This window comes from Mesorhizobium sp. WSM4807, assembly GCF_055811615.1.
Genome location: NZ_JBVVQY010000001.1, coordinates 282764 through 338664, shown reverse-complemented (window position 1 = coordinate 338664; position 55901 = coordinate 282764). Strand labels below are relative to the sequence as shown.

Genomic DNA, 55901 nt, shown 5'->3' with positions numbered 1-55901 from the left:
CTATGCCGATGACGCGCTGGTGCGGGTGATCGACCGCAACAATCCGCCAAGCAAGCCCCGCGAAATTCGCGGACGCGCGGCGATCAGCACATTCTGGGACGACATCTGCAGCCGGGCGATGACCCACAAGGTCGACACCACCATCGCCGACGGCAACAACCTCGCCTTCACCCAGGCATGCGCCTATCCGGACGGCACGAAAGTGTTCTGCGCGGCGATGCTGGAGCTGAGGGACGGCCAGATTGCGCGGCAGACCGTCGTGCAGGCATGGGACGAGTGAGGCGGTAGCGATGTCAGCGCCAGGTGGCAGATCGATGCCGGCAGGCAGATGAGGGGCGGAACCAGCTGAGCAAGACTTGTGCTGCCCCATCCGGCCCTTAGGGCCACCTTCTCCCGTCAACGGGAGAAGGAAAAGGCGCTACCCGTGCGCCACCATCACATGCCGCACGGCGGTATAATCCTCCAGTGCATAAAGCGACATGTCCTTGCCGTAGCCGGACTGTTTCAGCCCGCCATGCGGCATCTCATTGGTCAGCATGAAGTGGGTGTTGATCCAGGTGCAGCCATATTGCAGCCGGGCTGCCGTCGCCATGGCGCGCGAGACATCCTTGGTCCACACCGACGACGCGAGGCCATAGTCGCTGTCATTGGCCCAGTTCACCGCCTCGTCGACCTCGGAAAAGCGAGTGACGGAGACAACCGGGCCGAACACTTCGCGGCGCACGATCTCGTCTTCCTGCAGCGCGCCGGCGACGACGGTCGGCTGGTAGAAGAAGCCGGAGCCTTCGCCCGGCTTGCCGCCGGTGGTGATCTCGATGTGCTTCAGCTCCGAGGCGCGTTCGACGAAGCTCGAAACGCGGTCGCGCTGGCGGCGTGAGATGAGCGGCCCGATCTCGTTCTCGGTGTCGTCGGGGCGGTTGTACTTGATGGTCGAGACGGCCGAGGAAAGGTCGGCGACGAGCTTGTTGTAGATCTTCTTGCCGGCATAGATGCGGCAGGCGGCGGTGCAGTCCTGGCCGGCATTGTAGTAGCCGAAGGCGCGCAGGCCATTGATCACCGCGCCGAGGTCGGCATCGTCGAAGACGATGACCGGCGCCTTGCCGCCGAGTTCGAGATGCGTGCGCTTGACCGATTTGGCTGCGGCCTGCAGCACCTTCTTGCCGGTGGCGACGTCGCCGGTGATCGAAATCATGTTGACTTTCGGGTGGTTGATCAGCGTGTTGCCGACGCTGTCGCCGCGGCCGAGCACGACATTGACGACACCGTCCGGCAGGATTTCAGCGAGGATCTTCGCCAGCTTCAGCGAGGTCAGCGGCGTCTGCTCCGACGGCTTGAAGACGACGGTGTTGCCGCCGGCAATCGCCGGCGCCAGCTTCCAGGCCATCATCATCAGCGGATAGTTCCATGGCGCGATCGAGGCGACGACACCGATGGCATCGCGGCGGACCATCGAAGTGTGACCAGGAATGTATTCGCCGGCGACCTGGCCGGGCATCGAGCGGACAGCGCCGGCAAAGAAGCGGTAGCAGTCGACGATCGCCGGGATTTCGTCGTTGAGCACGGCATTGATCGGCTTGCCGCAATTGAGCGCCTCGAGTGCCGCGAAATCCTTTGCGTCGGCCTCGATGCGATCGGCGATCTTCAGGAGATAACCCGAGCGCTGCGCCGGCGTGGTGCGCGACCAGGTGACGAAGGCCTTTTGGGCGGCAAGCACCGCTGCCTCGATCTGCGCCTGGCTGGCTTCAGGCAGGTTGAGGATAGTCGCTCCGGTCTTCGGATTGAGGATCGGCTCCTCGGTTTCGGTGCCCTTCTCGAATTTCGAGCCGATCAGCATCTTTGTGTCCATGGAAGTCTCTCCCTTATGGATTCTTGACGTCATTTGCCCGAACCGGCGATCTGGTCGCCGTCGCGGGTCAGGTAGTAGGCAAGGAGGATGGGCAGCAGCGTCACCAGCACGACGACCATGGCCACGACATTGGTGACTGGGCGCTGGCGCGGACGGATCAGTTCCTCCAGCATCCAGATCGGCAGCGTCTGCTGCTGGCCGGCGGTGAAGGTGGTGACGATGACCTCGTCGAACGACAGCGCGAAGGCGAGCATGCCGCCGGCGAGCAGCGCGGTGGCGATATTGGGCAGCACGACATGGCGGAAGGTCTGGAAGCCGTCAGCGCCCAGATCCATCGATGCCTCGATCATCGAACCGGAGGTGCGGCGAAAGCGGGCGACTGCGTTGTTGTAGACGACGACGACGCAGAAGGTGGCGTGGCCGAGCACGATCGTCCAGAACGAGAACGGAATCTCGGCCAGCGAAAAGGCCGAACGCAGCGCGATGCCGGTGATGATGCCGGGCAGCGCGATGGGCAGGATGACCAGCAGCGAGATGGTTTCGCGGCCAAAGAACCGTGTTCGCGACACGGCCGCCGCGCAGAGCGTGCCAAGGACCAGGGCGACGGCGGTCGAGATGGCGGCGACACGGACCGACAGCGACAGCGCTTCCCACACGTCGGGGCGGTTCCAGGTGACGGCGAACCACTGCGTCGTCAGCCCCGGCGGCGGCCAGACGAAGCTCTTTTCCTCAGTCGTGAAGGCATAGATAAAGATCAGGAGGATCGGCAGATGCAGGAACAGCAGGGCCCAGGCGGCGGCGATTTTCAGGCCAAGAGGGGCGGATTGTGAGCCATCAGAGCGCATCGAAGGCCCCCATGCGCTTGGCGCCCCAGAGGTAGAAACCCATGATGACGATGGGCACCACGGTGAAGGCGGCGGCGAGCGGAATATTGCCGGCGGTGCCCTGCTGCGAATAGACGGCCTGGCCGATGAAAAGCCGCGAGGTGCCGATGATCTGCGGGATGATGTAATCGCCCAGCGTCAGCGAGAAGGTGAAGATCGAGCCGGCGACGATGCCCGGCAGCGCCAGCGGGAACAGCACGTTGCGGAAGGTCTGGCCGGGCGAGGCGCCAAGGTCCGATGAGGCCTCGACCAGATTGCCGGGCACGCGCTCGAGTGCCGCCTGCACCGGCAGGATCATGAAGGGCAGCCAGACATAGACGAAGACGATGAAGGTGCCGGTGGACGACACCGACAGAGAATTGCCGCCGACGATCGGCAGCGACAGCCAGCCATCGAGCAGCCATAGGAAATGCAGCTTGGCGAGCAGCCAGGTCAGGATGCCTTCCTTGGCGAGGATGAGCTTCCAGGCGTAGATCTTGACCAGATAGCTCGACCATAGCGGCAGCATGATGCCGAGATAGAACAGCGCCTTCCAGCGGCCGCGCGCATAGCGCGCCGCGTAATAGGCGATGGGGAAGGCGATGACCGCCGAGGCGAGCGTGACCAGGGCCGCCATCGTCACCGTGCGCAGCATGATGTCGAGATTGGCGGCCTGCAGCAGGTCGCCATAGGTCTTCAGCGTGAACTGCCGGTTGATGAGGCCGGAGAATTCGTCGATGGAGAAAAAACTCTGCAAGAGCAGCGCGAACAGCGAGCCAATATAGACGATGCCGAGCCACAGCACCGGCGGCAGCAGCATCAAGAGCAGCAACAGCTTCGGCTTGCGCCAGAACAGGTCCGACAGCGCGCCGCGCAGGCCGCCGGCGCGAGGAAGGAGGGCTGGGGCAGATTTTGCCTGGGTCGCGGTCAGAGTCATGGTTTCTTCGACAGGTCGCGATCCTTCGCGCACCCCTCTGTCCTGCCGGACATCTCCCCCACGAGGGGGGAGATTGGCTGTCGCGACTGCTTTCGCCAATCACCAACGTTGCAGAAGAGGCGCCACTGGCGAAGCTGCCGATCTCCCCCCAAGTGGGGGAGATGCCAAGTGATGGCAAAGTGGGCAGGACAGAGGGGGGGCCCATGAAGCGCCGCACTTGGCCTGTCAGCCAAGACTTTCCTCAGCGCCATCATGCCGGCTCGTCCATCAAATGCAGGTGCTCGCGGTTGAAGGTGAGCACGACCGTCTCACCTTCCTTCGGCAATGTCGCACCGGCCGGCACGATCGCATGCAGCCTCAGCCCGTCGGCGTCGAGCGCCAGTCTTGTCGTGGCGCCGAGATAATTGGTCGAGACGAGACGAGCGGCAACGCCGTCGCCCTTGGCCGCCCGGCCGATGCGAATGGATTCAGGCCGCAGGCTGCCCCAGCGATGCTGGCCGGAATAACGCTGGACGAAGTCTGGCGGCAGCACATTGGACGAGCCGACGAAATCGGCGACGAAGCGCGTCTTCGGGCGCTGGTAGATGTCCTCCGGCGTGCCGATCTGCATGATCTTACCGTCGTTGAAGACGGCGACGCGATCGGCCATCGAAAGGGCCTCGCCCTGGTCGTGGGTGACGAAGACGAAGGTGATGCCGAGCGCCTTCTGCAGCGACTTCAGCTCCTCCTGCATGTTCTCGCGCAGCTTGAGGTCGAGCGCGCCAAGCGGCTCGTCGAGCAAAAGCACCTTGGGCTGGTTGACCAGGGCGCGGGCGAGCGCGACGCGCTGGCGCTGGCCGCCGGAAAGCTGGCCGGGACGGCGGGCACCGTAGCCAGGAAGCCGCACCAGAGACAATGCCTCCTCGGCCGCCTTCTGCCGCTCGAGCTTGCCGACGCCCTTGACCATCAGCCCGTAGGCGACATTGTCGAGCACGTTCAGATGCGGAAACAGCGCGTAGTCCTGGAAGACGGTGTTGACGTTGCGGCGATAGGGCGGAACGCCTTCGGCACGTTCGCCGAAGATGGAGATCGAACCCGATGTCGGCTGCTCGAAGCCCGCGATCAGACGTAGGCAGGTTGTCTTGCCGGAGCCCGAAGGTCCAAGCATGGCAAAGAACTCGCCCGGCACGATGTCGAGATCGACCATATCGACGGCGCGCACGCTGCCGAAATGGCGCGAGACTTTTTGGAAGGAAACGGCTGCTGTCATGGGCTGTCAGTCTGTTGCCGGTTTGATGTGTTGACATCGCCGGCGCCGCCACGGATAGCGGGCGGGGCCAGCGAACTTGCGCGACGCCCTACCTCCCCCTTGTGGGGAGGTCGCGGCGAAGCCGCGGGTGGGGTTATTTGGCAAGAACTGCCGAGCGGACCCCCACCCCGACGCTGCGCGTCGCCCCTCCCCACAAGGGGGAGGGTAAGGGAACTCACCGTCCGCCAATGACGCCGATATAGTCCGACACCCAGCGATAGTAAGGCACGCACTGATCGTTCTGGGTGGCGCACTTCGACACCGGCGTCTTCCAGAACTTGATCTTTTCGAAATTGTCGTAGCCGTTGGTCTTGCAGCCTTCGTCACCGAGCAGTTCGTTGCCCTTGCAGGCAGCCGGCACCACCGGCAGCGAGCCGAACCAGGCGGAGACATCGCCCTGCACTTTCGGCGACAGCGAATGCTCCAGCCACATATAGGCGCAGTTCGGGTTGGCCGCCTCGGCCGCCAGCATGGTGGTGTCGGCCCAGCCGGTGACGCCTTCCTGGGGAACGGTCGAAGCGACCGGCTTCTTGGCGGCAGCCAGCGTGTTGACCTGGTAGGGCCATGAACCGGAAGCAATGACGCCTTCGTTCTGGAAATCGTCGACCTGGATGGCGGCGTCATGCCAGTAGCGTCCGACCAGCGTGCGCTGGACGCGCAAGAGATCGAGAGCGGCCTTGTACTGATCCTCGGTCAGCTCGTAGGGATCCTTGATACCAAGCTCCGGCTTGTGAAACATCAGATAGTTGGCCGCATCGGCGATGTGGATCGGTCCGTCATAAGCTTGGACGCGGCCTTTATTCGACTTGCCGTCGGGCAAGGTCATCTCCTCGAAGACCACGTTCCAGCTCTTCGGCGCTTCCTTGAACACCTCGGTGTTGTACAACAGCACATTCGGTCCCCACTGGTAGGGGACGCCGTAGTGGACGCCGCCAACAGTGAACCACGGCGCATCCTTCAGCCGGTCGTCGACCGTGTTCCAGCTCGGGATGAGACCGGTGTTGATCGGCTGGACCCGCTTGCCGGCGACGAGGCGCAGCGAAGCGTCGCCCGAGGCGGTAACGAGGTCGAAGCCGCCCTCGTTCATCAGCGCGACCATCTCGTCGGATGTGTTGGCGGTCTTGATGTTGACCTTGCAGCCTGTGTCCTTCTCGAAGGACGTGACCCAGTCGTAGCCCTTGTCGGTTTCGCCGCGCTCGATGTAGCCGGGCCAGGCGACGATGTTGACCTGGCCTTCGCCCTTGCCGAGTTCCGTCACCTGAGCGACCGCCTGGCCGGAGAAGGTCAGCGCGACCGTCAATGCAGTGCATGACTTCAGGAATGAATTCATCGTCGATCTCCCATTGTGGCGGATGACCCCGAAAAACGGTTCCGGTTTTCGGAAAGGAACATGCGCGACTCTAAGGGGCGCCGCACTGTCGTGGCGGCTTGGTCCCGATCATGAAGGTGCTGTGAAATTTCCGGTTTCGCAAATTCATTTATCAGAAAGGCGATATCGGTTTTTCCGATAGATTAACGTCCAATCTTCTCCGGCCGCTGACGGACCATGCGCTGGGACTGGGCAAGCCCGATGAAGTCGCGTACGGCCTGCGGCAGGCCGGAGCCGCGCCGCCAGACCATGCCGACCTGGACCACCGGCAAGGAGCCCGAAATATCGCGCGATTCGATGCGGTCGCCTTCGAGCGACCATGGCCGGTAGACGAGGTCGGGCAGCAACGCCACACCGGCGCCGGTGGCGACGAGGCTGCGCACCGCTTCGACAGAGCGGGTGCGGAAGGCGACATGCGGCTTGGCGCCGATCGCCGCCAGCAGTTTTCCGGTATTCTCTTCGATCTCGTCGACGGTCAGCATGATCAGCGGCTCCGAGGCGATGTCGCCAATGCCGATGATGTCGGCGCCGGCCAGCGGGTGGCCGAGCGGCAGCCATAGCCGGTAGGCCGAGACTTCGAGAATTTCGGACTGCAAGGCGGTCCGGTCGCGCAGGTTCGAGGTGACCATAACGGCGATGTCGAGCTTGCCACCGATCAGGAGATGTTCGAGGTAATCGCCATTGTCCTCGATGGCCGAGATCTCGACGCCCGGATAGGCGCGACGATAGCGGGCGAGAAGGTCGGACAGCACATAGCCGGCGACCAGCGAGGTGACACCGAGCTGCAGCCGGCCGCCCGCCGCCGATTGCTCGCCGAAGAAGGCGCGGCGCGCATCGGAAACGTCGGCAAGGATCTTTGTCGCGTGGCGCAGGAACTGATGACCTTTATGGGTGATGTTGAGGCCGCGCGGATGGCGTTCGAACAGTTCGACGCCGAGATCGCCTTCGAGCTCCTTGATCGCCTCGGTGACCGACGATTGCGAGATGGACAGGTTCTGGGCGGCGCCAGACACCGTGCCTTGCTCGGCGACGGCGATGAAGAACTGCAATTGACGGATTGTGAAGGCCATGACCGGACTAAACACCGGGACGGTAAGGAAGAAAAGCCGCCCACCGCTTTACTGCTCTGGTCAGATCAGATCCCGCTTTCGTCGCCGACAATGCTGAGCCGTGCGCCCGCCTGGGCTAGGGCGGCGGCGATGGCGCGCGGCGGCGAACGGTCGGTGGCAAGTTCGGAAAAACCGTCGAAGCCGCAGACCTGGACCAGGCCTTGGCGGCCGAACTTGGTGTGGTCGGTGACGACAAGCGAGCGCTGGCCGCGCGACAGCACCATGCGGGCGAATTCCGCCTCTTCCAGATCATAGTCCATGACGCCGGTGACGGCATCGACCGCGCCGGTGGAGATCACCGCATGGCTAACGGAAAAGCGGCTGACGAATTCGATCGCCGAGACGCCGAAGGCGGCGCCCGAATCGCTGCGCAATTCGCCACCGGCCATGTAGACCTTGTTGCCGTTGACGGTGGCCAGCGTGCGGGCGATGTCGGAGGAATTGGTAACCACCGTCAACCGCCGGTGGCCGAGCAGCTCGCGGGCCAGGAAAGAGGTGGTGGTGCCGGTGTCGAGCATGATCGATTCGCCGTCGCGGATGGTCGCGGCAACCATGCGGGCGATGGCGCGCTTGGCATCGGCATTCTCGCGCATGCGCCGCTCGAACGGCGCCTCGCCGGCCATCGACGGCAGGCCGACTGCGCCATGCATCTTCAGGATCGAACCGTCACTGGTCAGCGGCTTGACGTCGCGGCGCACGGTCTCCAGCGAGACGCCCAGCCGGTCGGCCAGACTGGCGATGGTGACGGTGCCCTCTTCCTGCAAGAGACGCAGGATTTCGCCATGCCGCTTCGAGTGCATCGGTCTCACCCAATCGGTTTGTTGCGCTACTGACCGCTTCTAAGGCAAATCGGCCACAGCTTACAAGAAATCCTTGTGGTTTCGGGCAAAAAGCCACAAGTTTTCGTTGACAAGCCAGATCACATGGCGTGACACTGGCTTGGTGACAGGCTCGGAACTGCCACGGGAGAACGATGGCAGAGCCGCACCAAGATTCGCCTGCCCGAACGGCTGGAAAGTCGTCTGGCGCAAGGGAAAGGGAATTTTTCGAATCCGCGGGGGCGGATGCCGGAGTCGAAGAACCCGGCACAGGGGCTCGTCGGTGCGGTGCGGGATACCGATCCCGGGATCCCGCACCGACGAGATCTTCGCATTGCTCCCTCCTGCCGGCCGCCATCATTGTGTCGCCCGCGGCACCTTGACCCCTGCGCAACGAGGGATGAACCTGTGACCGCAGAGGACCGCATCCGCGCCCTGCCCTGCTGGACCGGCAGCATCGAGATCGCGCCGCTGCCGGGCGGCCTGAGCAACGCCAACTATCTGGTCCAGGACGCCGCCGGGCGGCATGTGGTCCGCTTCGGCCAGGACTTTCCGTTCCACCACGTCTTTCGCGAGCGCGAAGTGATGACCGCGCGCGCGGCGCACGCCGCCGGCTTCGCGCCAGCGGTCCATTATTCCGAGCCCGGCATTTTGGTGACGGAATTTCTCGGCGCCAAGACCTATGTCGCGGAAGACGTACGCGCTAATATCGGCCGCGTCGCCGCCCTGATGCGCGGCTTCCATCGCGAGATGCCGAATCATGTCTCCGGCGCCGGCTTCATGTTCTGGGTGTTCCATGTCATCCGCGACTATGCGCGCACGCTGGAGGAAGCCGGCAGCCGCATGCGAAGCGAGTTGCCGCGGCTGCTGACGCTTGCGGACGAACTCGAACGGGCGCAAAAACTGCTGCCGATCGTCTTCGGTCACAATGACCTTTTGCCGGCTAATATCCTCGACGACGGCCACAGGCTGTGGCTGATCGATTTTGAGTATGCCGGCTTCAACACGGCGATGTTCGACCTTGCCGGTGTCGCCTCGAACGCCAGCATGAACGACGAGGAGTCATTCGCCTTCCTGACCGCCTATTTCATGAAGGAGCCGGATGAGGCGATCCGCCGCTCACATGCGGCCATGCAATGCGCATCGCTGCTGCGCGAGGCGATGTGGAGCATGGTTTCCGAACTTTATCTCGACGCGCCCGGCATCGACTACGTCGCCTATACCGACGAAAACCTGAAGCGGCTCGATGCCGCGCTGGAAAACTACAGAACGAAATACGGACAGAGATCATGACATTGCCCGCCCACGCCGAGATCGTCGTCATCGGCGGCGGCATCATCGGCTGTTCAACGGCCTATCATCTGGCGCGTGACCACAAGGCCGATGTCGTACTTTTGGAACAGGGCAAGCTGACTTCGGGCTCCACCTGGCATGCGGCGGGGCTGGTCGGGCAGTTGCGCTCGTCGGCCTCTATCACCCGCGTGCTCAAATATTCGGTCGATCTCTACAAGGGGCTGGAAGCCGAAACCGGGCTGGCCACCGGCTGGAAGATGACCGGGTGCCTCAGGCTCGCCACCAATGCCGACCGCTGGATCGAGTACAAGAGGCTGGCGACGACGGCGAAAAGCTTCGGCATGGATATGCAGTTGCTGTCACCGGCCGAGGTCAAGGCAATGTGGCCGCTGCTGGAAACCGGCGATCTCGTTGGCGCCAGTTGGCTGCCGACCGACGGCCAGGCAAGCCCTTCGGACATCACGCAGTCGCTGGCCAAAGGCACTCGCATGCACGGTGCCAGGCTGTTCGAGGATATCCGCGTCACCGGCTTCGACATGCAGGATGGCCGCATCACCGCGGTGAAGACCAACAAGGGCGATATCGCCTGCGACAAGGTGGTGAACTGTGCCGGGCAATGGGCGCGCCAGGTGGGCACCCTAGCCGGCATCAATGTGCCGCTGCAGCCGGTCAAGCACCAGTACATCATCACCGAAAGAATAGACGGGTTGGGGACCGATGCGCCGACGATCCGCGACCCCGACCGGCGCATCTATTTCAAGGAGGAGGTCGGCGGGCTGGTGATGGGCGGCTATGAGCCGAACCCGCAAGCCTGGACGACCGATCTTCCCGGCGGTGATGTCCCTGATGAGTGGGAGTTCCGGCTGTTCGACGACGATTACGATCATTTCGAGCAGCATATGAACCAGGCGATCGCGCGGGTTCCGGCGCTCGAAACCGTCGGCGTCAAGCAGATGATCAACGGGCCGGAGAGTTTCACGCCGGACGGCAATTTCATTCTCGGCGTGGCACCCGAATGCGCCAACATGTTCGTCGGCGCCGGCTTCAACGCCTTCGGCATCGCGGCGGGCGGCGGTGCCGGCTGGGTGCTGGCGCAGTGGGCGGTCGACGGCGAGGCGCCACTCGATCTGTGGGTGGTCGATATCAGACGCTTTTCCGACCTGCACCGCGACCGGCCATGGGTCCGCGACCGCACGCTGGAAGCCTATGGCAAGCACTATACGATCGGCTTCCCGAATGAGGAGTATGTCACGGGCCGGCCACGGATCGTGTCACCGCTCTATGAACGGCTGCAAAAGCAGCGCGCCGTGTTCGGCTCCAAACTCGGTTGGGAGCGGCCGAACTGGTTTGCGCCGGAAGGCGTCGAGCCGAAGGACATCTATTCGATGGGCCGGCAGAGCTGGTTCGCTCCGGTCGGCGACGAGCACCGGCACGTTCGTGAGAACGTCGGTATCTTCGACCAGTCGTCCTTCGCCAAATTCGAACTGAGCGGCGCCGACGCGCTGAAGGCGCTTGACTGGATCTGCGCCAACGATGTCGCCAAGCCGGTCGGCCGGCTGACCTACACGCAGCTTCTCAACACGCGCGGCGGTATCGAGGCCGATCTGACCGTGGCTCGGCTCGGCGAAGAACGATTCTACGTCGTCACCGGCACCGGTTTTAGGACGCATGACTTCTCGTGGATCGGCGACCATGTCGGCAAGGAGCTCGACGTGACGCTCACCGATGTCACCGAGGATTTCGGCACGCTGTCGCTGATGGGGCCGCGCGCCCGCGACGTGCTGGCTGCGGTGACCGGTGCGGACGTGTCGAACACCGCTTTCCCGTTCGGACATGTGCGGGAAATCTCCATCGCCGGCCACACAGTTCGGGCGCTGCGCGTCACCTATGTCGGCGAGCTCGGCTGGGAGCTGCATGTGCCGATCGCGGCTGCGGGCGAAATCTTCGACGCGCTGATGGCGGCGGGCGAGGAGCACAGCATCCGCCCGGTCGGCTACCGGGCGCTGGAATCGCTGCGGCTGGAAAAAGGCTACCGCGCTTGGGGCTCCGACATCACGCCCAACGACACGCCGCAGGAGGCCGGCCTCGGCTGGGCGGTGAAGCTTCGGAAGAATACAGATTTTCTCGGGCGGCGGGCGCTGGAAGAGATCGGCGGCGCGGCCTTGAAAAAACGCTTTGCCGGCTTCACGGTCGATGATTGCGAGATCGTGCTGCTCGGGCGCGAAACGATCCTGCGCAACAGCGAGCCGGTCGGCTACCTGACCAGCGGCGGCTATGGCTACACGGTCGGCAAGAACATCGGCTACGGCTATGTGCGCAACGCCGACGGCGTCAGCGACGATTTCCTCGCCTGCGGCGACTACGAGCTGGTGGTGGCGATGGAGCGGACGCCGGCAAAAATCCATCTCGAGCCGCTTTACGACCCGGCGGGAGCAAGAATCAGAGCCTAGATCAGCTCACGCGCAGAACGAGGCCGCGGCTCGGCACGGTGTCCGCCTCGCCCGGCATGGAGACATAGGGCGACGTCTCCTCGGCACGCGTGACGACGCGCTTCGCCTCGAAGTGGCGATCCGTGCGGAAAAGCCGGCGCCTATAAGCACTGAGCTTGAGTCCGTACGTCAGATCGAGAACCGCTCTAGGGTTACTGAGGATAACATCCTATTCACTTTTCCTGAAACTTGTCTAGCGTTTCCCCTGGAGTCTACACGTTCGAGACTGTTTTTCTATGACGAGGGCACAATATGCAAATAAACGAAATCAAGGAGAAAAAGCAGAAGATTATCGAAAGGTTCGGCCCCTGGACGGCAGGTTCCATCCATCTGGCCGATCAAATTGACACGTTCGATGAGCCGCACTGGGACGCCCGATTGAGGCGCTTCGTGCAGATCGCTGCAGATCTTGCGGGGAAGCCGTTGGAGAAGCTTCGCGTTCTGGACCTGGCGTGTCTCGAGGGGCAATACGGGATCGAGTTCGCGCTCCATGGGGCCGACGTGCTCGCCATCGAGGGTCGGGAGGCGAACCTTGAGAAGGTGCACTTCGCTAAGGAGGTACTCTCCCTGGACAACCTCGAACTCGCCCTAAATGACGTGCGCAACCTCGACGAGGAGCGCCATGGTCGTTTCGATGTTGTTCTATGTTTGGGGATCCTTTATCACTTGGATGCTCCGGATGTCATGGACTTCGTGGAGAGAATCTCGAAGGTTTGCGGAAAGATATCAATAATCGATAGCCATATCAGCCTCAGCGACGAAGCGTCGTACACTTGGAAGGGGAAGACCTACTGGGGCAGGTATGGCAAGGAACACGATACTGATGCGACCTCCGAGGAGAAGCTGGCAGAGCTCTGGAACTCGCTCGACAACCCGAAGGCCTTCCTCTTCACGCGTGCATCGCTCTGCAACCTACTCCGACACGTGGGCTTCACGTCCGTCTACGAGTGCTTGAACCCCTACGAGTATCATAATCCCAACTGGCCGCTGGCTGCAGAAGGGGACAGGCATGTCGTCTGGAGGGATCGCATCACCCTGGTTGCTATCAAAGGGCGGAGTCAGCCACTGCTCTCCTCGCCCATTACGGACGCATCGCCTGAGATCGATCGCCCCGAAAGGCCAGAGTATATCGAGCAGCTCCCGTGCATTCCCGGAGTGTCGCGCAGAAGGTCGAGAGGTCTGCGGTCGCGATTGAGCAGGTTCCTGCCCGGCCCTGTGAAGGCAGTGCTGAGGAGGATAATCCAATGAAATGTCGGACAGACGGCGGCGTTGACGCACCTTCACCGACGGCTGCAAGCCGCCTGACTTCCCCGGAGGCGTAAAGGAGGTCGGCTCTTGGGCACTTTTGATACTGCTGGCGAAGTCGGAAATAAGCCCAGTTCGGGGGCAACATGTTGCTTGTAAACTCGGGCTGTCAATTGTCTAGCCGCGGCCAAATTGGCTTCGCCAGCAGTATCACTTTTGGTGACATCGAGCGCACGGGAACCTTAACGAGGGGAATGGAAGAATGATCAGTTCACGCGCAGAACGAGGCCGCGGCTGGGCACGGTGTCCGCCTCGCCCGGCATGGAGACATAGGGCGACGTCTCCTCGGCACGTGTGACGACGCCCTTCGCCTCGAGGTCGGCGATCCGCGCGGCAAAACCGGCGTCCCACAGCGTGTTCTTGACCGTCAGCACGATTATCCCGCCCGGCCGGCAAATGCGGATCAGTTCGTCGAGCCCCTCGGCACCGACATGGCCCGAGGTGAAGACGCCGGCCGATATGATCCCGGCATAGGCATTATCGGCGAAAGGCAGCGGGCCGCCGAGCGCCAGGCAGTGAAGCGCCGAATAGACACCCTTACGCTCCGCTTTGGCCAGCATGCCCGCCGAGATGTCGAGTGCCTCGACCTGCGGATAGCCCGCGATCTTCAGCCACTCGCCGATGAGCCCGGTGCCGGCACCGGCATCGAGGAGCGGTGCCGCGCCGAGCGGCAAGTGGCGGGCAAGCAGGGCGAGGCAGATGGTCGGATGGCGATAACCGGCCGCCGACATGTCGGCGTCGTAGGTGTCGGACCAGCGGTCGTAGAGCGCCGCCACTTCTTCAGGCCGCTTCGCTGCATAGGCCGCGGCGAGCGCGCCTTCATTTTTCCTGTCCGCCATCGCAGTCCCGTCCGCAAAATCAAAGTGCAGCAGCGTCCTTCCGCGTCCGACAGGACCGTGCGGCGCTGGAGTGAATCGCATGCCGCCGATGATAGCCAAACGGCGAAATTTGTGGAACCGTCGTGGCCACAAATAAAGACGCAAAGAGGGCGGAAGCGATGGTGGACGAGGAAGCACGTGCGGCGCTTGCAGCCATTCCGGGGCTGGCCGGTTACGAGGGACCCTTGGAGCGGCTTGGCGGCCTCACCAACCTCGTCTTCAGGGCTGGAGATGTCTGCCTGCGGATTCCCGGCAAAGGCACCGAGGAGTATATCAATCGCGCCAACGAGGCGGTGGCGGCGCGGGAAGCCGCCAAGGCCGGCGTCAGCCCCGAGCTGCTGCATGTCGACGGCGAGACAGGCGTGATGGTGACGCGTTTCGTCGTCGGCGCCGAGACGATGTCGCCGGAAAAGTTCAAGACCCGGCCGGGTAGTCCGGCGCGCGCCGGCAAGGCCTTCCGCAGGCTGCATACATCCGGCGCGGTGTTTCCCTTCCGCTTCGAGCTTTTTGCGATGATCGACGATTATCTGAAGGTGTTGTCGACCAAGGACGTCGCCCTGCCCGCCGGCTACCACGACGTCGTACGCGAGGCGGAAACCGTGCGCTCGGCGCTTGCCGCGCATCCCCTGCCTCTCGTCGCCTGCCACTGCGATCCGCTGTGCGAAAACTTCCTCGATACGGGCGACAGGATGTGGATCGTCGACTGGGAATATTCCGGCATGAACGATCCGCTCTGGGATCTCGGCGACCTCAGCGTCGAAGGACAGTTTGATACGGCGCAGGAGGAAGAGATGATGGGCGCTTATTTCGGTGGCGAGCCGACACCGGCGGCGCGCGGCCGCATCGTCATCTACAAGGCGATGTGCGATCTCTTGTGGACGCTGTGGGGGCTGATCCAGCTTGCCAACAGCAATCCGGTCGACGATTTCCGCGCCTATGCCGACGGTCGCTTTTCACGCTGCAGGACGCTAATGGAGACGGCCGACTTCACAAGGCATCTGGCGGCGGTGCGCGCAGGTTAGCACAAAAATCTGAACTTTAAAGGTACCAGAAATCTGGACTCTAGTTGACGCCTTTCGGCACGTTTTCGGGCGGCACCGTGTCAACCACTTTCTGGCGATGGAAGATGAACAGGCCGGCCAGCACGATGATGCCCGAGCCGATCAGGATGCGCGGGCCGGGCATGTCGCCGAAGAAGGCCAGCCCGAAGATGACGGCCCACAGCAGCAGGCTGTAATGCAGCGGCGCCAGCGTCGAGGCGGGCGCCAGCTTGAGCGCCCTGGTGATCATCAGATGCGCGCCGCAGGAGACGATGCCAAGAAGCAGCATGGCGCCGAAATCGAGCGAGGACGGCGTCTGCCAGTTGCCGATGGTGAGAAACCCGCCGACCAGCAATGTGCCGATGGTTTGCCAGGTGACCAACGAGGTGTCGCTGGTGCCACGCAACCGCCGGTTGAGGATAATGGCGAAGGCGAATGAAATGCTGCCGGCCAGCGCGAAGGTCGATGACAGCGAAAACGCGGCCGAGGACGGTTTGAGCATGATCAGCACGCCGCAAAAGCCGACCAGGATCGCCATCCAGCGACGCCAGCCGACCTTTTCGCCGAGCAACAGGTGGGACAGCGCCGCCACGTAGATCGGTCCGGCCATGTAGAAGCTCATGACGTCGGCGAGCGGCAGGTAGACGACGGCGGCATAGAACAGCGCCGTGTCGAGGGTGGTCATGACGACGCGCAAGACCTGCAGTTCCAGGCGCTCCATGCGGAACAGTTTGGCCGCACCTTGACGCGCGACCATCGGGCCGAGCACGAAAAAGGCGCCCATGGAACGGATCAGCACGACCTGGCCGACGGAAAAGCTGGTGACCAGCCATTTGCCCATCGCATCGTTCAACGCAAACAGGAAATCGCCGGCCAGCATCAGCAGAATGCCGGCCAAAAGCACGTTCCTGATCGTCGAATTCTGGGCTGGTGGCTGTGCCATGCCGATGTCGCTTCCTCCCGCATGCAAACTCGGTAAGCAGCGTCGTAGACGCAAGCAGCCGCTTTGACGAGCGGAAAACGGGAAGCCGGCCAGACCAGGGGCCGGAAATCGGCTGGGCCTGTACGGAAGATCGGAACGGCTTACTTTGGCCGTGGCCGAATGATGACCGGACGATAGATCACCGGCCGGTCCCAGGGATCGAAAACCGACGCACTTCTCAGCTCAGCGCGGCGCGCCAGGTCGATGCGCTGCAGACATTCGGCGAAGGCATCATTTTTTCTGACGAAGCCGTAGGACCGGCATTTCGCCTCGTCCGCGGCACGACGGTCTTCGGCCGTCATGCAGCCTGCACAGGTCGCCGCCAACGCGACCACCGTCGCCGTCTTGTACCACATGGTGGCCTCCTCGACATAAAACTAGAGATTGATTGTAGACTTGCGGTCAGGACCTATCAATCTGATCGACGCGCGGCCTGATGCAGGTCCAACGTCCTATTGTGCTTGCCAATTATTGGTCATGAAGTGGCAGGCGATGTCTGCGGTTCACTGTTCCCGGCCGCCCAGCGATCGAAAGCCGCGTTTCCTGCCTGGCCCGCTCGGCCACCACCTTGCCCCTGGCGATGACGCAGAGGCGCTCGGGACGCAGACGCAAGGCCTCGACCGGATCGCCGGCATCGAGGACGACGAGACTGGCGCGCTTGCCGACCGCCAGGCCGAGATGGTCGAGGCCCATGATGGCAGCGTTGACGTTGGTGACCATGTCGAAGCAGCGTGCCATGTCGGCCGGGCTCGACATCTGGGCGACGTGAAGGCCCATGAAGGCGACGTCGAGCATGTCGGCGGTGCCCAGCGAATACCAGGGGTCAAGCACGCAATCCTGACCCCAACCGACGCGGATGCCGTGGGCAAGCATTTCCTTGACCCGCGTCAGGCCGCGGCGTTTGGGGAATGTATCGTGGCGGCCCTGCAGCATGATGTTGATCAGTGGATTGGGGATCGCCGAGACGCCTGCCTCGGCGATCAGCGGCAACAGCTTCGAGACATAGTAATTGTCCATCGAGTGCATCGAAGTGAGATGCGAGCCGGCGACCCTGCCCTGCAGGCCGAGACGTTGCGTCTCATAGGCCAGTTGTTCGATATGGCGCGACAGAGGATCATCGGTCTCGTCGCAATGCAGGTCGACCATGAGGCCGCGCTTTGCCGCGATTTCGCACAGTTCCGTCACCGAACGCGTTCCGTCGGCCATGGTGCGCTCGAAATGCGGAATGCCGCCGACGATGTCTACACCCATGTCGAGCGCCCGGATGGTGTTATCGCGCGCCGTCGGCGAGCGATAAAACCCATCCTGCGGGAAGGCGACCAGTTGCAGGTCGATATAGGGCGCGACCGTCTTCTTCACATCGAGCAGGGCTTCGACCGCCAGCAACCTGGTATCGCAGACATCGACATGGGTGCGGATGGCGAGCAGGCCCATTGTGACAGCCCAGTCGCAATAGGCGAGCGCGCGCTCGCGCACCGCTTCGTGCGTCAACAGCGGCTTCAGCTCGCCCCACAGCGAAATGCCTTCCAGAAGCGTGCCCGACGTGTTGATGCGCGGGATGCCCAGGGAGAGCGTGGCGTCCATGTGAAAATGCGGATCGACGAAAGGCGGCGAGATCAGATTGCCATGGGCGTCGATCGCCGTGCCCGCGCTAACGTTCAGCTCCGGCTCGATGGCCGCGATCGTCTCGCCGATGATGCCGATATCGGCGATCCTGCCGTCGGGCAGCGTGCCGCCGCGGACGATAAGGTCAAAATCCATCTAAAGCCACCTCGTTCAAAAAGCCGGAACCTTCAGCCGCGGCTCTCCCTTCTCCCCCTGTGGGAGAAGGTGGCCGCCCACGGGTCTTGCCTCCGGCAAGCCCGAGGACAGGCTCCGCGGCCGGATGAGGGGTGCTCCAGCTTGCCACCGGCAGCACTCCGTCCAGCACCCCTCAACCGTCTTGGCGCTACGCGCCGATCCACCTTCTCCCACAAGGGGAGAAGGAAAAGCGAACCTATTCCGGCACGTACCTTACTGCACCCTTGGCAGCACTGGTCGCCAGTGACGCATAGGCGCGCAAGGCCATCGTCACCTTGCGCTTGCGCTTTTCCTGTGGCTTCCAGGCGGCAGCTCCCTTGGCCTCCATCGCTGCGCGGCGGTTGGCCAGTTCGGCATCATCGACGGCAAGCCGGATGGTGCGGTTCGGGATATCGATCTCGATCGTGTCGCCCTCATGCACCAGCCCGATCAGCCCGCCTTCCGCCGCCTCGGGAGAGGCATGGCCGATCGACAGGCCCGAAGTGCCGCCGGAAAAGCGACCGTCGGTGACCAGCGCGCAGGCTTTGCCGAGGCCCTTCGATTTCAAATAGCTGGTCGGGTAGAGCATTTCCTGCATGCCGGGGCCGCCGCGCGGCCCTTCGTAGCGGATGACGACGACATCGCCGGCCTTGATCTCGTTGGACAGGATCGCCTTGACGCTGGCGTCCTGGCTTTCGAACACCCTGGCCGGGCCGGTGAATTTCAAGATCGATTCATCGACGCCCGCGGTTTTTACGATGCAGCCGTCCAGTGCCAGATTGCCCTTGAGCACGGCAAGGCCGCCGTCCCTGGAAAAGGGATGCTCCACCGAGCGGATAACGCCGGTTTCGCGGTTCGTGTCGAGATCGTCCCAGCGCCGGTCCTGGCTGAAGGCGACTTGCGTCGGCACGCCGCCTGGTGCCGCAAGGAAGAAATCGCGAACGTTCTGGCTTGAAGTGCGCGAGATATCCCAATGGTCGAGCGCTTCGCCGAGACTTGCGGTGTGCACGGTCGGCAGGTCGCGGTTGATCAGTCCGGCGTTGTCGAGCTGACCGAGGATCGCCATGATGCCGCCGGCGCGGTGGACGTCCTCCATATGGACGTCGGCCTTGGCCGGCGCAACCTTGCACAGCACCGGAACGCGCCGCGACAGCCGGTCGATGTCCTCCATGGTGAAATCGACCTCGCCCTCATGCGCGGCAGCCAGGATGTGCAGCACGGTGTTGGTCGAGCCGCCCATGGCGATGTCGAGCGTCATCGCATTCTCGAAGGCGCCCTTCGAGGCGATGCTGCGCGGCAGCGCCGTGTCGTCGTCCTGCTCGTAGTAGCGCTGGGCGAGATCGACGATCAGATGGCCGGCCTCCACGAACAGCCGCTTGCGGTCGGCATGCGTCGCCAGCGTCGAACCGTTGCCGGGCAGCGAAAGGCCAAGCGCCTCGGTCAGGCAGTTCATCGAATTGGCGGTGAACATGCCCGAGCAGGAGCCGCAGGTCGGGCAAGCCGAGCGCTCGATGGTCTTGACGTCCTCGTCGGAGATCTTGTCGTCAGCGGCAGCGACCATGGCGTCGACCAGATCGAGCGCCTGCGTCTTGCCGGCGAGCACCACTTTGCCGGCTTCCATCGGCCCGCCGGAGACGAAGACTGTCGGGATGTTGAGGCGCAGCGACGCCATCAGCATGCCCGGCGTGATCTTGTCGCAATTGGAGATGCAGACCATGGCGTCGGCGCAGTGGGCATTGACCATGTACTCGACCGAGTCGGCGATCAGCTCGCGCGACGGCAGCGAATAGAGCATGCCGTCATGGCCCATGGCGATGCCGTCGTCGACAGCGATGGTGTTGAACTCCTTGGCCACGCCGCCGGCCTTCTCGATCTCGCGGGCGATCAACTGGCCGAGGTCCTTCAAATGGACATGGCCCGGAACGAACTGGGTGAAGGAATTGACTACGGCGATGATCGGCTTGCCGAAATCGGAATCCTTCATGCCGGTGGCGCGCCACAGGCCGCGGGCGCCGGCCATGTTGCGGCCATGGGTGGTGGTGCGGGAGCGATAGGCAGGCATGAATTTTCCTTGACTGGCCGGCGACGCTCGATGGGAGCGCGGCGGCGCTGAATTCAACCGCAGGCGTTATAGACGCCGACGCCTGGTCTGGCCACAATTTTGCGCCGCGCCAGATTCTTTCGAAAATTTCGATGCCACTGTCGGATTGCGTGCCGAGCAGCCGTCCTTGGGCAAACGGCAAGAGGATGGCAGCATTCTCGGAGCCAGCCGTTTCACCGTGATAGCAACCGAAGACAGCCCGAGGAGCAAGCAAATGCAAAAGATCACCCCCTGCCTGTGGTTCGACGACCAAGCCGAGGAGGCCATGAACCACTACATCTCCATCTTCAAGAACTCGAAGGTGCTGAGCGTGATGCGCTGGCCCAAGGGCAGCGGCGATAATGAGGGCAAGGTGCTGGTGACCTATTTCGAGCTCGACGGCGTGCAGTTCCAGGCGCTCAACGGCGGGCCGCAATTCAAGTTCACCGAGGCAGTCTCGCTGTCCATTGACTGCAAGACGCAGGAGGAGGTCGACTATTTCTGGGACAGGCTTATCGAGGGCGGTGGCGAGCCCAGCCAGTGCAGCTGGCTGAAGGACAAATTCGGCGTCTCCTGGCAGGTCGTGCCGGAGCAATTGCCGAGGCTGCTGCAGGACCCCGACACGGAAAAGGCCGGCCGTGTCATGCAGGCGATGATGCAGATGACCAAGATCGACATCGCCAAGATCGAAGAGGCAGCCAGGGGGTGAGTGAGCCGTCCGATCTTCCCTTCTCCCCTTGTGGGAGAAGGTGGCCGAGCGAAGCTCGGTCGGATGAGGGGTGTTGGAAGGATCGCTACCTTGAAGAGGTAAACGCCTAGAACCCTTCGACGTTTCACGCCGAGTTTCTTCCAACACCCCTCTTCCGTCTCGGCGCTGCGCGCCGATCCACCTTCCCCCACAAGGGGGGAGGGAGGGCCGCAGCTCAAGCCGCCTTGTCGCGGACCTGATAATCCTTGACCGCCGCAAAACGGATCGCCTTCCAGCGCTCGGCCTCGTAGTTGAGCGAGAAGGCGTGCTGGGCCAGGAACACCGGATCGTGGTCGAGGTCGCGGGCGATGTCGCCGCGATGCGCCTCGATGAAGCGATGCATGTCGGCCTTGTCGTCAGCCGATATCCAGCGACAGACCGAAAAGCGCGACATCTCGAAATCGACGGGCAGCGTGTACTCGAAGCTTAGCCGCTCCTTCAGCACGTCGAGCTGCAGCGCGCCGACGACGCCGACGATGGCCGGTGAACCGTCCTCCGGCGAAAACAATTGCACGACCCCTTCCTCGGCCATCTGGTGCAGCGCTTCCTTCAGCTTCTTGGCCTTCATCGCGTCGCCGAGGCGGACGCGCCGCAGGATTTCCGGCGCGAAATTCGGTACGCCGCGGAACAGGATCTCCTCGCCCTCGGTCAGTGTGTCGCCGATGCGCAGCGTGCCGTGGTTGGGGATGCCGACGACGTCGCCGGCAAAGGCCTCGTCGGCGGTGACGCGGGTGCGGGCGAAGAAGAATTGCGGCGCCGACAGGCTCATCGGCTTTCCCGTGCGCACCAGTTTGGCTTTCATGCCGCGCTCGAGCTTGCCCGAGCAGACGCGGACGAAGGCGATACGGTCGCGGTGGTTGGGATCCATGTTGGCCTGGATCTTGAAGACGAAGGAGGTCATCTTGTCCTCGGTCGCCTCGACCTTGCGGGTGTCGGCGTCCTGCGCGCGCGGCGGCGGCCCGTAGGCGCCAAGCGCCTCGATCAGATCGCGCACGCCGTAATTGCGCAGCGCCGAACCGAAATAGACCGGCGTCAGATGGCCCTCGCGAAACGAGTCGACGTCGAGCGGCCGGCAGGCCTCGCGCGCCAGCTCGAGTTCCTCGATGAAGGCTTCGCGCTCGTTCTCCGGCAACAGACCGGCAACGCGGTTGGAATCCGGACCGTTGACCGGCGTGCGTTCCTTCTCCGCGTCGCCCTTTCGCACGGCGTTCAGCGCCAGGTGGTAGGTGCCTGAAAAGGTTTTGCCGCGGCCGATCGGCCAGGTGATCGGCGCGGTGTCCAGCGCCAGCTTCTGCTCGATCTCATCGAGGATCTCGAACGGGTCGCGGCTTTCGCGGTCCATCTTGTTGACGAAGGTGATGATCGGGATATCGCGCAGCCGGCAGACCTCGAACAGTTTTAGCGTGCGCGGCTCGATGCCCTTGGCGGCGTCGATGACCATGACCGCCGCGTCGACTGCCGACAGCGTGCGATAGGTATCGTCGGCGAAATCCTCGTGGCCGGGCGTGTCGAGCAAATTGAAGACATTGTCCTCATACTCGAAGGTCATCACCGAGGTGACGACCGAGATGCCGCGCTCGCGCTCGATCTTCATCCAGTCCGACCGGGTCTGGATGCGATCCTTCTTGGCCTTGACCTCGCCGGCAAGCTGGATAGCGCCGCCGAACAGCAGCAGCTTTTCGGTCAGGGTCGTCTTGCCGGCGTCCGGATGCGCGATGATCGCGAAAGTGCGGCGGCGCGCCACCGCGTTCGTGATGTCTTCAGCCAATTTATGGAATCCCATGTGGTGAGCGGGCTTCTAGCAGCGCTTTTGTAGCCTGTCGAACAGTTTTGGGCAGTTGCCCGGTCTTGAGATAGGGTTGCCGCAACGACATCAGAAGACCCGATTCGACAAAGGACCATCGATGAACGCAGCCAAGCAAGTCATCGTCGTCGGCGCCGGTATCGTCGGTGCTTCCATCGCCTGGCATCTGGCGAGGGCCGGAGCGCGGGTGACGGTCATCGCCGAGAGCGCCGCCGGCGGCGTCGCGACGCCGAATTCCTTTGCCTGGATCAATGCCAGCTGGGGCAATCCAGAAGCGTATTTCCGGCTGCGCACCCGTTCGATGGCCGAATGGACGCGGCTTGCGCATGACGTGCCCGGCATTCCGTTGGAATGGTGCGGCGGCCTGTGCTGGGACCTGCCGCCGGCCGAGTTGGAGGCCTATGCCGTCGAGCATTCTGCCTGGGGCTACGGCATCGAGCGCGTCGACCGCGTGGGAGCCGCACGTATAGAGCCCAATTTGACCGAGCTTCCCGATTTCGCCCTTCACGTCGCTGAGGAGGGCGTGGCCGAGCCGGTCGCGGCCACGCAGACGCTGCTGGCCGACGCCGAGCGGCTTGGCGCGCGGGTGATGACCGGTACGACAGTCACCGCGCTGATACTGACCCATGGCAGGATTACCGGCGTGGATACGTCAGGCGGACGGATTGCCGCCGACGAGGTGGTGATCGCGGCCGGCGCCGGCTCTCCGGCAATCGCTGCGACGGCCGGGATAAAACTGCCGATCGAGACGCCGCCCGGCCTGATCGTCCACTCAGGCCCCTACGAAAGGCTGCTCAACGGCCTGGTGATCGGCGACCGGCAGCATATGCGCCAGACTGCCGAGGGCCGCATCATCGCCGGTTCGGATTTCGGCGGCGCCGATCCGGGCATGGATGCCGCAGCCACCGCCCGCGAGCTGTTTGCGTCGATGAAAACCATGCTGCGCGGTGCCGACGGGCTGGAACTGGATTTCCACACCGTCGGCTACCGGCCGACGCCGATCGACGGCTTTCCGATCATCGGGCGGGCTCAAGGCGTGGGCGGCCTCTATGTCGCGGTCATGCATTCCGGCATCACGCTGGCGCCTGCGGTCGGCCTGTTCGCCGCCCGGGAAATCCTCGACGACGCGCGCGACCCGCTGCTTGCGCCCTATGGGCTTGGCCGCTTCGCTCAATAGCCTGGCGGCCGGCGAAAGCCGCCGGTCAGCGGCGCCATCGCCTTGGCGATGCCAAGCAGCCGCGATTCGGACCAGCGACGGCCGACCAGCTGCAGGCCGATGGGCAGGCCGTCGCGGTCCTGCCCGCAGGGCAGCGACAGTGCCGGGTGGCCGCTATAGTTGAACACCGCGCCATAGGCCGGCAGCAGCCAGTAGCTCTGCTCCCTGTCATCGACCTTGATTGGTGTTCCCGGCTTGCAATGCGGAAAGGCCGTGGTCATGGCGACGGGGCAAAGCAAGACATCGCAACCTTCGAAAAACCGGTCCCAGGCAAGGATTGACTGGTCGCGGCGGGTGAGCGCCTCGAACCAGCGCGAGACCGGTGTCGGTTCTTCTGACGGCTCCGGCTGCACAGCCTCCAGCATCATGCCGATCAGCGCGCTGCCTTGCGTCAGATCGTCATGCAGGTCGAGCGTCGGCAGTCTTGCTTCCTCGACGGCCGCGCCCGCAGATTTGAGTTGCTCGGCCAGACTTTCGACCGCGGCCCTGATCTCGCCGGCTACCGGAAAACCCGGAAAGGCCGGCGCGAAAGCGATGCGCAGGGCCTTGGGATCAACCTCCGACGTGCCCTCGACAGGCACCGGCGCAAGATCGGTGTCGCTGCCATCCGGCCCTGCTATGATCCCCAGGATCAGCGCCAGATCGTCGACGTTGCGGGCCAGCGGACCGATACAGGACATCAGCCGCACGCTGCGCGGCGCACCGGCGGGATCGGGAAAGGCGCCGGCCAGGGAGACGCGATGCTCGGTCGGCTTGAGGCCGTAGACGCCGCAGAAGGAGGCAGGCAGGCGGATCGAATCCTGCATGTCGGTGCCGACCTCGAATGGTGTCATGCCCGCGCAAAGTGCTGCCGCCGCTCCCCCGCTGGAACCGCCGGCGGTGCGCGAGAGATCCCATGGATTATTGGTGCGGCCGAACAGCGGATTGTTCGATTGCCAGTCGCCCAGCTTCGTTGCGACATTTGTCTTGCCGACCAGCACGCCGCCGGCCGCCTTCAACCTGAGAACGACCGGGCTGTCCTGCCGTGCGACATAGTCGGCAAAGGGCGGGAAGCCAACCGTGGTCTTCATCGCAAGTGTTTCGTGCGTGTCCTTCAGCGTGAACGGCACGCCGTGCAGCGGCCCGAGAGCGTCGCCGCGCGCCTGCGCTTCGTCGGCCTTCTTCGCTCGAGTGCGAGCCCCTTCCCTGTCGAGCGTGACGACCGCGTTGACCGCCTCATTGTGCCTGTCGATCTCAGCCAAATGCGCGTCCAGCGCTTCCACGGCGGAAATCTTGCGGTCGCGAATCGCGGCGGCGAGTTCGATAGTCGAGGAAAAGACGAGGTCCATGACGAATGCTCCGGCTTGCTAGCGGCGCCAGCCTCACCAAATGGCGGGCTACGGCGCGTCTTCAAGCCGAGTTCAGCATTCAAGGACAGGTGGTGCTTGATCGGAATTGCGCTGCGAGAGTCTGCTGAGGGGGCGCTGTCCCGCGATGTTGCCGCGATAGCGAGGAATCTACACGGCCAGCGCCAGTCTTACCGGTTCCGGCGCAAACGGACGAATGGTCATGCCGTCTCTGGTAATGGTGACGAAGCTATAGGGCGGGATCGGCTGCCAGTCGCCGCCATCATGGTCGAAAGGCTCCGACATAAGGCATCGCCCGCCGCCATTGCGGAAGACGGAGGTGTAGAGCGTCGGCGCGTGGGCATCGGTCGCATAGCGCACCGCATGGAGCGATTCGCCGTCCGACAAGGCGGCGGTAAGTCTCAGCGCCGGTTCGAAGCCGGCGCGCCGCGAGGCGTCGATCACCCGCGCCGTAGCGCGCGACACCGCGCCTTGCGGATCGCCCGCCAGACCCTCATCGATCATCAGGAGAAAGAAAAGTTCGGAATCGGTGGTGCCTTCGCGCCGATCGAAGACATCGTCGGAGAGCGCATTTTCCAGCGCGCGGCGGATTTTTTCGAAGCCGCCGATCTGGCCGTTGTGCATGAACGACCAGCGGCCGGCAGTGAAGGGATGACAGTTCATGCGGCTGGTGGCGCCGCCGGTCGAGGCGCGCACATGGGCAAGGAACAGGCTGGACCTGATCTGCCGGCACAGGCTCTTCAGATTGGGATCGGACCAGGCCGGCAGGATGTCGCGATAGAGACCCGGTTCGGGCCGATCACAGTACCAGGCGAGACCAAAGCCATCGCCATTGGTCGGCGACTTGGCTTCCTGGGCGCAATGGCTCTGGGCGATCAGCGAATGGCAGGGCGCCGTGACGATGTCTTCGAGGAAAACCGCTTCGCCAAGATAGGCCGCCCACCGGCACATCGCTTAATCTTTCCTCAGGCGCGATCCATGAAAGCCGCAGGCTCCTTGATCGCGTGTGTGCCTCTGTTGTGCGTGCGCTCATAGAGCTCGCGAACGATTCGGCTGGCCGTAGTCTCAAACAGAAACGGCAAGAAAGCGTGAATGAGCGCGGCGAACGCCGCCATGAACAGACGCGAGCAGAACCACGCCGCGAAGGCCATATGGCTGAAATAGGTCTCGCCCACCTTGGCCGGGTGAGAGGTAAAGAGCGTTGCAAGCCGTGTCGTCATGGTAATGCCTCCTACCGGGATAAGCCCCCGATGCTGAGTATTCTGGCACGAGCTTTTGGTTCATTGGTCCCAAATCATCCTTGTGTTTGGCCAAATATTGGGACAAACATCCCACATGCCGCTGGAAATCGATGAGATCGACCGAAGATTGCTGGCCGAGTTGCAACGCGACGGCACATTGTCGGTCGACCAATTGTCAGAAAGAGTGTCGCTGTCGCGCAACGCCTGCTGGCGCCGGGTGAAGCGGTTGGAAGAAGACGGCGTCATCACCGGCCGGGTGGCGCTGGTCGATGCCGACAAACTTGGCCTCGGCCTCTCAGTGTTCATCCTGGTCCGGACCTCCAACCACGATCCGGACTGGCTGCAAAAATTCCGGGCGGCAGTGACCGGTTTTCCCGAGATCACCGGCGTCTACCGCATGTCCGGCGACCTCGATTATGTCTTGCGTGCCCGCGTCGCCGACGTGAAGGCTTATGACCGGCTCTATCAGCGGCTGATCGCCAAGGTGGCGCTGTCGGACGTTTCGGCCTCCTTCGTCATGGAGGAGATCAAGGAGACGACGGTCGTTCCCATCGAACTGCGCTGAAGTGGAACTGCGCTGAAAGAAAGCCGTTGATAGCCTAGCCGCCGAGTTGACCGAATCGGCGTTGACAGCGATAGGATCAGCCTCATGCGCGCAGCACTCTACACTTCCTCTGTCATCGGTCCGGCCGTCGGCTTCGTCAGGTTGCCGCATGGTGAAGGCCTGCCGCTTCCCGCCTACGAAAGCACGGGCGCCGCCGGCATGGATCTGCGCGCCGCGGTGCCGGACGACCGGCCGTTGCTGATCCTCCCGGGAAAACGCGCGCTGGTGCCGACCGGGCTGATCCTGGAGATCCCGGAGGGCGTGGAAGGCCAAGTCCGGCCGCGTTCAGGCCTCGCCTTCAAGCACGGCCTCACCTGTCTCAACACACCGGGCACCATCGACAGCGACTATCGCGGCGAGGTCAAGGTGCTGTTGATCAATCTCGGCGACGAGGATTTCGCGGTGACGCGTGGCATGCGGATCGCCCAGATCGTCTTCGCCCCGGTGACGCAGGCTACGGTCGAGGAGCGGACATTGGCCGGCGGCACGGCGCGCGGATCGGGCGGCTTCGGATCGACCGGCACGGCCTGATGTCCCTACCCAAACTCGTCATCTTCGATTGCGACGGGGTTCTGGTCGACACCGAGAACCCGGCCAATCGGCGCCTCGCCGAATGGCTCAGTGCTGCCGGCTATCCGGCGAGCTTCGAATATTGCCGCAAGAATTTCTCCGGCCGCAGCATGGTCTCGGTGCAGAAGGAAGTCGAGGCGACCGGCGTCAGCCTCGGTGCCGATTTCGTCGAGCGTTGGAATGCCGGCCTGCCGGACCTGTTCGCGCATGGCGTCGAAGCCGTCCCCTATGTCAGGGAGTTCATCGAAGCCGTACACGCGGCCGGCATCGCAACTTGCGTCGCTTCATCGGCACGGGCGTCTAAAATGCACATCACGCTCGGCGAGACCGGGCTGCTGCCGCTGTTCGAGCATGCGCTGTTCAGCTCGACCATGGTCTCGCGCGGCAAGCCGTTTCCCGACCTGTTCCTGCATGCCGCAGGCACGATGGGCTTCGCGCCCGCCGACTGCATCGTCATCGAGGACAGCGTCGCCGGGACATTAGCCGGCATTGCCGCCGGCATGCGCGTTTATTCCTATCACGGCGACCCGCATTCTGACCGCGACGGCCTGACCGAGGCCGGCGGCATCTTGTTCGACGACATGCGCGAACTTGCCGGGCTGGTGCCGATCCACTGATCTAATCTTCAGGCTTGTTATCCGGCTGTACGCCTCGGTCGTCCGTGCTAGCTTGCGGACGCTCGACCGTGGGAGGCGCCAGCGTATGAATTCCATCCTGCTTCGCTTCGTCCTCGCCTGTTTGCTGCTGCCGTGCCTGTGGTCGACGGCCGGCGCGCAAGACGGCAGCTTCCCGGACCTTGGCAGCGCCGTTCCCGGCCACCAGGACACGACCTATTTCGACCTCGCCAGGATGGTCATTCCCGATCTGGCGGCGGACAAGGACGGCTTCTACCGGGGTTCTATGCCGATCGAGATGCGCCATATCGAGGGTCCGGATAGCGGAGGCTCGCCGCCCGAAACGTCGGGCTTTTCCGATGCTGGCGCGCTCCAGATCAGGGCCGGCGGCAAGGAGCGGCTGGCCATGCTGTTCGACCTCGGCAGTTCCTCCGACAGCGCCGAGGGTTTTGCGGTGCTGGCGCTCTACGATCTTGCCGGCAAGCCGAGACTGCTCGACGCTGTCAATGTCGCCGTCGACCGGAGCACCTCTTTCCGCGACCCGGGCAAGCTGCCGATCGGGCCCAGCGATGACGCCATCATCACCCTGAGCACGCATTTCAATTCGAGCCAGGGCTATGTGAGCACGCCGCTGATCCTGGTCCGCGACGACAGGTTCGAGTTGATCGACCTGATCTATACGTTCGACGAGTCCCTGTGCGCCTACAGGCGCACGCAGGAGTTGGCGTTTCAGACCGTTGCGGACGGGCAGCCCTATGCGGCCATCAAGGCGACGGTGACCGATGCCACCGTGCCGAATGGCGAAAGCTGCGACGAACCGGCGCCCGAGGCTTCCTCGCGCGACATCTCCGTCACCTACCATTGGGACGGGACCGCATACGTCAAGGGGTCCGACGCACTGGACACATTGGCAGGAGAGAACGCCAATCGCTTCTGAACCAATCGCATTCGTTTGCCCGTCGGGCAGTGGCGGGATAAAATGCGCTTCGCACTCTGGGGAGCATCCATGGACAAGGGCAAAATCTTTCGCGACCTGCACAGTTCGATCTTCGTCATGCCCAACCCCTGGGACGTCGGCACGACGAAACTGCTGGCCTCCTTCGGTTTCAAGGCGTTGGCGACGACCAGCGCCGGCTTTGCCTTTTCGCGCGGGCTGCCCGACGGCGCGGTGACTTTCGAGGCGATGATCCACCACTGCCGCGACGTGACGGCGGCGACCGGCCTGCCGGTCTCGGCCGATCTCGAGAAGGGCAAGGGCGACAGCGCGACGAGCGCCGCCGAGACCGTCTTTGCAGCCGAGGCGGCAGGCCTCGCCGGCTGCTCGATCGAGGACCACACCGGCGAGCCCGACAAGCCGATCTATGATTTTTCGCATGCTGTCGAGCGCGTCGCCGCTGCAGCGGAGGCGGCACGGGCGCTGAAGCACGATTTCGTCTTCACCGCGCGGGCCGAGAATTTTCTGTGGGGCAGGCCCGACATCGACGACACGATCAAGCGGCTGCAGGCCTTCGAGAAGGCCGGCGCCGACGTGCTCTATGCGCCGGGCATCAGTGACATCGAGACGGTGCAGACCGTCTGCTCGGCGCTGACCAAGCCGGTCAACGTCATGGTGAGGCCCGGCTTCACCATCGCCGATCTTGCCCTGGCGGGGGTCAAGCGCATTTCGCTCGGGCCCTGGCTCACCAATTTCGCCTTCGGCATGCTGGAGACGGCGGCGCGCGAGATCCAGCAGGACGGCACCTTCGGCTTCACCAGCACCGCCATGCCGTTCGGCAAGCTGCAGGCGCTGTTTGCCGAACCCAAAGCATGACGCTCACCGTCGTCGACATGCACACCGGCGGCGAGCCGCTGCGGATCGTCACCGGCGGTTATCCCAAGATCCCCGCAGGCACCATTCTCGAAAAGCGTGCCTATGTGCGCGACCACCTCGATCATCTCAGGAAGATCCTGATGTTCGAGCCGCGCGGCCATTACGACATGTATGGCGCGCTGCTGGTGGAACCCGACCTGCCCGGCGCCGACCTCGCCGTGCTGTTCATGCACAATGAGGGCTATTCGACGATGTGCGGCCACGCCATCGTCGCGCTCGGCCGCTACGCCTTCGACGAAGGGCTGGTGACGCGGCAGGAGCCGCTGACGACAGTCAACATCGAAGCGCCGTGCGGGCTGGTCGTCGCCTCGGTCGAGGTGCAGGACGGCAAGGCCGGTGCGGTGTCGTTCGAAAGCGTGCCGGCCTTTCTGTTCGCCCGCGACCAGGAGGTCGAATTGCCGGGCTTCGGGGCGATCGGCTTCGACATCGCCTATGGCGGCGCCTTCTATGCGCTCGCCGATTGCCGCCAGTTCGGGCTGGAATTCGGCAAAAACCGCGTGCGCGACTTCGTCGATGCGGCGACGGCGCTGACCGGGAAACTGAAGGCCGAGTTCCCGCTGTCGCATCCCGACCATGCCGACCTTGCCTTTCTCTACGGCACCATCCTGACCGACGGACAGGACGTATTTTCCGATTCCCCGACCAAGAACATCTGCGTCTTCGCCGAGGCCGAGGTCGACCGTTCGCCGACCGGCTCGGGCGTCACCGCGCGGCTGGCGGCAATGCATGCCAAGGGCGAAATCGCCGGCCAGACGCGGCTGTTCGAGAGTATCGCCGGCTCGCGCTTTTCCGGCAGCGTGGCGAGGACCGCAAAAGCCGGGCCGCATGACGCCATCATCGCCCACGTCGGCGGCCGCGCCTTCTACTGCGGCCGGGCCGAATTCATCGTCGAACCCGACGACGAGCTGGGACGCGGTTTTCTCTTACGCTAGCGCCGGGCCCAACAAACGGAACGGAGCGCAACGTTTGGCTACGCACCGGAAGCACCGGACACCGCCATTCGCACGCCGGCGTCACCTGAGCATCAGCACTCCTAAGCCGCTTCCCGCGCCGAGATCGCCTTGTGCAGGTGCACCATCATGGCGGCGGCGAACAGCGGCGTCAGAAGGTTGAGCAGCGGCACGGCGAGGAAGCCAGCGACAACCAGCCCGGCGAGGAACACGGTGACCGCATGTTTTTTGCGCAACGCCCGTGCCTCGGCCTCCGGGCGAAAGCGCATAGCGGCGAATTCGAAGAATTCGCGCCCCAGCAGATAGCCGTTGACGATGAAGAAGGCGGCGATGTTGATGCCCGGCACCAGCAGAAGCAGCAAGGCGACGATGTTGCCGAGGATGACGACACCGAAGAATCTTATCGCCAGCACCATCGAGCGCAGTGCCGGCACGGCGCGACCGGGCGGGTCGTTGGGATAGTCGGTGCGCTCGACCACTTCGGCGACGTCGTCGAGAAACAGGCCGGCGATGATCGCCGTCACCGGCGCGATCAGCAGCGCCAGACCCAGCGCGAGACCGATCCCGGCGACGATGAAGCCCAGCCATCCGGCCCAGGACGGCAGGCTGGGCAGCCATGCGTCGATCCATGGCCAGGCCAGCCATTCGAACAGGCCCTCGATTGCGAACCACAGCGCGGCGAGCGCCAGCAAGGTCAGGCCCAGCGTCTTCACGAACACCGAGCGGAATTCGGGCGAGAACAACCGGCTAGCGGCGGCGCGGGCGGCGCTGGAGATCACGGCGTTTCCAATTCCAGGGCTGGTAGTTTCGAGGCAGGCGGAGACAGGACAAAGCACGCACAGCGCGATGCGGTGCATCTGCCGTTCGACCAGATTAATAGATCCCGACCCTAGGCAAAGCCGCATCAAATCGCTAGACCCGCCCGCGGCCGGCGTGGCAGAAAGCCGGTGGTTTTCGCGGAGACATCATTGATGCCGAACTATGACGTGCTTTGTATCGGTAATGCCATCGTCGACATCATCGCGCAGTGCGACGAGGCATTCCTGGAGACGAACGGCATCATCAAGGGCGCGATGAACCTGATCGACACGAGGCGCGCCGAGCTGCTCTACCGCCGCATGGGCCCGGCGATCGAAGCCTCCGGCGGCAGCGCCGGCAACACGGCGGCGGGTGTCGCCAGCTTCGGCGGACGCGCCGCCTTCTTCGGCAAGGTCTCGAACGATGCGCTCGGCGAAATCTACGCCCATGACATCCATGCGCAGGGCGTCGCCTTTGACACCAAGCCGCTCAATGGCGAGCCACCGACGGCGCGCTCGATGATCTTCGTTACCCCAGACGGCGAGCGCTCGATGAACACCTATCTCGGCGCCTGCATCGAGCTCGGGCCGGAAGATGTAGAGGCCGACAAGGCGTCCGGTGCGGCGGTCACCTATTTCGAAGGGTATCTGTGGGACCCGCCGCGCGCCAAGGAAGCGATCCGGCAGACGGCCAAGCTCGCGCATGCCGCTGGGCGCGAAGTGTCGATGACATTGTCGGATTCGTTCTGCGTCGACCGCTACCGCGAGGAGTTTCTGGACCTAATGCGCTCGGGCACCGTCGACATCGTCTTTGCCAACAGCCACGAGATCAAGGCGCTCTACCAGACCGCCTCGTTCGACGAGGCGCTGGCCCAGATCCGCAAGGACTGCAAGATCGCCGCCGTCACCCGCTCGGAAATGGGCTCGGTCATCGTGCGCGGCGACGAGACCGTCACCGTCGACGCGACCAAAATCCGGGAGCTGGTCGACACCACCGGCGCCGGCGACCTCTATGCCGCCGGCTTCCTCTACGGCTACACGCAAGGGCGCAGCCTGAAGCATTGCGGCGACCTCGGCTCGCTGGCGGCCGGGCTGGTCATCCAGCAGATCGGGCCAAGGCCTCGGCAGAACTTGCGCCACGAGGCTGAGCAGGCGGGGCTGCTGTAGGGAGGCGGCACCTCTTCCTTCTCCCCTTGGGGCTGGAGCACCCCTCATCCGACCGAGCTTCGCTCGGCCACCTTCTCCCACAAGGGGAGAAGGAAGAGGCGCTCGCTCCTCACGCCCCCGCCGTGTACGCGGCGATGGCCGCCATGTTGACGATATCGCTGTCCTTGGCGTTGAGCGAGACGATCTGAACCGGCTTGTCCAGGCCGACCAGCAGCGGGCCGATGACGGTCGAGCCGCCGAGTTCCTGCAGCATTTTGGTCGAGATCGAGGCCGAGTGGAAGGCCGGCATGATCAGCACATTGGCCGGACCGGTGAGCCGAATGAACGGGTATTGCGCCATGGCGCGCGCGTTGAGCGCCACGTCGGCGGCCATCTCGCCGTCATACTCGAAATCGACGCGCCGCTTGTCGAGGATGCGCACCGCTTCCTGGACGCGTTCGGAGCGCTCACCCTGCGGATGGCCGAAGGTGGAATAGGCAAGCATAGCGAGCCTTGGTTCATAACCCATGCGGCGGGCAAAGCCGGCGGCTTCCTCGGCGATGTCGGCGATCTGTTCGGCATTGGGCATGTCGTGCACGGCGGTGTCGGCGACAATCACGGTTCGGCCCCGCGCCAGCACGATCGAGGCGCCGATGACGCGGTGGCCGGGCTTGGCGTCGATGGCACGGCGGATGTCGTCGAGCGCCGTGGAATAGTTGCGGGTGACGCCTGTGACGATGCCGTCGGCGTCGCCCAGCGCCACCATGCAGGCGGCGAAATGGTTGCGGTCGTTGTTGATCAGTCGCTGGCAGTCGCGGAACAGGAAGCCCTTGCGCTGCATGCGCTCGTACAAATAGTCGGTGTAGACGCCATTGCGGCGCGACAGCCTGGCATTGATGATCTCGATGCCTTGCTTGCCAAGCTCGATGCCGGCGTTCCTGGCATTCTCCTTGATGATGTCGTCGCGGCCGAGCAGGATGGCGGTGCCGAGCCGCTGGTTCACATAGGAGACGGCGGCGCGCATCACCTGCTCCTCCTCGCCCTCGGCGAAAACGATGCGCTTGGGCTGACGACGCACGCGGTCGTAGATGCGCTGCAGGGTCGAGGCGATCGGGTCGCGGCGGGCGGAAAGCTCCTGCGCGTAGCGGTCGAGGTCGAGGATCGGCTTGCGCGCGACGCCGGACTCCATCGCTGCCTTGGCGACCGCGATCGGAATGGCCGAGATCAGGCGCGGATCGAACGGCACCGGGATGATGTAGTTGGGGCCGAATTTCGGCCGCATGCCCTGGTAGGCGGCGGCGACGTCGTCGGGCACATCCTGGCGCGCCAGTTCGGCGAGCGCACGCGCCGCGGCGATCTTCATGTCGTCATTGATGGTGGTGGCCCGCACGTCCAGTGCGCCGCGGAAGATGTAAGGGAAGCCGAGCACGTTGTTGACCTGATTCGGATAGTCCGAACGCCCTGTGGCCATGATGGCATCGGTGCGGATTTCGGCGACTTCCTCCGGCGTGATCTCGGGATCGGGATTGGCCATGGCGAAGATGATCGGCTTCTCGGCCATCGACTTCACCATCTTGGTGGTCAGCGCGCCCTTGGCAGAGAGGCCGAGGAACACGTCGGCGCCGTCGAGCGCCTCGGCCAGCGAGCGCGCTTCGGTCTTGACGGCATGCGCCGACTTCCACTGGTTCATGCCTTCGGTGCGGCCCTGGAAGACGACGCCCTTGGTGTCGCACAGGATGATGTTTTCAGGCGCAAAGCCCATCGCCTTCATCAACTCGATGCAGGCGACGCCGGCCGCACCCGCGCCATTGCAGACCATTTTCGTGGTCTTCATGTCGCGGCCCGTGATTTCGAGCGCGTTGATCAGGCCGGCGGCCGAAATGATGGCGGTGCCGTGCTGGTCGTCATGGAAGACCGGTATGTCCATCAGTTCGCGCAGCCGCTGCTCGATGATGAAACATTCCGGCGCCTTGATGTCTTCCAGGTTGATGCCGCCGAACGAAGGGCCAAGGAAACGCACGCAATTGATGAACTCTTCGGCATCCTCGGTGTCGACCTCGAGATCGATGGAATCGACATCGGCGAAGCGCTTGAACAACACCGCCTTGCCTTCCATCACCGGCTTGGCGGCCAGTGCGCCGAGATTGCCGAGGCCGAGGATGGCGGTGCCGTTGGAAATGACGGCGACCATGTTGCCGCGCGCCGTGTAGTCGAAGGCGCGGCTGGGATCCTCGGCGATGGCAAGCACCGGAACCGCGACGCCCGGCGAATAGGCGAGGCTGAGATCGCGCTGGGTGGCCATCGGCTTGGTGGCGACGATCTCCAGCTTGCCGGGGCGGCCCATGGCGTGGAATTCCAGCGCCTCCTGCGCACTGACGGAGGGTCCGGCGTTTTCGGTTTTCCTGGCCATGATGCTTTCGATTTCCTCACCCGTGCGGCACCGCTTGAGACGGGTCCAATGCTTTCTTTTGTGGAACGTTCGGGATTAAGGCTACACTTCGCCGCTGTAAACCGCCAAGCAGATGGCTTGGGAATTTTGGAAGCAGCTTGTTGAACGACGAAACGCCCATTCGCAGCGACAGCGCTACGCCGGCCTTTGCGCCGGCGACGCCGATGATGGAGCAGTATATCGAGATCAAGGCGGCAAACCCGGATTCGCTGCTGTTCTACCGCATGGGCGATTTCTACGAGCTGTTCTTCGACGACGCCGAAAAGGCGAGCCGGGCGCTCGGCATCGTCCTGACCAAGCGCGGCAAGCATCAGGGCCTCGACATTCCGATGTGCGGTGTGCCGGTGCATGCCGCCGACGACTATCTGCAGAAGCTGATCGGACAAGGGTTCCGCGTCGCCGTCTGCGAGCAGATCGAGGATCCGGCAGAGGCGAAGAAACGCGGCGGCAAATCGGTGGTGCGCCGCGACGTGGTGCGGCTGGTGACGCCCGGCACCATCACCGAGGACAAATTGCTGGCGCCGTCGGAATCGAGTTTCTTGATGGCACTTGGCCGGGTCAAGGGCGGGGCCGAGCCAAGAGGCGGGGAGCGCGGCAGCGAGACAGGGAACCAAGGAAGTTTTGCGCTGGCCTGGATCGAGATCTCGACCGGCGCCTTCCGCGTTGCCGAGACCACCGCCGACCGGCTGCTCGCCGATGTCTTTCGCGTCGACCCACGCGAGTTGATCGTCGCCGAGCCGGTGTTTTACGACGCCGAGCTGAAACCGGTGTTCGATGTGCTCGGCCGGGTCGCCAATCCGCAGCCGCCGAGCCTGTTCGATTCAGCGTCGGCAGCCGGGCGCATCGCCCGCTTCTTCGAGGTGGCGACGCCGGACAGTTTCGGCACGTTTTCCCGCGCCGAGCTGTCCGCGATCTCAGGCGCAATCGCCTATGTCGAAAAGACGCAGAAGGCCGAGCGGCCGCCGCTGTCGCGGCCCGAGCGCGAGGAGCAGGGTTCGACACTGTTCATCGATCCGGCGACACGCGCCAATCTGGAACTGCTGCGCACCCTGTCCGGCAGCCGTGAGGGTTCGCTGTTCAAGGCCATCGACCGCACGGTGACCGGCGGCGGCGCGCGGCTGCTTGCCGACCGGCTGATGGCGCCGCTGACCGACCCGGCGGCAATTGGTGCAAGGCTGGATTCGGTATCGTTCTTCCGCTCCGAGACTCGACTGTGCCAGGCGGTGCGGGCGAGCCTAAAGAGCGTCGCCGACATGCCCCGCGCCCTGTCGCGGCTGGCGCTCAACCGCGGTGGCCCGCGCGACCTCGGCGCGCTGCGTGCCGGGTTCGAGGCAGCCGGCGCCATTGCCGAACTGTTTGGGGCGACCGCCCTGCCGCAAGAACTGGCGGCGGCGCTGGCGGCGATCAAGGCTCTGCCACGCCCGCTGGCCGAGCATCTGACGCAGGCGCTCAGTGACGAGTTGCCGCTGCTCAAACGCGATGGCGGCTTTGTCCGTTCCAGCTACAATGTTGAACTCGATGAGATGCGAGCGCTGCGCGACGAATCGCGCAAGGTCATCGCCGGACTGGAGCGCTCGCTGATCGACGAAACCGGCATCCGCTCGCTGAAAATCCGGCACAACAATGTGCTTGGCTACTACATCGAAGTCACTGCCAACCACCATGCGATCATGACGAGCAGCGATGGGGCGAAGGCGCGCTTCATCCATCGCCAGACCATGGCTAATGCCATGCGCTTCACCACGACCGAGCTGGCCGAGCTGGAATCGAAGATCGCCAACGCCGCCGACCGGGCGCTGGCGATCGAGCTTGCCGCCTTCGACAGGCTGACGGCGGAAGCGGTCGGCGAGGTGGACAAGATCCGCGCCGGCGCCGATGCGCTTGCCGTGCTCGACGTATCCTCGGCACTTGCCCAGCTTTGCGAAAGCGAGGCCTGGTGCCGGCCGGTGGTGGACTCGAGCCTCGCCTTCGCCATATCAGGCGGGCGGCATCCGGTGGTGGAACAGTCGCTGCGGCGTTCGGGCGAAGGACCGTTCGTCGCCAATGATTGCGATTTGTCGCCGGAAGGCGGCGCCAAAAACGGCGCGATCTGGCTGCTGACCGGCCCCAATATGGGCGGCAAATCGACCTTTCTCAGGCAGAACGCGCTGATCGCCATCCTCGCCCAGACCGGCTCCTTCGTGCCGGCGGCATCAGCCCATATCGGCGTCGTCGACCGGCTGTTTTCGCGTGTCGGCGCCTCCGACGATCTGGCGCGCGGCCGCTCAACCTTCATGGTCGAGATGGTCGAAACGGCGGCGATCCTCAACCAGGCCGGCGAACGCGCGCTGGTGATCCTGGACGAGATCGGCCGCGGCACCGCTACCTTCGACGGCCTGTCGATCGCCTGGGCGGCGGTCGAGTATCTGCACGAGAAGAACCGCTGCCGGGCGATCTTCGCCACCCATTTCCACGAGATGACGGCACTGGCCAGCAAACTCGCTCGACTGCACAATGTCACCATGCGGGTCAAGGAATGGGAGGGCGATGTGGTCTTCCTGCACGAGGTCGGCAAGGGTGCCGCCGACCGCTCCTATGGCGTGCAGGTGGCGCGTCTGGCCGGCCTGCCGGAAGCGGTGGTCGGGCGGGCCAGGGAAGTGCTGCACCAGCTGGAGGCGGGCGAGGTTTCGGGCAAGGCCAACCGGCTGGTCGACGATCTGCCGCTGTTTTCGGTGGCGCTGAAACGGGAAGCGCAAAAGCCGGCCAGGGATGACGCACTCGGTGCCGCGCTCGGCGCGATCAACCCCGACGAGATGACGCCGAGGGAGGCGCTGGAAGCGCTTTATCGGCTGAAGGGAATGGCGGGGAAGTAGCTGGGCCTCGTCCGATAGTGCTCTACGGCGCCCCCCTCTGTCCTGCCGGACATCTCCCCCACTTGGGGGGAGATTGGCAGCTTCGCAGACAGCATCTTTTCTCCAGTGTTGGAGATTGGCGAAGACGATGGGGATAGCCGATCTCCCCCCTTGTGGGGGAGATGTCCGGCAGAACAGAGGGGGGCGCGAAGGAACGCGGCCTTAGTTTTATTTCCCCGCTACTATCCTCAAATCATCTGCAGCCCGCGCTTGCGGGTTGGCGGCGGGAAAGCGCGGTCGATGTCGGCGAAATCTTCCGGGGTGAGCTCGATGTCGAGCGCGGCGGCATTCTGGCGGACATGCTCTTGTCTGCCGGCCTTTGGAATGGCGATGACGCCTAGCTGCGCCATCACCCAGGCCAGCGCCAGCTGAGCCGCCGTCGCATTGTGGCGGGCGGCGATAGCCTCGAGCCTGGTATTGCGCGCCAATACGCCCTGATCGACCGGCGAATAGGCCATCAGCGGAATGCCGCGCTGCCGGCCCCATATTGCAAGGTCGAATTCGGGGTCGCGCTGGGACAGATTGTAGAGGATCTGGTTGGTCTGCACGCTGTCGCCGGCCGGCAGGCTGACCAGTTCCTGCATCTCATGGGTGTCGAAATTGCTGACGCCCCAGTGGCGGATCTTGCCGGCCTTTTTCAACGCCTCGAAGGCCTCGACCGTTTCCGCCAGCGGCACGCTGCCGGGCCAGTGCAGCAGATAGAGATCGATCCGGTCGGTGCGCAGATGCCTGAGGCTTCCGTCGCAGGCCGCCGGCACGCCGGCGCGCGAGGCGTTGGACGGCAGCACCTTGGAGACCAGGAACACCTCGTCGCGGCGCCCGGCAATGGCATCCGCCACCACCTCCTCGGCCCCGCCGCTGGCATACATTTCGGCGGTGTCGATCAGCGCCATGCCGAGATCGAGCCCGAGCTTCAGCGCGTTGATCTCATCGGCGCGGCGGCGGGCGTCCTCACCCATTTTCCACGTGCCTTGACCGAGCACGGGAACGGCTTCGCCCGAGGGCAATGTGGTGGTTCTTATCGTTGACGGCATGATGCGCTCCAGTCGAGACTGGATGGCACCACACCCTTCGGGAGAAATCCACCCCAGATTTCCCGCGAGCTGCCTGATGCTACTTCACCGGATGGGCGGCGAGCCAGGCCTGCATCTGCTTGATCTCGGCTTCCTGCGCCGCGATCACCGCCTCGGCCATTTTTCGCATTTCCGGATGCTTGCCATTGGCAAGCTCGATCTCGGCCATGTCGATGGCGGCCTGGTGATGCGGGATCATGCCGCGGGCGAAATCGACATCGGCATTGCCGGAATATTCAATCGCCATCATGGCGGTGTGCATCTTGTCCATCGCCGCCTTGTAGCCGTCGGTCGAAGGGCTTTGCGCGCCCATCGCGCCCTTGTCGTGCGCCCCCATGTCGTGTTTCGTCTCCTGGGCTTGCGACGGAATGCTTTCGAGGAAAACGGCAAGCAGCATTCCCGCCGCCATCAGCAGCAGCACGATCTTCTTGGCCAAGGTCATTCATTGTCTCCTTTTTTGAACGAATTTCTATCTGGGGGCTTGGCTCAGAGTTTCAACGTTCTGAGCCGCAACGCATTGGTGATGACCGAGACCGAGGACAGGCTCATCGCCGCCGCCGCCAGCATCGGCGACAAAAGCGTACCGGTGATGGGATAGAGCACGCCGGCGGCGACCGGCACGCCAAGCACGTTGTAGAGGAAGGCGAAGAACAGGTTCTGGCGGATGTTGCGGATCGTCGCCTGGGCGAGCGTGCGGGCCCGGACGATGCCGTTGAGATCGCCCTTGACCAGCGTGATCCCGGCGCTTTCGACCGCTACATCGGCGCCGGTGCCCATGGCGATGCCGACATCGGCGGCGGCCAGCGCCGGCGCGTCGTTGACGCCGTCGCCGGCCATGGCGACGCCGGCGCCCCTGGCGCGCAACTCCTCGACCAGGGCGCTCTTCTGTTCCGGCAGCAGGCCGGCACGCACCTCGTCGATGCCGAGTCTGCTTGCGATGGCCTTCGCCGTGCGTTCGTTGTCGCCGGTCGCCATGATGATCTTCAGGCCGCGTTCGTGCAGCGCCTTGATCGCCTCTGATGTCGTCGCCTTGATCGGATCGGCGACGGCGACAATGCCGGCCAGTTTGTTGCCGACGGCGACGAACATCGCGGTCTTGCCGTCGGCCTGCAGCGCTTCGGCGCTGGTCGAGATGGATGCGATATCGATGCCGAGATCGGCCATCATCGCGGCGTTGCCGAGCGCGACCTTCTTTCCCGACACCGTTCCGGAAACGCCCTTGCCAGTGACCGCCTCGAAACCATCGGCGTCGGGAATTTTTACCCCGCGCTCACTGGCACCTTCGACGATCGTCTCGGCCAGCGGATGCTCCGAGCCTTTTTCGAGGCCGGCGGCAAGTGCCAGCAGATCATCTTCCGTCATACCCTCGGCGGCGGCGACGTCGGTCAATCTCGGCCGGCCTTCGGTCAAGGTGCCGGTCTTGTCGACGATCAGCGTGTCGACCGAGGCAAAGCGTTCGAGCGCCTCGGCGTCCTTGATCAGCACGCCGGCATGCGCGCCGCGCCCTGTGGCGGTCATGATCGACATCGGCGTGGCAAGGCCCAGCGCGCAGGGACAGGCGATGATCAGCACCGAGACCGCCGAGACGATGGCAAAGATCAGGCTGGGTTGCGGCCCGAAGATCGCCCAGGCGATGAACGCAACGATCGCAACCACCACGACGGCCGGGACGAAATAGAAGGAGACGCGGTCGGCCAGGCCCTGGATCGGCGCGCGCGAACGCTGCGCCTTGGCGACGAGCTCGACGATCCGCGCCAGCGTAGTTTCGGCGCCGATCCTCTCGGCGCGCATGATCAGCGAACCGTTCTTGTTGAGCGTGCCGCCAGTGAGCGGGTCGCCTTCAGTCTTTTCGACCGGCAGAGGCTCGCCTGACAGCATCGATTCGTCGATGGAAGAGCGGCCTTCCAGCACGATGCCGTCGACCGGCACGGCGTCGCCAGGGCGGATGCGCAGGCGGTCGCCGGCCTTGACCGTGTCGAGCGGCACGTCGTTTTCGGAACCGTCCTCGCCGATCAGCCGCGCGGTCTTCGGCGCGAGGTCGAGCAGCGCGCGGATCGCCGAGCCGGTTTTTTCACGGGCGCGCAATTCCAGCACCTGGCCGAGGAAAACCAGCGCCACGATGACGGCGGCCGCCTCGAAATAGACCGGCACCGTGCCCTCATGACCGCGAAACTGGTGCGGAAATATATCCGGGAACAGCGTGGCGACGACGCTGTAGAGATAGGCGGCGCCAACGCCGAGCGAGATCAGCGTCCACATGTTGGGGCTGCGGTTGAGAACCGATTCCCAACCGCGATGGAAGAAGGGATAAGCGGCCCACAATACAACCGGGCTGGCCAGCGCCAATTCCACCCAGATCTTGGTCGAATCGTCGATGAAGGCGCTAAACGTCACGCCGAGCATCGGCGCCATGGCGAAGATCAGCAATGGCACAGACAACGCGGCACTCACCCAGAAGCGCCTGGTAAAATCGACCAGTTCCGGGTTCGGCCCCTCATCGCCGGTCGGCACGCCCATCGGTTCCAGCGCCATGCCGCAGATCGGGCAGGCGCCTGGCTTGTCGCGGACGATTTCGGGATGCATCGGGCAGGTGTATTGCGTGCCTTTCGGCATCGGCTGCGGCTCTGGCCTGTCGCCAAGATACTTTGCCGGCTCCGCCTCGAATTTCAGCTTGCAGCCGGCCGAGCAGAAATAGAAGCCCTGGCCGTCATGCCGGGCAAAGTGCTTCGCTGTGGCACGGTCGACACGCATGCCGCAGACCGGGTCGGTGGCGGTAAGGTACTTTCCCGGCTCGGCGGTGAATTTCGAACGGCAGCGCTCGCTGCAGAAGTGAAAGAGATGGCCGCCATGCTCGGCTGTCGGCTTGCCGACGGCCGGATCGACGGTCATGCCGCAGACCGGATCGCGAATGACGGCGTCGGCCACGGACGGAGCAGCTTTCGCCGCGCAGCAGCCGCTATGGGCGTAATGGTCGTGGTCGGAATGGGTCATGCGGAAAGGCCTCTCTGTCTCGATCTCGAAACGGAGGTAGTGCTTCCAGTGACTGGAAGGTCAAGGGCCAATTTCGACGTTTCGTTGCCCTAGTGCGTGCCGGACGGGCCTGGGCGGAAAAATCCCGCAGCCAAACCGCATCCACGCTATGGACGCCGCCACTTTTGGGCTTGGCAACATCGTCCAGCAAGACCATCTATCAGCTTGTTCCAGCGCTGTGCGTCCAGGGCCAGTTCCTGGACGAAGCGACCATCTGCCGGCGGCGGCAGGAGGCGATTATCGCGTTGGACTACCGTGGAGAGCGTGTCCGTCCGTCCCATACCCAGCGCCGGGAAAACGCGCTATAGACGCCGCCGAAACGGCGAGGCCGAACGGCACTTATGGCAAGAATCTCTCTAAAGCTCGATGAACTGATCGACAGCGAAGCCTTGCGCTGCGAGATGACCGCGCTGACCGCGGCCACGGCAGGCGACGGCTCCGGCAAGGCTGCGCGCGCCGGTGTTCTCCAGCTTCTCAAGGGCAGGCTGGCCGCCGGCCGCAGCATCGCCGAACGCATGCTGATGGACGACGGCAGCGGCACCGCCTGCGCCGCCCGGCTGTCGCATCTCATGGACGAGATCATCCGCGCGCTCTACGATTTCGCCGCCACCCATGTCTATCGCGTCAAAAACCCGTCTTCGGCCGAACGCATGGCCGTCGTCGCGGTCGGCGGCTATGGCCGCGGCACGCTGGCGCCGGGATCCGACATCGATCTCCTCTTCCTGCTGCCCTACAAGCAGACGCCATGGGGCGAGCAGATCGTCGAATACATGCTCTACATACTGTGGGATCTGGGGCTGAAGGTCGGCCACGCCACCCGCAACATCGACGAATGCCTGCGGCTGTCGCGCACCGACATCACCATCCGCACCTCGATCCTGGAGGCGCGTTTCCTGTGGGGCGAGCAGAAACTCTACGACGAGCTCCTGCAGCGTTTTGACCGCGAGGTAGTGCGCACGACCGGGCCCGAATATGTGCAGGCCAAGCTTTCCGAACGCGACGAGCGCCATGCCAAGGCTGGTGAAAGCCGCTATCTGGTCGAACCCAACGTCAAGGACGGCAAGGGCGGCTTGCGCGACCTGCAGACCTTGTTCTGGATCGGCAAGTATTTCTACCGGGTGCGCACCGGCGAGGAGCTGGTCGACAAGGGCGTCTTCACCGGCACCGAATACCGGGAGTTCCAGAAGGCCGAGGACTTCCTGTGGGCGGTGCGCTGCCACATGCATTTTCTCACCGGCAAGGCCGAGGAACGGCTGCATTTCGACATCCAGCGCGAGATCGCCGAGCGGCTGGGCTACACCACACATCCGGGCCTGTCGGCGGTCGAACGCTTCATGAAGCATTACTTCCTCGTCGCCAAGGATGTCGGGGATCTGACCCGCATCTTCTGCGCTGCGCTCGAGGAAGAGCAGGCCAAGCATGTGCCGGGCTTCAACCGTATCTTCCTCACCTTCTCGCGCCGCAAGCGCAAGCTTGCCGGCACGTCCGATTTCATTATCGACAACCATCGCATCAACATCGCCGACGACCTGGTGTTCGAGCGCGATCCGGTCAATCTCTTGAGGCTGTTCTGGTTTGCCGACAAGCACGGGTTGGAATTTCACCCCGATGCGCTGAAGCTGCTGACCCGTTCACTCGGCCTTGTCGGTAAGGCGCTGCGGCGCGACGAGGAAGCCAACCGGCTGTTCCTCGACATATTGACGTCGGACCGCAATGCCGAACTCAATCTCAGGCGTATGAACGAGGCGGGACTGCTGGCAAAGCTGATCCCGGATTTCGGCAAGATCGTCGCCATGATGCAGTTCTCGATGTACCACCACTATACGGTGGACGAGCACCTGATCCGCTGCATCGGCGTGCTGGCCGAGATCGAGCGCGGCGACGGTGAAAAGATCCACCCGCTTGCACACTCGCTGATGCCGGGGCTGAAGAAAAGCCGCGAGGCGCTCTATGTCGCGGTGCTGCTGCACGATATCGCCAAGGGCCGGCCCGAGGACCATTCCGAAGCGGGCGCCCGGATCGCGCGGCGCACCTGCCCGCATATGGGGCTGTCGGCGGCCGATACCGAAACAGTCGCCTGGCTGGTCGAGAACCATCTGATCATGTCGATGACGGCGCAAACGCGCGATCTCAACGACCGCAAGACGATCGAGGATTTTGCCGCGACCGTGCAGTCGGTCGAACGGCTGAAGCTGCTGCTCATCCTTACCGTCTGCGATATCAGAGGCGTCGGGCCCGGCGTCTGGAACGGCTGGAAAGGGCAGTTGCTGCGCACGCTCTACTACGAGACCGAATTGCTGTTGACCGGCGGGTTTTCGGAGGTGTCGCGTGCGATGCGCACCGCGGCTGCCCGCGAAAAGCTGGCCGAGGCGCTCGCCGATTGGCCGGAAAAGGCGCGCAAGCGCTATGTCGCCAAGCACTACGAGAATTATCTGCTGGCGGTCGATCTCGCCGACCAGCTTCGCCACGCCGAATTCATCCGCGAGGCGGATGCGGCGGGCAAGAAGCTCGCCACCATGATCAAGACCCATCAGTTCGAGGCGGTGACCGAGATCACCGTGCTGGCGCAGGACCATCCGCGCCTGCTATCGGTCATTGCCGGCGCCTGTGTGGCGGCCGGCGGCAACATCGTCGACGCGCAGATCTTCACCACCTCCGACGGCCGCGCGCTGGACACCATCCTGATCTCAAGGGAATTCGACCGCGACGAGGACGAGCGCCGCCGCGCCGAGCGCGTCGGCCGCCTGATCGAGGACGTGCTGTCGGGCAAGAGCTGGCTGCCGGAGATGATCGAAAAGCGGACCAAGCCGCGGCGCGGCGCCAAGGTCTTCCGCATCCAGCCACGCGCCGAAATCCGCAATACGCTGTCGAACCGGTTCTCGGTGATCGAGGTCGAGGGGCTGGACCGGCCGGGCCTGCTGTCCGAGATCACCGGGGCGTTGTCCGACCTGTCGCTCGACATCGCGTCGGCACACATCACCACTTTCGGCGAAAAGGTCATCGATACCTTCTACGTCACCGATCTCACCGGCCAGAAGATCGACAGCCCGACACGCATGGCCGCCATCCAAAACAGGCTGATTTCGGTCCTCGAAGGCGCCGTGCCCGAACGCGGCGGCAAGGCCAGGGCCGCGGCCGAGTGAAAACCACCATTTATTTGTCCCAATCCTGCAGGCAGTCTCCAGACACATGAGCCTTGTCAAAAAGTTCGCGACGGTCGCTTCCGGCACGCTGATGAGCCGTGCCCTCGGCTTCGGCCGTGAGATGCTGATGGCGGCCGCACTCGGCACTGGGCCGATCGCCGACGCCTTCAACGCCGCCTTCCAGTTCCCCAACACTTTTCGCCGGCTGTTTGCCGAAGGCGCCTTCAACGCCGCCTTCGTGCCGCTCTTCGCCAAGGAGATCGAGACCCACGGCACCGATGGCGCCAAGCGCTTTTCGGAAGAGGTGTTCGGCGTGCTGTTCACGGCGCTGCTGGCACTGACCATCGCCATGGAACTGGCGATGCCGCTGATCGTGCGCTACCTGGTGGCGCCGGGCTTTGCCGACACGCCGGGAAAGTTCGAAATGACGGTCCGGCTTGCGACCATCATGTTTCCCTACCTGATCTGCATGTCGCTCGGCGCCATGATGGCCGGCATGCTGAATTCGCTGCGCCGCTATTTCGCCGCCGCGGTGGCGCCGGTGTTTCTCAACATCATCCTGATCGGCGTGCTCGCCTATGCCTGGCACAAGGGATCGGACGCGCGCACCGTCGGCTTCGCACTGGCTTGGGGCGTGCTGGCGGCGGGGCTGGTGCAACTGGCGATCGTCTGGGTGGCGGTGCGCCATGCCGGCATCTCGATCGGTTTCCGCCGGCCAAAGATGACGCCCAATGTCAAGCGGCTGCTGATCCTGGCGCTGCCAGCGGCAATCACCGGCGGCATCACCCAGATCAACCAGCTGATTGGCACCGCGATTGCCTCGGCGCAGGACAGTGCAGTGTCGTCGCTCGCCTATGCCGATCGCATCTACCAGCTGCCGCTCGGCGTCGTCGGCGTCGCCGTCGCCATCGTGCTTCTGCCCGAACTGTCGCGGGCGCTGAAGTCAGGCAATCTGATCGAGGCGGCCAATCTGCAGAACCGGTCGGTGGAGTTCACCTTGTTCCTTACCTTGCCAGCGGCGGCGGCACTGCTGGTCATGTCGGAGCCGATCGTGGGGCTGGTCTACGAACGCGGTGCGTTTGCCGCCAACAACTCGACGCCGATCGTGGCGGCGATCCTGGCGATCTTCGGCTTGGGCTTGCCGGCCTTCGTGCTGATCAAGGCGTTCACCCCCGGCTATTTCGCCCGCGAGGACACGCGCACGCCGATGATCTTCGCCGCCATCTCGGTGGCCGTGAACATCACCACCGCGCTGACGCTGTTTCCGTCGATGGGCGCGCCGGGCATCGCCGTCGCCTCGGCCATCGCCGGCTGGGTCAATGCGCTGATGCTGCTCGGCGTGCTGATCCGGCGCGGCCATTGGGGCCGCGACGTACCGCTCATGAGACGCATCCCACGGCTGGTGCTGTCGGCGGCGGTGATGGGGGCGGCGCTCTATACTGCCGAGCACTGGTTTGCCGTCCAACTGGCCTCGGCCTCACCGCTGGTCATCAAGGCTACGACGCTTCTCGCGCTGGTAGCCGGCGGGGCGTTGCTTTATTTCGTCACCGCCTTCGCCATCGGCGGCGCCGATTTCGGCATGATCCGGCGCAATATCAGGCGGAGGGGCTCCCCTTCGACTAGGGAATAGTCTCCAGATCCGTAAACCGGAACTCGTCCGCCGTCGAAAGCATCGGAACGGCGTAGTGGCGCGCGCAAGCGTAGTGAAAGCAATCCGCGAGGTTGAGGCGATTTGGCCCGGATCGAAATCGCATGGCTGCATCCAACGACAGCGAGACTGCGGCTGACGGATCGGGCAGGTCACGAACCGCGATATCTCGTTGCTCCAGGAATGCGATGACCAGACCCCTGCTGTCGTCGACGGAAATCGCGAACTTGTCTGGGCGCGCAAGAGCCACCGCCGCTTCCCATACGGCTATCGCGGACGTGAACCGTTCTGCAGCTGCAACCACGGCGTCGGAGCAGCGTTCAGCTTCGTTCTCATCGCTCAGGATGGCGATTATCGCGGCCGCATCGATGAACATCAGTTCTCCCCGGACATTTCATCGAAGACCGAGCGAGGGAGTGGCCTGCGCGCCTTGTCGTTCAGCTTGATTCCGATTTCCGCGCGAAGGCGGGCGGCGGTTTGGAGAGGCGTCTCGCGGTTGCGCCGGCGCTCCAAAGCTTCACGCATGGCGATCACAATCGCCTCGGTGATGCCGACGCCCTCGAGCTTGGCGAAAGCACGCGTCAGATTGTCCGCCTCCTTGTTGTTGATATTGATCGTCATCGGTCTTGCCTCATTGGTGTAGCTGACATTATGTAGCTATCTACATTGCCTCGTCAACGCCGGGCGAAACGGAAGCCATTGCCTCGGCGCTAAGTCAATTTTGTTCTTGCTTTGTGCCGGCAGTTATGCTATCAATCTCGCCACGGTGCTGATTTGCGCCGACGACCCGCCGTAAGGCGGGGCTTTTGTTTCTAGTCGGCGCTATCCTCCCTCTTGCGGCGTCTTGCTCAGCCGAGGCCAGGCGCTGCGCCGCTCATCCAACGGCCTCTTGATCCGCTCCCCGCTCTCGTCCATAAGCGCGCCGTCGAAAGACTTTCGCCGCGCGCGAAACGGCCCTCCACAAGCCAGGGAAATCCCATGACTGACTCCAATCAGCCCGTCTTCAATCAGCCTGCCTTCAAACCGCTCGTCTTTTCCGGCGTCCAGCCGACCGGCAATCTGCATCTCGGCAACTATCTCGGCGCCATCAAGAAATTCGTCGCCCTGCAGGACACCTCCGATTGCATCTATTGCGTCGTCGACCTGCATTCGCTGACCGCGCAGCTCGTCCATGACGATCTCAGGGACCAGACGCGCTCGATCACCGCGGCGTTCCTCGCCTCCGGCATCGACCCGAACAAGCACATCGTCTTCAACCAGTCGCGGGTCATGCAGCACGCCGAGCTCGCCTGGATCTTCAACTGCGTGGCCCGCATCGGCTGGATGAACCGGATGACGCAGTTCAAGGACAAGGCCGGCAAGGATCGCGAGAACGCCTCACTTGGGCTGCTCGCTTATCCGAGCCTGATGGCGGCCGACATCCTCGTCTACCGCGCCACCCATGTGCCGGTCGGCGACGACCAGAAGCAGCATCTGGAGCTGACACGCGACATCGCGCAAAAATTCAACAACGACTTCTCGGACCGCATCGCCGGCCTTGGCGTCGGCGTCGAGATGAAGGTCGGCGAGGAGACGGTGAACGGCTATTTCCCGCTGACCGAACCGATCATCGGCGGACCGGCGGCGCGCATCATGTCGCTGCGCGACGGCTCGAAGAAGATGTCGAAGTCGGATCCGTCGGACCTGTCGCGCATCAATCTGACCGACGATGCCGACACCATCTCCAAGAAGATCCGCAAGGCCAAGACCGACCCCGAGGCGTTGCCCGGGGAATTGGACGGCCTGGCCAGCCGGCCCGAAGCCGAAAACCTCGTCGGCATCTATGCAGGTCTCGCCGAGATATCGAAGGAGGCGGTGCTGAAAGAGTTCGGCGGCCAGCAATTTTCGGTGTTCAAGCCGGCGTTGGCCGACCTCGCCGTGGAAAAGCTGGCGCCCGTTGCCGGCGAAATGCGCCGCATTTCCGATGACCGCGCCTATGTCGACGCGGTGCTCAGGGATGGCGGCGAGCGGGCCGGCGCCTTGGCCGAGGCGACGATGAAGACCGTGCGCGACATCATCGGCCTGCTGCAAAGCTGAACCTTAAAGCGCCGCGCGTCCATTTGGACGCGCAAGGACGTTCCAACGCACCCGACATCGCTACATCCGCCGGTCGCTTGCGGCCGGGCTGTGGCGGTGGCAGATTGCGACCGAAACCATCGAACAGGGTGAATATGGTCTCCAAACGCCTCAGCCGCGAAGCCGGCCATCGCCGCAAGTTCCTGGCGATCATCGACGACACGCCCGAATGCGAGCGGGCCGTCGTCTACGCCTCGAAACGCGCGCAGAGCACCAACGGCGTGCTGGTGCTGCTCTATGTGATCGAGCCCGACGATTTCCAGCATTGGCTGGGTGTCGAGAAGATCATGCGCGAGGAGGCCACCGCCACCGCGCGGGCGGCGCTTGATGCGTACGCCAACAAGGTGCGCCAGAAACTCGGCATCGAGCCGGAACTGGTGGTGCGCGAAGGCAAGCCGACCGAAGAGATTCACAAATTGATCGAGGAAGACCAGGATATCGCCATCCTCGTGCTGGCGGCCGGCGCCGGCAAGGAGGGGCCGGGGCCGCTGGTCGGTGCGGTTGCCGGCAAGGGCGCCGCCTTCCCGATCCCGGTGACAGTGGTGCCGCAGAACCTGTCCGACGAAGAAATCGACAGCCTGGCGTGAAGTGTGCTGATATTCAGGTGAGGTCGGCCTGCGAACGGCGGTTTCCTGCGCTTCCGTACCCAAAAGTACGCTCCGCTCCGGTTCTCGGAAACCGTCATTTTTCGGCTCGGCCTGACCTGAATCTCAACACACCTCAAAGTATGTTGCAGAAGACCGCAAAAACATTCTCCCAGCCAGCCGTTCCGGCGAAGCCTTTCGCTTGAATGTCCTGCCGATAAGGCCTATTTAGAATTATTCCAAACTATCTGCCCGAATGGGCACGGAGACATCCATGTTCATCCAGACCGAATCGACGCCAAATCCGGCAACATTGAAGTTCCTGCCCGGCAAGGAAGTGCTTGTCGAAGGCACCGCCGATTTCCGCGATGCCGACAGCGCCGCTACGGCTTCGCCGCTGGCCGGCCGGCTGTTCGAGATCCCCGGCGTCACCGGCGTCTTCTTCGGCTATGATTTCGTCACCGTGACCAAGGACGGCCCCGATTGGCAGCATCTGAAGCCGGCGATCCTCGGCGCCATCATGGAACATTTCATGTCCGGCGCGCCGGTGATGGCCAAGGCCGGCCCCGCCGCCGAGACCAGTCAGACCGGCGAATTCTACGACAAGGCCGACGAGGAACTGGTCATCACCATCAAGGAACTGCTCGACACACGGGTGCGCCCGGCCGTCGCCCAGGACGGCGGCGACATCACCTTCCGCGGTTTCGAGAACGGCACTGTGTTCCTGCACATGAAGGGCGCCTGCGCCGGCTGCCCGTCATCGACGGCGACGCTGAAGCACGGCATCCAGAACCTGCTCCGGCATTTTGTGCCCGAGGTTCAGCAGGTCGAGCAAGTCTCTTAGAGACTCCGCTCAAAAATACGCTAGTTCACCTTCACGCGATAACAAAACAAAAAACCGGGCCAAAGTGCCCGGTTTTCTGTTCTGGACGTCTGTTGTTGCCTAGACGGTCCGCATATGAAAGTTTTTACAGGACGATGACCTTGGCGCCGACCGAGGTGCGGTCGTAAAGATCGATGATGTCCTGGTTCATCAGCCGGATGCAGCCCGACGACATCGCCTTGCCGATCGAGTTCCACTCCGGGCTGCCATGCAGGCGGTAGCCCGAATCGCCGCCCTTGTTGAACAGATACAGGGCGCGCGCGCCGAGTGGGTTCGTCAATCCCGGCTCCATGCCGCCGGCAAACTTGGCGAGCTCCGGCTGGCGCCTGATCATCGCCGAAGGCGGCGTCCAGGTCGGCCATTCGCGCTTCGCCGCGATACGGGCGGTGCCGCGCCATTCAAAACCCTCGCGGCCGACGCCGATGCCGTAACGCATCGCCTCGCCGCCGCCCATGACGTAATAGAGAAACTTGTTCTGCGTATCGACGACGATGGTGCCCGGCTTTTCATCGGTGTCGTAGCTAACGACCTGCCGGCGGTACTTGAACGGCACCTTTTCGATCGGAATGCGCGGCAGTTGATAGCCCGCATCGGTCATCGGACCGTAGTTGTTGGTGAATATCCGCGAGCCGATGGTGCTGCAACCAGCAATAGCCGTCGACAGCGCAAGTGCGGCGACGATTGCGAATGACTTCATGCGCATGAAAAGGTCCGATGCCCCACCCAAGAGATAGCGGCACGAGACGGCCGCCTTGTCGCCATCATTCATGCTGGCATTTGCTTTGCTTGCCAAGCGCGCGATGCCTATATGCAGGGGCTTACATGCCGGTAAGTCCGCAACTGTGGCTTTCCGGCAACGGCCTTCATAAGATTATGTAGGAAATTCAATGGGGCGGTCCGCCAGCCCGCCAGAAGTCGAGGAACCGTCATGAATGTCGGAGATGCCGCCCGCCGTTCCGGCCTGCCGGCCAAGACCATCCGCTACTATGAGGAGATCGGCCTGATCCGACCGCAGCGCGCCGGCAACGGCTACCGCGACTATTCGGGCGCCGACATCCACCGGCTGACTTTTCTGCGCCGCGCGCGCAATCTTGGCTTTTCGATCGACGACTGCCGCCAGCTGATGGCGCTCTACCAGGACCGCAGCCGCGCCAGCCATGACGTGCGCGAGATCGCCGCCGCGCATGTGAGTGCAATCGAGGAGAAGGTGCGCGAGCTGCAGTCGATGCGCTCGACCCTGCAGAAGCTGATCCATGCCTGCCACGGCGACGACAGACCTGACTGCCCGATCCTGGACGATATGGCGGGGGCTGCTTTGCCACGTGATAATGTGTCCGCACAGGTGTGAAGGTTGCGCGGCGATGGCATTCGATGCTGTCTTTGACGTTTCGCGAGGGAGGCGATTGCCGCGGTCTGCGCCAAGGCGTGCCGGTTGCGATCGAGATGGCTGACGCGGATGGAAGGGCCTGATCCTTCAAAGGGATGATCGCCGCAGATAAAATGAGCCGATGCCGTCAGCGCGAAGAGACCATGCGCGAGGTCCGGGTGCTGTTATTTGTGCCGCCAGACCTTGCAGGCCGAGATCACCAGAATTGCCGCCAGCAGCGGGAGCAGGATTTGCTCGGGGACCACTCCAAGCAACTGCCCACCGATATATGTCCCGACAATCGATCCGGCAGCCATGGCCAGCAAGAACGCCCTGTTCCTGCCGATAACCGAAAAGCTTTGGTCGCGGCTGTAGCGCGTGAAGCCGACCAGCATCGTCGGCAGGCTTACCGCCAGCGATAAAGAGCCCGCCGGCTTGATGTCGGCACCGAACAGAAGGACAAGTGTCGGGATGAGCAGTTCGCCGCCTGCCACGCCGAGCAGGGATGCCACGACGCCGATGGCAAACCCTGCGATGATCCCGGCCACGATCAATGCGGCTCCGGTGACCAATTGCGATCCTGCAGCATCAGGATCATGGCCGAAAACCAGGACAATCGCGACAAGGATCAGCAGCGCGGCAATCACCTTGTGGAGCGTTGCGGACTGGAGGTGCGTTGCCCATCCTGCCCCAAACCAAGCGCCTAGAAGGCTGCCAGCCAAGAGATTGAGTATGATCGGCCATTGTGCGGCTACCGAGGCTAGCGGCACCGCGCTGGCCCGGAATGGCAGCGCCGTAGCGACGACAACCAAGCTGGCGGCCTTGTTCAAGATTACGGCCTCAAGGGCGGCAAATCGAAACAGACCGATCAGGAACGGCAGACGAAACTCTGCACCGCCAAGGCCGATCAACCCGCCAAGCGAACCAACACCAGCTCCAACTGCAAATGCACCAAGGCCACGACGTTTATTCATTGAATCGACATGCCGTGGCGAGCCCCCGAACGCCAGCCGTTTTCCAGGGGGGTTCGTCTATGCAAATCGCTATTGGCGGCAGGGTCAATGCTTGATGAGGCTACAGTGCCGATCAAGAGGTGCCGTCGACACGCTCGGCTATGGCGAATGCCTGTAGGTTCCTTGCCTTGCCGTGGTCTTCTTCGGCGTTGGCGATAATCGAGAAGAACGCCGCACGGGCGATGTCCTTCTTTGAGGCGTTCGGGTGTTCCTTCCTGGCCGCTTTGATCAATTGCTTGGGTGCCATGTCAGGCGTCACGACCCGCATCAGGGTGTCGGCTATCGCCTGCATCTCGTCCGCGTTCATCATCCAAACTCCTTAGAGTCACCCGCATTCGCACAGTATCTCATATTCCTAATGTGTGGAAAACGTGCGGCGTCCGTTTGGGAACCAACCGAGATTTCACGTAAAAATCCACACACGCATGCGCGCCTTGGGTGCATCAAAAAGGCGGTGCAAACCGTGAACAAAGTCTGGCATGATGCCGCCATGCCAATCATCTCACCGATTCCTCTCAACCCTCTCATCGACGGCCGCCAGTCGGAACGCGCTATGCTGGTCAGGCGCGGCGTGCAGCGGCTGCTCAAGGAGATGGGCGCGCGTGTGCTGCCCGAGCTGTCGCTGGCGACCGGGCGCCGTGCCGACCTCGTCGCGCTGACCCGCCAGGGTGACATCTGGATCATCGAGATCAAATCCTCGATTGAGGATTTCAGAGTCGACCGCAAATGGCCGGATTACCGGCTGCACTCCGACCGCTTCTTCTTCGCCACGCATCCCGGCGTGCCCTCGGAGGTCTTTCCGCAGGAATGCGGCTTTATCCTCTCCGACGGCTACGGCGCCGAAATCCTGCGCGATGCGCCCGAGCACCGCTTGGCGGCGGCAACGCGCAAGGCGCTGATGCTGAGGATCGCGCGAGCGGGTGCATCGCGGCTGCTCGCGGCGGAACTCGCCGGTGTGGCGGTGCCGGCGCTGGAGGGCGAGAGCGAATAGGAGTGCGCCGGTCGGCGACAAGCCTCGCACGTCGCCACCCAGCGTTGGCATCGGACCGTGCCTTTCTGCGGGCCTGCCGATCCCCTCGAGATGATTTTTGATCTTGCACCGATGATTTCCGCCTGCCTGCGCTGTCCTGATCAATAGGCGCTGGAATGGTCCGGTGGCGGAAAGAGAGGTGATCCATGGGATCGTTACAAGGTCAGAATGTCGTCGTCATCGGAGGAAGCCGGGGTGTCGGCCGCTCGATCGTGGAAGCCGCGCTTGGCGAAGGGGCAACAGTGCTTGCAGTTGCTCGTGGCACAGAAGCCCTGAAACAGCTCTCCCGGGAGACAACAGGTGTGAAGACGCTGGCGGTCGACGCCACCAAAGAGACCGCACCCGATGCGGTTTTCGCCGCGCTTGAACCAGACGTCCTGGTGATCTGCGCCGGCGCCCTCGCTCCGTCCGCGCCCGTCCAGGAACAGAGCTGGGAGGACTTCTCGGCAAACTGGGAAATGGACGTCAAGGCATCGTTCCTGTTCTGCAAGGCGGCACTCCAGGGTCGGCTCAAGCCGGGGAGCCGGGTGGTTCTGATCTCCAGCGGTGCGGCATTCAGCGGCGGGCCGCCGAACTCTGGCGGCTATGCCGGCGCAAAACGCATGCAGCTGTTCCTCGCCGGTCATAGCCAGAAGGAATCGGACCGACTTGGTTTCGGCCTGCGTTTCATGGCGCTTTCGCCGGCGCGCATCATGCCGGGCACCGGCGTCGGCGATCGCGGCATCGACGGCATTTCGGCCTATATGGGCATTAGCCCGGCGGACTTCCTGGCGGGCATGACCGACATGCAGACGCCGGCCGATGTCGCACGGGCTGTAGTCGCGCTCGCCACCGGCCAAGCGCAGGGCTGCTCCTTCGTGGTGAGCGGCAGCGGACTTGCGGCGGCGGCATGAGGCGCGCAGGATGCCAGCCGACTTCAGCACCGCGGGCTTCCTATGACAGACGCTCCTGGCCCTGTTGAGCCATTGGGCCTGCCGGTCCTCGATCGGCTGGCCTTCGAGCGCTTGACAGTGGCTCATCGCCGCGAGCTCAAGCTCCACTGCTACCGGATGATGGGCTCGTTGCACGACGCGGACGACCTCGTGCAGGACACTTTCCTGCGGGCGTGGCGCGCACGGTCGCAGTTCGACGGACGAGGCTCGGTTCGCGGCTGGCTCTACACAATCGCCACCACTAGCTGCCTCAACGCCATCAAGGCGAGGTCGACGGCGCATCGCATTCTCCAGCAACCCGAACGGCCGCCCTCCAACGGGCGGGCCGTCGGCGGGCCTGCCGAGCTCACCTGGCTGGAGCCCTATCCGGACGCCGAGCTTCCGGACCTCGTTGACGGCGAGCCCGGCCCGGAAGCGCGCTACGAGACCCGTGAAGCGGTGCAACTTGCCTTCGTCGCGGCGATCCAGCTTCTGCCGCCCAGGCAGCGGGCCGCCCTGTTGCTTTGCGACGTGCTGGGGTGGTCTGCGGTCGAGACGGCGCAATTGCTGGGTGGATCGGCCGCTTCGATCAACAGCGCCTTGCAGCGGGCCCGCGCAACGCTTGGCGAGCGATACCCTCAGGGACGCCCCGTGCAGCGGTCACGGTCCAGTCCGGAGGAGGGCCTGCTGCTCGAACGCTACATGCGTGCCTGGCAGACCGCCAACCTCGACGGCTTCATCGAACTCTTGAGGGAGGACGCCACCTACCACATGCCGCCATGG

General features: G+C 63.7%; 50 protein-coding genes and 1 pseudogene (2 of these 51 running past the window's edge). 24 read left to right on the top strand and 27 right to left on the bottom strand.

Annotation, left to right across the window (positions count from 1 at the left end; genetic code table 11):
- On the top strand, positions 1-280 hold the 3' portion of the coding sequence (locus AC0L3N_RS01580; RefSeq protein WP_473545070.1) for a nuclear transport factor 2 family protein. It extends 83 nt beyond the left edge of the window; 280 of the gene's 363 nt are visible here — the last part of the coding sequence; the start codon falls outside the window, past its left edge; it ends in the stop codon at positions 278-280.
- 138 nt (positions 281-418) lie between these two features.
- Here the strand turns inward: AC0L3N_RS01580 and AC0L3N_RS01575 are convergent, their stop codons facing one another.
- The 7 genes from AC0L3N_RS01575 to AC0L3N_RS01545 all read right to left on the bottom strand — a co-directional run bounded on the left by AC0L3N_RS01575 (position 419) and on the right by AC0L3N_RS01545 (position 8212).
- On the bottom strand, positions 419-1846 hold the full coding sequence (locus AC0L3N_RS01575; RefSeq protein ID WP_473545068.1) for a gamma-aminobutyraldehyde dehydrogenase: 1428 nt from the start codon (positions 1844-1846) through the stop codon (positions 419-421).
- Positions 1847-1875: 29 nt separating this feature from the next.
- Positions 1876-2691 (bottom strand): ABC transporter permease, encoded by an 816-nt coding sequence (locus AC0L3N_RS01570; RefSeq protein ID WP_123146445.1) that lies wholly within the window; start codon positions 2689-2691, stop codon positions 1876-1878.
- A complete protein-coding gene (locus AC0L3N_RS01565) occupies positions 2681-3646 on the bottom strand; it encodes an ABC transporter permease (RefSeq protein WP_473545066.1) in 966 nt (321 codons plus the stop codon). Before AC0L3N_RS01565 ends, AC0L3N_RS01570 begins: the two co-directional genes overlap by 11 nt.
- A 250-nt stretch (positions 3647-3896) precedes the next feature.
- Positions 3897-4895: an ABC transporter ATP-binding protein gene (locus AC0L3N_RS01560; RefSeq protein WP_123146443.1), complete on the bottom strand. Its 999-nt coding sequence runs from the start codon at positions 4893-4895 to the stop codon at positions 3897-3899.
- A 214-nt stretch (positions 4896-5109) separates the two neighbouring features.
- Positions 5110-6264: an ABC transporter substrate-binding protein gene (locus tag AC0L3N_RS01555; RefSeq protein WP_473545064.1), complete on the bottom strand. Its 1155-nt coding sequence runs from the start codon at positions 6262-6264 to the stop codon at positions 5110-5112.
- 182 nt (positions 6265-6446) lie between these two features.
- On the bottom strand, positions 6447-7373 hold the full coding sequence (locus AC0L3N_RS01550; RefSeq protein WP_473545062.1) for a LysR family transcriptional regulator: 927 nt from the start codon (positions 7371-7373) through the stop codon (positions 6447-6449).
- Positions 7374-7438: 65 nt separating this feature from the next.
- The gene (locus AC0L3N_RS01545) at positions 7439-8212 is read right to left on the bottom strand and encodes a DeoR/GlpR family DNA-binding transcription regulator (RefSeq protein ID WP_473545060.1); all 774 of its coding nucleotides are present in this window, start codon (positions 8210-8212) and stop codon (positions 7439-7441) included.
- A gap of 426 nt (positions 8213-8638) precedes the next feature.
- Between AC0L3N_RS01545 and AC0L3N_RS01540 the strand changes: the two genes are divergently transcribed.
- Together AC0L3N_RS01540 and AC0L3N_RS01535 are read left to right on the top strand one after the other, a co-directional pair.
- Complete coding sequence (locus AC0L3N_RS01540) at positions 8639-9523, top strand: phosphotransferase (RefSeq protein WP_473545058.1); 885 nt, start codon at positions 8639-8641, stop codon at positions 9521-9523.
- Positions 9520-11973 carry a GcvT family protein gene (locus tag AC0L3N_RS01535; protein ID WP_473545056.1) on the top strand — a complete coding sequence of 818 codons (2454 nt, stop codon included), beginning with the start codon at positions 9520-9522 and terminating at the stop codon, positions 11971-11973. The genes AC0L3N_RS01540 and AC0L3N_RS01535 overlap by 4 nt, the downstream gene beginning before the upstream one ends.
- A gap of 1 nt (position 11974) precedes the next feature.
- On the opposite strand, the pseudogene AC0L3N_RS01530 reads toward AC0L3N_RS01535, so the two are convergent.
- Positions 11975-12108: pseudogene (locus AC0L3N_RS01530) on the bottom strand (class I SAM-dependent DNA methyltransferase); the annotation flags it as partial.
- 156 nt (positions 12109-12264) lie between these two features.
- Here AC0L3N_RS01530 and AC0L3N_RS01525 point away from each other — a divergent pair.
- On the top strand, positions 12265-13260 hold the full coding sequence (locus tag AC0L3N_RS01525; protein WP_473545055.1) for a class I SAM-dependent methyltransferase: 996 nt from the start codon (positions 12265-12267) through the stop codon (positions 13258-13260).
- Between the two features lie 263 nt (positions 13261-13523).
- Here the strand turns inward: AC0L3N_RS01525 and AC0L3N_RS01520 are convergent, their stop codons facing one another.
- Positions 13524-14156: a class I SAM-dependent DNA methyltransferase gene (locus AC0L3N_RS01520; RefSeq protein WP_123147377.1), complete on the bottom strand. Its 633-nt coding sequence runs from the start codon at positions 14154-14156 to the stop codon at positions 13524-13526.
- A 158-nt stretch (positions 14157-14314) separates the two neighbouring features.
- Here AC0L3N_RS01520 and AC0L3N_RS01515 point away from each other — a divergent pair, with 158 nt between their 5' ends.
- Positions 14315-15217, top strand: a complete 903-nt coding sequence (locus tag AC0L3N_RS01515) for a phosphotransferase (protein ID WP_473545283.1) — start codon at positions 14315-14317, stop codon at positions 15215-15217.
- Positions 15218-15257: 40 nt separating this feature from the next.
- On the opposite strand, the gene AC0L3N_RS01510 is transcribed toward AC0L3N_RS01515, so the two are convergent.
- The 4 genes from AC0L3N_RS01510 to ilvD all read right to left on the bottom strand — a co-directional run bounded on the left by AC0L3N_RS01510 (position 15258) and on the right by ilvD (position 20058).
- On the bottom strand, positions 15258-16178 hold the full coding sequence (locus AC0L3N_RS01510) for a DMT family transporter (protein WP_123146436.1): 921 nt from the start codon (positions 16176-16178) through the stop codon (positions 15258-15260).
- Between the two features lie 140 nt (positions 16179-16318).
- The gene (locus AC0L3N_RS01505; protein ID WP_123146435.1) at positions 16319-16573 is read right to left on the bottom strand and encodes a hypothetical protein; all 255 of its coding nucleotides are present in this window, start codon (positions 16571-16573) and stop codon (positions 16319-16321) included.
- A gap of 112 nt (positions 16574-16685) precedes the next feature.
- Positions 16686-17978, bottom strand: coding sequence for an amidohydrolase family protein (locus AC0L3N_RS01500; protein WP_473545052.1), 1293 nt, complete (start codon positions 17976-17978; stop codon positions 16686-16688).
- 235 nt (positions 17979-18213) lie between these two features.
- Complete coding sequence (gene ilvD, locus AC0L3N_RS01495) at positions 18214-20058, bottom strand: dihydroxy-acid dehydratase (RefSeq protein WP_473545050.1); 1845 nt, start codon at positions 20056-20058, stop codon at positions 18214-18216.
- Between the two features lie 253 nt (positions 20059-20311).
- On the opposite strand from ilvD, the gene AC0L3N_RS01490 reads away from it, so the two are divergent.
- Positions 20312-20785 (top strand): VOC family protein, encoded by a 474-nt coding sequence (locus AC0L3N_RS01490; RefSeq protein ID WP_077376998.1) that lies wholly within the window; start codon positions 20312-20314, stop codon positions 20783-20785.
- Between the two features lie 214 nt (positions 20786-20999).
- Here the strand turns inward: AC0L3N_RS01490 and AC0L3N_RS01485 are convergent, their stop codons facing one another.
- On the bottom strand, positions 21000-22607 hold the full coding sequence (locus tag AC0L3N_RS01485) for a peptide chain release factor 3 (RefSeq protein ID WP_473545048.1): 1608 nt from the start codon (positions 22605-22607) through the stop codon (positions 21000-21002).
- A 121-nt stretch (positions 22608-22728) separates the two neighbouring features.
- Between AC0L3N_RS01485 and AC0L3N_RS01480 the strand changes: the two genes are divergently transcribed.
- On the top strand, positions 22729-23805 hold the full coding sequence (locus tag AC0L3N_RS01480) for an NAD(P)/FAD-dependent oxidoreductase (protein ID WP_473545046.1): 1077 nt from the start codon (positions 22729-22731) through the stop codon (positions 23803-23805).
- Here AC0L3N_RS01480 and AC0L3N_RS01475 read toward each other — a convergent pair.
- The 3 genes from AC0L3N_RS01475 to AC0L3N_RS01465 form a co-directional block, all read right to left on the bottom strand.
- A complete protein-coding gene (locus AC0L3N_RS01475; protein ID WP_473545044.1) occupies positions 23799-25172 on the bottom strand; it encodes an amidase in 1374 nt (457 codons plus the stop codon). The genes AC0L3N_RS01480 and AC0L3N_RS01475 overlap by 7 nt on opposite strands.
- A 168-nt stretch (positions 25173-25340) precedes the next feature.
- A complete protein-coding gene (locus tag AC0L3N_RS01470) occupies positions 25341-26141 on the bottom strand; it encodes a class II glutamine amidotransferase (protein WP_473545042.1) in 801 nt (266 codons plus the stop codon).
- Between the two features lie 14 nt (positions 26142-26155).
- Positions 26156-26410 (bottom strand): DUF6356 family protein, encoded by a 255-nt coding sequence (locus tag AC0L3N_RS01465; protein WP_123146428.1) that lies wholly within the window; start codon positions 26408-26410, stop codon positions 26156-26158.
- Between the two features lie 115 nt (positions 26411-26525).
- Here AC0L3N_RS01465 and AC0L3N_RS01460 point away from each other — a divergent pair, with 115 nt between their 5' ends.
- From AC0L3N_RS01460 to AC0L3N_RS01435, 6 genes are all read left to right on the top strand, one after another.
- Positions 26526-26996: an Lrp/AsnC family transcriptional regulator gene (locus AC0L3N_RS01460; protein ID WP_095493818.1), complete on the top strand. Its 471-nt coding sequence runs from the start codon at positions 26526-26528 to the stop codon at positions 26994-26996.
- A gap of 84 nt (positions 26997-27080) precedes the next feature.
- A complete protein-coding gene (gene dut / locus AC0L3N_RS01455) occupies positions 27081-27566 on the top strand; it encodes a dUTP diphosphatase (RefSeq protein ID WP_473526146.1) in 486 nt (161 codons plus the stop codon).
- Positions 27566-28222 carry an HAD family hydrolase gene (locus AC0L3N_RS01450; protein WP_473545040.1) on the top strand — a complete coding sequence of 219 codons (657 nt, stop codon included), beginning with the start codon at positions 27566-27568 and terminating at the stop codon, positions 28220-28222. The genes dut and AC0L3N_RS01450 overlap by 1 nt, the downstream gene beginning before the upstream one ends.
- 85 nt (positions 28223-28307) lie before the next feature.
- Positions 28308-29156, top strand: a complete 849-nt coding sequence (locus AC0L3N_RS01445; RefSeq protein WP_473545038.1) for a hypothetical protein — start codon at positions 28308-28310, stop codon at positions 29154-29156.
- A gap of 69 nt (positions 29157-29225) precedes the next feature.
- A complete protein-coding gene (locus AC0L3N_RS01440) occupies positions 29226-30029 on the top strand; it encodes an isocitrate lyase/PEP mutase family protein (protein ID WP_473545036.1) in 804 nt (267 codons plus the stop codon).
- On the top strand, positions 30026-31021 hold the full coding sequence (locus AC0L3N_RS01435; RefSeq protein ID WP_473545034.1) for a proline racemase family protein: 996 nt from the start codon (positions 30026-30028) through the stop codon (positions 31019-31021). The genes AC0L3N_RS01440 and AC0L3N_RS01435 overlap by 4 nt, the downstream gene beginning before the upstream one ends.
- 101 nt (positions 31022-31122) lie before the next feature.
- Here AC0L3N_RS01435 and AC0L3N_RS01430 read toward each other — a convergent pair whose 3' ends face one another.
- Positions 31123-31818: a sulfate transporter family protein gene (locus AC0L3N_RS01430; protein ID WP_473545032.1), complete on the bottom strand. Its 696-nt coding sequence runs from the start codon at positions 31816-31818 to the stop codon at positions 31123-31125.
- A gap of 192 nt (positions 31819-32010) precedes the next feature.
- On the opposite strand from AC0L3N_RS01430, the gene AC0L3N_RS01425 reads away from it, so the two are divergent.
- Entirely contained in the window at positions 32011-33003 is a 993-nt protein-coding gene (locus tag AC0L3N_RS01425; protein WP_473545030.1) for an adenosine kinase, read from the top strand.
- A 109-nt stretch (positions 33004-33112) separates the two neighbouring features.
- On the opposite strand, the gene AC0L3N_RS01420 is transcribed toward AC0L3N_RS01425, so the two are convergent.
- Positions 33113-35392, bottom strand: coding sequence for an NADP-dependent malic enzyme (locus AC0L3N_RS01420; protein ID WP_473545028.1), 2280 nt, complete (start codon positions 35390-35392; stop codon positions 33113-33115).
- A 203-nt stretch (positions 35393-35595) separates the two neighbouring features.
- On the opposite strand from AC0L3N_RS01420, the gene mutS reads away from it, so the two are divergent.
- Positions 35596-38283: a DNA mismatch repair protein MutS gene (gene mutS / locus AC0L3N_RS01415; protein ID WP_473545281.1), complete on the top strand. Its 2688-nt coding sequence runs from the start codon at positions 35596-35598 to the stop codon at positions 38281-38283.
- Between the two features lie 227 nt (positions 38284-38510).
- On the opposite strand, the gene AC0L3N_RS01410 is transcribed toward mutS, so the two are convergent.
- From AC0L3N_RS01410 to AC0L3N_RS01400, 3 genes are all read right to left on the bottom strand, one after another.
- A complete protein-coding gene (locus tag AC0L3N_RS01410; protein WP_473545026.1) occupies positions 38511-39356 on the bottom strand; it encodes an aldo/keto reductase in 846 nt (281 codons plus the stop codon).
- Between the two features lie 79 nt (positions 39357-39435).
- Positions 39436-39837: a CopM family metallochaperone gene (copM, locus tag AC0L3N_RS01405; protein WP_473545024.1), complete on the bottom strand. Its 402-nt coding sequence runs from the start codon at positions 39835-39837 to the stop codon at positions 39436-39438.
- A 44-nt stretch (positions 39838-39881) separates the two neighbouring features.
- Positions 39882-42386 (bottom strand): heavy metal translocating P-type ATPase, encoded by a 2505-nt coding sequence (locus AC0L3N_RS01400; RefSeq protein ID WP_473545022.1) that lies wholly within the window; start codon positions 42384-42386, stop codon positions 39882-39884.
- 380 nt (positions 42387-42766) lie between these two features.
- Here AC0L3N_RS01400 and AC0L3N_RS01395 point away from each other — a divergent pair, with 380 nt between their 5' ends.
- Both AC0L3N_RS01395 and murJ read left to right on the top strand, forming a co-directional pair.
- Positions 42767-45568 (top strand): [protein-PII] uridylyltransferase, encoded by a 2802-nt coding sequence (locus AC0L3N_RS01395; RefSeq protein ID WP_473545020.1) that lies wholly within the window; start codon positions 42767-42769, stop codon positions 45566-45568.
- A gap of 46 nt (positions 45569-45614) precedes the next feature.
- On the top strand, positions 45615-47198 hold the full coding sequence (gene murJ / locus AC0L3N_RS01390) for a murein biosynthesis integral membrane protein MurJ (RefSeq protein ID WP_473545018.1): 1584 nt from the start codon (positions 45615-45617) through the stop codon (positions 47196-47198).
- Here the strand turns inward: murJ and AC0L3N_RS01385 are convergent.
- Both AC0L3N_RS01385 and AC0L3N_RS01380 read right to left on the bottom strand, forming a co-directional pair.
- Positions 47188-47592 (bottom strand): type II toxin-antitoxin system VapC family toxin, encoded by a 405-nt coding sequence (locus AC0L3N_RS01385; RefSeq protein ID WP_473545016.1) that lies wholly within the window; start codon positions 47590-47592, stop codon positions 47188-47190. The genes murJ and AC0L3N_RS01385 overlap by 11 nt on opposite strands.
- Complete coding sequence (locus AC0L3N_RS01380; RefSeq protein WP_473545014.1) at positions 47592-47837, bottom strand: type II toxin-antitoxin system VapB family antitoxin; 246 nt, start codon at positions 47835-47837, stop codon at positions 47592-47594. Before AC0L3N_RS01380 ends, AC0L3N_RS01385 begins: the two co-directional genes overlap by 1 nt.
- A gap of 357 nt (positions 47838-48194) precedes the next feature.
- Here AC0L3N_RS01380 and trpS point away from each other — a divergent pair, with 357 nt between their 5' ends.
- The 3 genes from trpS to AC0L3N_RS01365 all read left to right on the top strand — a co-directional run bounded on the left by trpS (position 48195) and on the right by AC0L3N_RS01365 (position 50759).
- Positions 48195-49292 (top strand): tryptophan--tRNA ligase, encoded by a 1098-nt coding sequence (gene trpS, locus AC0L3N_RS01375; protein WP_473484144.1) that lies wholly within the window; start codon positions 48195-48197, stop codon positions 49290-49292.
- A gap of 134 nt (positions 49293-49426) precedes the next feature.
- Entirely contained in the window at positions 49427-49918 is a 492-nt protein-coding gene (locus AC0L3N_RS01370; protein ID WP_095493836.1) for a universal stress protein, read from the top strand.
- A gap of 271 nt (positions 49919-50189) precedes the next feature.
- On the top strand, positions 50190-50759 hold the full coding sequence (locus AC0L3N_RS01365) for a NifU family protein (RefSeq protein WP_095493837.1): 570 nt from the start codon (positions 50190-50192) through the stop codon (positions 50757-50759).
- A 124-nt stretch (positions 50760-50883) separates the two neighbouring features.
- On the opposite strand, the gene AC0L3N_RS01360 is transcribed toward AC0L3N_RS01365, so the two are convergent.
- A complete protein-coding gene (locus AC0L3N_RS01360; RefSeq protein WP_473545279.1) occupies positions 50884-51501 on the bottom strand; it encodes a L,D-transpeptidase in 618 nt (205 codons plus the stop codon).
- A gap of 225 nt (positions 51502-51726) precedes the next feature.
- Between AC0L3N_RS01360 and cueR the strand changes: the two genes are divergently transcribed.
- Positions 51727-52146: a Cu(I)-responsive transcriptional regulator gene (gene cueR / locus AC0L3N_RS01355; protein WP_473545012.1), complete on the top strand. Its 420-nt coding sequence runs from the start codon at positions 51727-51729 to the stop codon at positions 52144-52146.
- A gap of 203 nt (positions 52147-52349) precedes the next feature.
- Here the strand turns inward: cueR and AC0L3N_RS01350 are convergent, their stop codons facing one another.
- Both AC0L3N_RS01350 and AC0L3N_RS01345 read right to left on the bottom strand, forming a co-directional pair.
- Complete coding sequence (locus AC0L3N_RS01350; protein ID WP_473545010.1) at positions 52350-53138, bottom strand: sulfite exporter TauE/SafE family protein; 789 nt, start codon at positions 53136-53138, stop codon at positions 52350-52352.
- Positions 53139-53250: 112 nt separating this feature from the next.
- Positions 53251-53484: a hypothetical protein gene (locus AC0L3N_RS01345; protein ID WP_123147373.1), complete on the bottom strand. Its 234-nt coding sequence runs from the start codon at positions 53482-53484 to the stop codon at positions 53251-53253.
- Between the two features lie 183 nt (positions 53485-53667).
- On the opposite strand from AC0L3N_RS01345, the gene AC0L3N_RS01340 reads away from it, so the two are divergent.
- The 3 genes from AC0L3N_RS01340 to AC0L3N_RS01330 all read left to right on the top strand — a co-directional run.
- Positions 53668-54168 (top strand): MmcB family DNA repair protein, encoded by a 501-nt coding sequence (locus AC0L3N_RS01340; RefSeq protein WP_473545276.1) that lies wholly within the window; start codon positions 53668-53670, stop codon positions 54166-54168.
- A 185-nt stretch (positions 54169-54353) separates the two neighbouring features.
- Positions 54354-55100 carry an SDR family NAD(P)-dependent oxidoreductase gene (locus AC0L3N_RS01335; protein WP_473545008.1) on the top strand — a complete coding sequence of 249 codons (747 nt, stop codon included), beginning with the start codon at positions 54354-54356 and terminating at the stop codon, positions 55098-55100.
- A gap of 42 nt (positions 55101-55142) precedes the next feature.
- Positions 55143-55901 carry the 5' portion of an RNA polymerase subunit sigma-70 gene (locus AC0L3N_RS01330; RefSeq protein ID WP_473545006.1) on the top strand. It continues 264 nt past the right edge of the window, so the window shows 759 of its 1023 coding nt (coding positions 1-759); it begins with the start codon at positions 55143-55145; its stop codon lies off the right edge, out of view.

Excerpts from the sequence above, each read along its gene's own strand:
- AC0L3N_RS01575 (WP_473545068.1), bottom strand. The coding sequence starts at position 1,846 with ATGGACACAAAGATGCTGATCGGCTCGAAATTCGAGAAGGGCACCGAA.
- AC0L3N_RS01570 (WP_123146445.1), bottom strand. The coding sequence starts at position 2,691 with ATGCGCTCTGATGGCTCACAATCCGCCCCTCTTGGCCTGAAAATCGCC.
- AC0L3N_RS01565 (WP_473545066.1), bottom strand. The coding sequence starts at position 3,646 with ATGACTCTGACCGCGACCCAGGCAAAATCTGCCCCAGCCCTCCTTCCT.
- AC0L3N_RS01560 (WP_123146443.1), bottom strand. The coding sequence starts at position 4,895 with ATGACAGCAGCCGTTTCCTTCCAAAAAGTCTCGCGCCATTTCGGCAGC.
- AC0L3N_RS01555 (WP_473545064.1), bottom strand. The coding sequence starts at position 6,264 with ATGAATTCATTCCTGAAGTCATGCACTGCATTGACGGTCGCGCTGACC.
- AC0L3N_RS01550 (WP_473545062.1), bottom strand. The coding sequence starts at position 7,373 with ATGGCCTTCACAATCCGTCAATTGCAGTTCTTCATCGCCGTCGCCGAG.
- AC0L3N_RS01545 (WP_473545060.1), bottom strand. The coding sequence starts at position 8,212 with ATGCACTCGAAGCGGCATGGCGAAATCCTGCGTCTCTTGCAGGAAGAG.
- AC0L3N_RS01535 (WP_473545056.1), top strand. The coding sequence starts at position 9,520 with ATGACATTGCCCGCCCACGCCGAGATCGTCGTCATCGGCGGCGGCATC.
- AC0L3N_RS01525 (WP_473545055.1), top strand. The coding sequence starts at position 12,265 with ATGCAAATAAACGAAATCAAGGAGAAAAAGCAGAAGATTATCGAAAGG.
- AC0L3N_RS01520 (WP_123147377.1), bottom strand. The coding sequence starts at position 14,156 with ATGGCGGACAGGAAAAATGAAGGCGCGCTCGCCGCGGCCTATGCAGCG.
- AC0L3N_RS01515 (WP_473545283.1), top strand. The coding sequence starts at position 14,315 with ATGGTGGACGAGGAAGCACGTGCGGCGCTTGCAGCCATTCCGGGGCTG.
- AC0L3N_RS01510 (WP_123146436.1), bottom strand. The coding sequence starts at position 16,178 with ATGGCACAGCCACCAGCCCAGAATTCGACGATCAGGAACGTGCTTTTG.
- AC0L3N_RS01505 (WP_123146435.1), bottom strand. The coding sequence starts at position 16,573 with ATGTGGTACAAGACGGCGACGGTGGTCGCGTTGGCGGCGACCTGTGCA.
- AC0L3N_RS01500 (WP_473545052.1), bottom strand. The coding sequence starts at position 17,978 with ATGGATTTTGACCTTATCGTCCGCGGCGGCACGCTGCCCGACGGCAGG.
- ilvD (WP_473545050.1), bottom strand. The coding sequence starts at position 20,058 with ATGCCTGCCTATCGCTCCCGCACCACCACCCATGGCCGCAACATGGCC.
- AC0L3N_RS01490 (WP_077376998.1), top strand. The coding sequence starts at position 20,312 with ATGCAAAAGATCACCCCCTGCCTGTGGTTCGACGACCAAGCCGAGGAG.
- AC0L3N_RS01485 (WP_473545048.1), bottom strand. The coding sequence starts at position 22,607 with ATGGGATTCCATAAATTGGCTGAAGACATCACGAACGCGGTGGCGCGC.
- AC0L3N_RS01480 (WP_473545046.1), top strand. The coding sequence starts at position 22,729 with ATGAACGCAGCCAAGCAAGTCATCGTCGTCGGCGCCGGTATCGTCGGT.
- AC0L3N_RS01475 (WP_473545044.1), bottom strand. The coding sequence starts at position 25,172 with ATGGACCTCGTCTTTTCCTCGACTATCGAACTCGCCGCCGCGATTCGC.
- AC0L3N_RS01470 (WP_473545042.1), bottom strand. The coding sequence starts at position 26,141 with ATGTGCCGGTGGGCGGCCTATCTTGGCGAAGCGGTTTTCCTCGAAGAC.
- AC0L3N_RS01465 (WP_123146428.1), bottom strand. The coding sequence starts at position 26,410 with ATGACGACACGGCTTGCAACGCTCTTTACCTCTCACCCGGCCAAGGTG.
- AC0L3N_RS01460 (WP_095493818.1), top strand. The coding sequence starts at position 26,526 with ATGCCGCTGGAAATCGATGAGATCGACCGAAGATTGCTGGCCGAGTTG.
- dut (WP_473526146.1), top strand. The coding sequence starts at position 27,081 with ATGCGCGCAGCACTCTACACTTCCTCTGTCATCGGTCCGGCCGTCGGC.
- AC0L3N_RS01450 (WP_473545040.1), top strand. The coding sequence starts at position 27,566 with ATGTCCCTACCCAAACTCGTCATCTTCGATTGCGACGGGGTTCTGGTC.
- AC0L3N_RS01445 (WP_473545038.1), top strand. The coding sequence starts at position 28,308 with ATGAATTCCATCCTGCTTCGCTTCGTCCTCGCCTGTTTGCTGCTGCCG.
- AC0L3N_RS01440 (WP_473545036.1), top strand. The coding sequence starts at position 29,226 with ATGGACAAGGGCAAAATCTTTCGCGACCTGCACAGTTCGATCTTCGTC.
- AC0L3N_RS01435 (WP_473545034.1), top strand. The coding sequence starts at position 30,026 with ATGACGCTCACCGTCGTCGACATGCACACCGGCGGCGAGCCGCTGCGG.
- AC0L3N_RS01425 (WP_473545030.1), top strand. The coding sequence starts at position 32,011 with ATGCCGAACTATGACGTGCTTTGTATCGGTAATGCCATCGTCGACATC.
- AC0L3N_RS01420 (WP_473545028.1), bottom strand. The coding sequence starts at position 35,392 with ATGGCCAGGAAAACCGAAAACGCCGGACCCTCCGTCAGTGCGCAGGAG.
- mutS (WP_473545281.1), top strand. The coding sequence starts at position 35,596 with ATGATGGAGCAGTATATCGAGATCAAGGCGGCAAACCCGGATTCGCTG.
- AC0L3N_RS01410 (WP_473545026.1), bottom strand. The coding sequence starts at position 39,356 with ATGCCGTCAACGATAAGAACCACCACATTGCCCTCGGGCGAAGCCGTT.
- copM (WP_473545024.1), bottom strand. The coding sequence starts at position 39,837 with ATGACCTTGGCCAAGAAGATCGTGCTGCTGCTGATGGCGGCGGGAATG.
- AC0L3N_RS01400 (WP_473545022.1), bottom strand. The coding sequence starts at position 42,386 with ATGACCCATTCCGACCACGACCATTACGCCCATAGCGGCTGCTGCGCG.
- AC0L3N_RS01395 (WP_473545020.1), top strand. The coding sequence starts at position 42,767 with ATGGCAAGAATCTCTCTAAAGCTCGATGAACTGATCGACAGCGAAGCC.
- murJ (WP_473545018.1), top strand. The coding sequence starts at position 45,615 with ATGAGCCTTGTCAAAAAGTTCGCGACGGTCGCTTCCGGCACGCTGATG.
- AC0L3N_RS01385 (WP_473545016.1), bottom strand. The coding sequence starts at position 47,592 with ATGTTCATCGATGCGGCCGCGATAATCGCCATCCTGAGCGATGAGAAC.
- AC0L3N_RS01380 (WP_473545014.1), bottom strand. The coding sequence starts at position 47,837 with ATGACGATCAATATCAACAACAAGGAGGCGGACAATCTGACGCGTGCT.
- trpS (WP_473484144.1), top strand. The coding sequence starts at position 48,195 with ATGACTGACTCCAATCAGCCCGTCTTCAATCAGCCTGCCTTCAAACCG.
- AC0L3N_RS01370 (WP_095493836.1), top strand. The coding sequence starts at position 49,427 with ATGGTCTCCAAACGCCTCAGCCGCGAAGCCGGCCATCGCCGCAAGTTC.
- AC0L3N_RS01365 (WP_095493837.1), top strand. The coding sequence starts at position 50,190 with ATGTTCATCCAGACCGAATCGACGCCAAATCCGGCAACATTGAAGTTC.
- AC0L3N_RS01360 (WP_473545279.1), bottom strand. The coding sequence starts at position 51,501 with ATGCGCATGAAGTCATTCGCAATCGTCGCCGCACTTGCGCTGTCGACG.
- cueR (WP_473545012.1), top strand. The coding sequence starts at position 51,727 with ATGAATGTCGGAGATGCCGCCCGCCGTTCCGGCCTGCCGGCCAAGACC.
- AC0L3N_RS01350 (WP_473545010.1), bottom strand. The coding sequence starts at position 53,138 with ATGAATAAACGTCGTGGCCTTGGTGCATTTGCAGTTGGAGCTGGTGTT.
- AC0L3N_RS01345 (WP_123147373.1), bottom strand. The coding sequence starts at position 53,484 with ATGAACGCGGACGAGATGCAGGCGATAGCCGACACCCTGATGCGGGTC.
- AC0L3N_RS01340 (WP_473545276.1), top strand. The coding sequence starts at position 53,668 with ATGCCAATCATCTCACCGATTCCTCTCAACCCTCTCATCGACGGCCGC.
- AC0L3N_RS01335 (WP_473545008.1), top strand. The coding sequence starts at position 54,354 with ATGGGATCGTTACAAGGTCAGAATGTCGTCGTCATCGGAGGAAGCCGG.